Origin of the sequence: Candidatus Magnetominusculus xianensis, assembly GCA_001541255.1 — a bacterium.
Classification (GTDB): Bacteria; Nitrospirota; Thermodesulfovibrionia; order Thermodesulfovibrionales; family Magnetobacteriaceae; genus Magnetominusculus; species Magnetominusculus xianensis.
Map to the genome: position 1 here is coordinate 1 of LNQR01000067.1, position 45,767 is coordinate 45,767.

A 45,767-nucleotide genomic window follows, 5' to 3' on the forward strand; every position below is an offset into this window, starting at 1 on the left:
ACCACTAACTGGAGAGCCGTATGCGGGAAATCCGCCTGTACGGTTCGGAGGGAGGGGAGGCGAAAACCTTCCCTACCCCTATCAGGAAACTATTGGTCGGAGCTAAAAGTATAAGCATTTTCCGCCTGATTTCTCTAATGCGTTTGCCCTGAAATTATATCGCATATAAGCTTCCAATTGGAGGGAAAGATGTTATAATTCCTGCTCATAAAAATTCGCAGACAGTTGTCATCGGCCAGGTAAAAAGACATGCAGGGAATTTTATAACAGAAACTGAGATCAGGAAATTCATAGGCGGGGCAATGCTTAAAGCTTTTGAAACGAGAAAAAGCTTAGGCATACTTACTCCGATTGTGTGTGCGTATTGGACAACTTCCGACTTTAATCCATCGGCAAGGAAATTTGCATAAAAAATGGGGCTATGGTACTTAAATGGTTTGGGACTAGCCTATCTGTCACAAAGAGTTGGCATTTGTGATCCAGCCGCTGTGATAGCTTAACGAGATTTTGGTGAAATTCTCTTAAAACCGTCCTTCTGAGGTGAGCTTTATAATTACCTCTTTTGCGCCGTCATCTCCAAGACGTACTGCTGTGGTTAAGTCCGCGTTTCCTTTCCTGATGTCCATGAGCGGACATCTTTTGTCATAATAACTAATGCCGCGAAGCCGGTAGTTAAAGCCATCTTTAGGAGACAGCTCTATGGCCTTTGAAAAATCGGAGACGGCTGCTTCACACTTGTCAGTCATCTGATATATTAATCCGCGAATAGCGTATGCGTCGTTACTATTTGGCCTTATCTTTATAGCGCTGCTATAGTCGGCAATTGCCGATTGGAATTCCTTCTTATCAAAGTGTGCGTCTGCCTTATGCATATATATATAATAGCGCTGCTCCATATCCGATGGGTTTAAATCGAGCGCTTTACGAAAATCTGATATTGCCTCGGCATAGAAATTCCTGTTGTGATTTACTATAGCCCGGTTCATATAGTAGAGATATTGATTTGGATCTATTTTTATCGCCTCGCCAAAATCTGATACGGCGTTATTTAATTGCTTCAACTCTAAGTAGGCAAGTCCGCGGTAGTAATATCTCTCCGCAGAAGGTTCATTGTTTATCGCCCTGGTGTATGACCCTACGGCGCTTGCGTAATCTTTTTTCGATGCAAAGTCCTTCCCCTTGTTAAAGTCTACGACTGATTGTTTTTTGGCCTCTTCCAACTTTTTGGCCTCTTCCTCTTTTACGCGCTGCGCCTCTGCGGCTTGTTCTGCCTCTAATTTTTTTTGCTGTTCAATTTGAGCCTTCTTTTCAGCTTCTTTCAGATATAGTGAAAAACCGCTGACGCTGAGCGCTATAACTATTACAAGGACGGCGGCTATGAGTATGGCCTTTTGCAGTTTCTTGTTGTTAAGCAGCGCCGCCCAATCTTTTTTGACCGGCTTGGCGGCTGCGGCTTTCGGCTCTGCAACATTCAGGAGCATATCCTGAAAATCCTTTATCGTGGCAGGGCGTGAGTTCAGGTCCATTGACATTGCCTTTAAAAGCGCATCGTTGAGGTATTTAGGGATGTCAGGGACTATATCAATCGGTGCTTTTAGGGGAACCAGGGCTAATCGTTCTGCCGCATCTGTCGGGATTTGTCCGGTAATCAGGTTATATAGTGTAGCGGCACATGCGTAGATATCTGTCCACGGGCCTTGTTTGCCTCTGGCGTGGTACTGCTCCGGGGGTGCGTAGCCCGGGGTCATCACCACGGTCAGGGCTTGCGTTTTATCTACAAAGGAATCTCTTGCCGCTCCAAAATCAAGCAATATCGGCCTTCCGTTCACTGTTATATAGATATTATGTGGTTTAATATCCCTGTGAACGATATTGTTATCATGCACCTCTTTCAGCCCGTCCAGTATTGGCATCATAATATCGACGGCAGTCTTCCAGGGGATTCTTTCGTTTGCCTGCCTGCTTAAATATTCATTGAGGGGAATCCCATCGTAGTAGTCCATTACAATATATGCAGTGGCGTTTTCCTCGAAGAAACTCCTTACCCTTACGATGTGTGAGTTGTCAAACTTCGCAATCGTCCGTGCCTCACCAAGGAATTGCTCAAGGCCATATTTAAAGTCTGCCCCGGCTTCTTTTGAGTGCGGCTCAAGGGTTTTTTTATTGCTTCCCCTGCTTGCCAGTTGTCGCGGGACATATTCTTTTATAGCCACCCTGTTTTGTAATGTCATGTCCCAGCCCAGGTACGTTATGCCAAAGCCGCCGGGCTTACCCAGCATCTTACCGGTTATGTAGTGTTTGTCGTTGAGGATTGTCTTTAACGGCAGGGCCAGCGAACCCTGATCATCGCCCTCATCGAAGCCGCATTTCGGACAAACTGTGAGTTCGCCCTTTTCCTGAAAACACCCCGGACATATTGCCTTTAATGATGCCATAGCCTCTCCTCAGGATTATCCTACACCTACTGCTATTGCCGAGTAGTTGTCATATTCGCCGTCAACGCGTCTGATTATCCTGCTGCGCATATGGCACAGCCACTTCTCAGGTGTCTCAGACTTTGCATAGTCTATCTCCATTTCCGTCTCTGTTATGTTGTCCCAAAAACCGTCAGTGCATATCAAAAAGGCGTCACCTTTCTCTACAGATACCTTATTGTCCATTATAGTTGCCCTTACGCCACCTTCAGCGCCGAGGCACTTTAGGATTCTGTTTCTGTCCTCGTGGCAGCGTATCTCCTCTACAGTTATCTCTCCGGCATCGGCAAGGGCCTGCGGCACGCTGTGGTCTTTGGTTTGAAAGTATATGCGGCTGCCTTTAAACATGTACAGGCGCGTGTCCCCGGCATGTGCCCACATGCAGTTTTTATAATCGCTCACCAGGAGCGCTATTGTTGTACGCATGGAGCTGAGATCAGGGGCCTGCTGTTTTTTTATTATCTCACCCTGTGCCTTTTCAAGATAATTAGTCAGGTGTCTTGAAGTCAGGCCGGGGGAGGCCTCAAATGCCTCCAGCACTGCCTCAACCGCAGTTTTAGATGCTGTCTCACCACCATTATGTCCTCCTGCGCCATCGGCAGCTACCCAGCAGGCAAATGACTTTAAGGTCAGAAATCCACAGTAATCTTCGTTGTTTGGCCTTCCGCCTTTGTGCGTAAATTGTTCTGTCCTAAATTCTGTCATCTTTCATAACCCAGTTCAAACATGCTTAACTTGTCGCTCAGATAGAAGCCTTCACCGGAGTTGACATAGTATTTCTTGTGCGCGGTAAGACGCTCGCCACCGCGTAAAAACGTCCCGTTTTTTGAGCCGCAGTCCTCAATATAAAAAGACCTTGCTGGAGTGTCATAGCCAACCTTGCAATGTACTGAGCTTATCGTATCATTTGATTTCATAAACACTAAATTTGACCTGCGCGGGTCGCGCCCAATTATCACTTGATCGGTATGCAGGGGGATTCTAGCGCCCGAGTATTCACCATTTACCCCTATTAGAAGCGGGCGGCCCCGGTTATTTACCGGGTTATTTCCCGGCTCTGGCGGAACACCCTGAGGGGCTGCGGCATTTTCATTACGTCTTTTAAAAAGCAGCAGTGTAATTATCACCATAGCGGCGGCCACCGTGACAGCGGCGGCTGTGTTGGTAGTATTGTTGTCAGAGGAGGCAGAAGGCGCGGCAGAGGGCTGAGGTGATGGTGAGGCAGAGGGCTGTGTTGGTTGAGAAGTTTGCGCCGGGGTTGGCTTAGGTACAGGTGCTTGAGTTTGGCGCGGTTGTTGTGGAGGGGCAACTATCGGGGGATTGCCTTCTGAATACAGGATTCCAGCCATTCTGAGCTCTGATACAAGCTCGTCAACCTGAACCGCCCAGCCGATGCCCTGAACATCCTTTTTTACAATCTTTAATGTGTTTATCCCGACAACATAACCTTTGTCGTTAAACAGTGGACCGCCTGAGTTGCCGGGATTAATTGTCGTGTCTGTCTGGTACATCCGTACTCCTTCGGGGTTTGTTACCTTTGCGCTTATTATGCCTTTTGTTACCTTCGGCTCTAAAAAAGTTGCCTTGTCCATACCATAATCAGCGGCGCCGGGAAATCCTATCGCATAAACTGTTTGAGCATCCTCTACCTTATCGCTCAACACAAGCTCTGCCGGTGTCCTGTCAAGCCTGCTTGACAGATTTAAAATTGCTATATCCTTTGTCTCAGAGTGGCGGACAACTTTAGCCTCCCTCACATCGTCAAATGTGAGCGCAACCATGGGCTCGCATCCTTTCTCTATGCACGCCACCACATGCCAATTGGTAACAACATGAAACCCATCGCCTATGACGAAGCCAGACCCTGAACCTATTAGTTTACCATTATAAAAATTGACTATCCTTACCGTACTGTCCTTCATTCTCTTTATCGGCAGGTCATCGGCTGAGGCAATTGTGCCTGAAAACATGAAAATCGCGATAATCAAAGACGCCATTTTCTTAAATAATCTGCCGATAAATGATGACCTTCTCGCCAGAGTACATGTCAGCACTGCCGCCGACGTGTTGTCCTGATTTGACCGCTGCTTTGATATTGCATTATGTACCAGTGTCTCTGCCGATGTCTGCGGGTCTTCGGTCATGGATTCCTTTATCTCAGCAGGCGTCAGGGAATTATACAGGCCGTCGCTGCAAAGTATCACGCTGTCACCGTCTGACAGAGGATATGGTCTTACGTTTCTGTCTACTACCTTAAGCTCCGGAAGCCCCAGATAGCTTGTCAGGGCAAATCTATCGGGGTCGTTATAAATCTCCTCTTTCGTGCGCACTCCGGCCTCGAATTCCTCCAATAATTTGTTTTCATAGGTATGGTCTGTATTTATCTGAGTAAGCGTGCCGTTTCTGAGCAGATATATCCTGCTGTCACCAGCGCTGATCCAGTATAGATAAGAGTTGTGAATCACACACGCAGCCATCGTAGTGCCAGCTGCCGCAGCCGTGTCATTGTCGTCCGATACGGAGAGCGCGCGGTCGTTAGCACAGGTAATCGCCTTTGAGAGGGCATCGGCAATGGTCTCGTCCGGGCGCTTTGACATATAGCTTTCCAACATAGCTTCAATTGCGGCAAGGCTTGTCTGTCTTCCCATCGCCATACCTCCCATGCCGTCAGCAAGGGCAGCCATCACGCCGCCGTGTCTGGCAAATGCGGTGTCTGAAAAGTCAGAAAACCCCAGCGCATCCTGCTGGTCGGCGCGTGTGCCAGGGTGCTGGGCGTTTCCAGGGGCTATGTTCAGCTTTTTATTCATCTTGCCCTAACCGTCTTACTTCTCTTTATTTCTCTGGTGGCAGGGATACACGCAGCTCCGTCTGCCCTAGTGTTATAGTATCGCCGTCATCAATTTTTTGTACCGACGTCAGAGATACCCCATTTACCAGTGTGCCGTTTGTCGAGCCGAGGTCTTTGATATAAAACCTGCCGCCGCCTCTGCTTATCTCACAGTGTACGCCAGAAACCTCGATGTCATCGGCGATTGTCACCGCGCAGTAAGCCTTATTGCGCCCCATCACAATGGGCTTATCCAGCACTGCCTCGTATATCCGGCTGTTGAGAATGTCTGTGAATTTGATAGTTATGCCGCGCTGATGCACAGGGGGCGGTTCATGCTGCTTTCCATTAAAACGCTGTGCCCCGGCGTATTTTGCCTTAACCGCATTGTTTTGCTGGCGCAGTCTCTTCTTCCTTCGCATCGCAATAATCATGATTAATACCACAGCTATGGTTAAGCCAGATATGAGATATAACAGTGTGGCCGTAATCTGAGCGGTCTGGCTCTGGGCTGATGGAGCGGGTACGGGAGCGGCGGAAGGCGCTGCCTTAACGCGCGGCAGTATGCGTATATCCATGCCGTCGGTTATTTGCTTTTTCCCTGCGGTCAGTGTCAGTTGAAGCCTTGAGACCTGCCCATCGCCCGTGCAGTTGTCGCAGGTGAGGTTTATTATAAATGAGTTACGAATTCTGCTGTTTAGTGTTGTATATATCTCATTATATGGCATGGTGTTTGCCATTATCAGTTCCCCGCCAGACCTCCTTGCAAACTCGCCAAGCATCTTAAGGTGTTCGTCTTTTTTGGGCGTTGGCGGCGGGTTAAAAAATCCTATGGCATATATGGGGATTCTGTCAACTTTCAGTAAGTCAATGACCTCGTCTTTGGTCATGCCCCCGGCGAAGTCGTCCTCACCGTCTGACAGTGTGATGATTACTTTTCTTGCAGGCAGGCTGGCGTCCTTACGTCTGCCCATCTCTACCGCCATGGTCAGCCCCCTGTGGAGCTGTGTCATGTCGTCAACCGGCCTTAGTGCATTAATCTTTGACTTCAATTCGTTTTTGTCTGCCGTATAGTCACAGACTACCTTGACATCTTTGCCAAAGGTGATAAGGGCTGCCATATCCTTTTGCGCCATGTTACCTATCAGGGCGGAGACCGCCTCACGCATATGGTCAAATTGCTGAGGCTTCAGAGATTTGGATATATCCACTAAGAACACATATCCAACTCCCTCACCAGATTGAGCGAACGGGCGAATCTCTGCCGTTAGAGTTTGGGCAGAGCCTATGCTTCCTGTGATTTGATATTTAACAGTTTGGCCAGTATCATTGTCAGTGGTCTTGTTGTCAGTGGCTGCTATGTCGGCTGTGATGCCTGGCATCTCGGCATATACCTTTATGTTTGGCAGCTCTACAGCCGCCTGCTCAACACGAAAGCCCCCTGTTTCAGCAGATAACACCGGTGAAGGCAGGGGTGACGGCAGCAGAATGAATAATATCAGGTATATCAGGCAGCTAACCGCGCCCACCGGTCTTATGCCTCCCATCTGAAATGCTCCCCACAGCATGGAAAAAACTTCAGCCGTGTCTTTCCTAGTTCTATCTCGTCGTATGGTTTAAGCTCCTTAACGGTGTCAACCTCCTCACCGTTGAGATACACTATGCCTCGGCCATCTCCTGAGATGATCTTAAATGCGTTCGACTTGGGGTTGTAACTTATCACTGCATGATTGTTTCTTGAAATAGCCTCGTCTCCCTTTATACATATGTCCATCGTATCGGCACGCCCTATGAAGTTCTTTTCGCTGCGTAATCGGTAATCTTTCCCCTTTTGAGTACCCTCAATACATACAAGCCACCCCGTAACGGGTTCTGTGCCTGTCTTGTCCTTAAAGACACCTACGGTCTGCGCTTCGGCATGAGCGGCAGTACGAGCACCCTTTGCCCGCGTTGCAGGGAAATCATCTATATCCAGTTGTCTGCTGCCACCTTTCGGGCGCGTTGAACCTATGTCAGGGATGTTTACTCCGCATAATGGACAGTTGGAATATTTATCGGAGTCATAGTAGTGTCCACTTGGGCATCGCTTCATATTTTAAATTCCTCCTTTATGTTCTATGCCAGTATAACTGTCAGAAAATATTTATATTAATGTTATGTTTAATATTATGTGGCACCTCGTTTAAGGATAAGATATAATTTTTTCCTGCAATTTGTCAATTGTGCGAATGCCGGAATTTTATGAATTTACGTATATTTTGTGCCACCGCAACAGGCAAATGTTATAATACATTACACGCGCACGCGCTGTGTAAGATGGAACTCTCTCAGGAGGATAATAATAAAATGGGACGACAGTACAGCACACTAACAGACGAGGATATGGAGTTTATTAAACTGCAGAAGGTGTTTTATATCGCCTCGGCAAGCAGCAGGGAGGTTAATCTATCCCCGAAGGGGTATGACAGTATCAGGGTCATTGACGGTAAGTCGGTGTTGTTTCTCGATTATCCGGGAAGCGGTGACAGAACTGCAAGGGACATCCGCGAAGGCGGCGATGTAACGCTGATGTTTACAGCATATACGGGAAAGCCCTCCATCTTGCGATTGTTTTGCAAGGGACAGATTATCGAAAAGACTGACCATAGATTCACAGAACTATTAGGACACTTCACAGGCTGCGATGAGCGGCTGATTCGCAGGATACTGATATTTGACATATATACGGTGGAAAGGAGCTGCGGGAAATCTGTCCCTATAATGAAATTTGTGGAAGAACGAAGAGACCTCATTGATGCAACATCAAAACTAAGAGATGCCGGAACGCTTATGAAATTCATCGAAGAACATAAAAGGCCGCCTGTCTTAAAGTCACCGCCGCTGATACAACAGTGAAACTAAACCTTTTCATATGTCCATGTGTCTAATCCTTAACACATGGAAGTAAGACATTAAGCCCCGCCTGACGGGGTAAAAAAACTTAGACGGAGGGAGTTAAATGAAAAAGTCAGCAGCAGTCATTGTGGTTTTGTGTTTAATGATGTTTGCAGTTACCTGCAATGCCGAAACTGAAAAACAGAATACTGATAGGAAGATGCACAATCATGAGCAATTTAAGACCGCTAAAAGGCAACATCTGCTCAAAGCCCTCGACCTCGACAAAGAAACCTCAGCAAAACTCACGGCTGTCCTCGATAGTTATGACACCAAAAGACATGATGCAAAAAAGTCCATGAAGGATAATATAAAAGACCTTAGAGAGGCCGTAAAAAACAAGAAAGGGGATGCTATAAAAGACTTGCTGGGGAAATTAGAGTCCAATCACGCCGCATTCAAGGCCTTGATGGAATCAGAAAAGACCGAGATAAAGGGGATTCTCTCAGAGGAACAACAGGCCAGGTACATACTGTTTATGGTAGATTTCCACAAGAAGCTCAGAAAATCGATGCATAGAAATAACCCCTGACGCCCTACTACCCTGCACCCAAGGCACCCCCTCATAAACATGAGGCGGGTGCCTTAGTAATTTCTTATCGCTTCAAATTTAGGCAATCCTACAATTTGGACGGTTTTTAATGTAATCCTGCAACTATCACATAACGCTTTCATCTATGCAATCGATGAAATATTTAAGGCTTTTTACCTTATTCAGGACATCTTCCGAGCCTAAAAGATAATCATAGTTTATATTATAGGCAATACGATATGAGTCTGTCTCATGTTTCCCATAAGTTTGATCAACAAGATCATAAATCTTACTCACAATTTCAGCCGGATGGTCATACATTTCAGGATTATCATTTTTTAGGTTTATTTTTAATTCTTCTATAATTTTGTCATGGGTAAGGGATGGGTATATTTTTAAAAACAAATCAACGTCTGCAAGAAACCATGCCTCAATTTCCATAATAGCCAAGATTAGTTGTATCTTTTTTTTATCATATAACTGTAATTCTATAATACTTTCTACAATTTTATTGAAAGCTCTTATTACAGCATTTTTTTCTTCTCTTTTTTTCGGATATAGATCGCGCAAGGCTAACAAATAGCTATAGTTAGTCTTAACAATAAGTTTTTGTGCACGCTCTTTAACAGCAGAAAAGATGTTACCATCTCCAGTAACATTATAAATCAAAAAGAAGTATTCAGCATTTAGATTCTTTCTAATACCTTTGGCTATAATGCAGTCTCTTCCTTTTTCTTCGAAATACAATTCGATCTTAGTTGGGTTAATATATTCATAGAGAAATCTTTTAACAAAAATCACTTCAGTCTGGCCTTCAACGAATATAGCGATTTTTTTCAATTGTCAGTCCAGTCTTTATACATTATTCCACTGAGCATATCAAAATTATTCAGTCCCATAAATTTAAATTCATCAAATCTCTCTTTATTATTGTAGTAATTGAAGGATTCTACTACATGACCGTTCCTTTCCAATATATTTATACATTCCAAGTCTACAGAATTTATTAAAAATCTGTCATTCGACGTTGCAATCAACTGGATTTTACTATTTCTCAAAGTCTCAAACAACCATTTAGTGATTTTAGAAGATCTTTCGAAATCCAATCCCTCACCTAAATCGTCAATCACAATCGTACACTCTTTATCTAAACTTATTAGATACTGAATGATAACAACTAAGGATAATGCTCTATACATTCCTTGAGACATGTTAGCTTGTTCTGTCACACAACTTAAACCAATTTCTTTAATTAATGAAACAGGAAATTCCATTAATGAACCAGGAACCTTTCGTTTACCTATAGAGATATTATCTATAGGATAGCCAATTGTTGTAAAGGCTTCTATAATAGACGATTCGATTGCATTGTTTTCTAATATCTTCTCTAATAGGAAAGGAACACTTTCTAGACCTTCCAACAATGTCTCAGGACTATAAGGTATTTTAATACGGGATGGTTCTACACCACTAAAAGAGAAGCCATAAAAATTTCCTGACCATTTTAATAAATCTTCCAAGAAAGGATGCTCTTTTACATCGCGTCTTACATTAATGGTTAATCCATCTTTTGGTGGAGAAAATTTGACCATTTTACCTTGTGTGTCAGAATAAATTTCTCCACTTTCATTTTCTCTTTTCAAAATAGTTTTTCCATTTTTTGTAATCTCCTCTAAAGCTATTATGTTGTCATTTATTTCTAATTTATATTCATAGGAAACATCTGTGATAGGGTCTTTAATTTCTACAAACCAATTCCCACTATTAAGCTTCACCTTTTTTGATAAAATAATGTGTAAGCCATTGATTACTTTCATCAACCTTGACTTTCCTGTTGCATTCAGCCCAATTATCAGATTCAGTTGAGCAAGATTGACATCTTTGATTTCCCAAAAGTCATCTTTATCTTTATTTTCATGATAATTTATTTTAGTCAATATCATTTTATTACCCTCACATTTTATTAAAACATCTGCCCATACAACCACGTCCAACACATCTTTCCATCTCTAATCGAAAGCTGCTATATAGTTATATATACTTATCAGTTTTTATGTCAAGTGAATTCAAGTCATCAATATTGGACTCAAGATAGAATTCGTCAATTCCAAAACTTTGAGTTAGGTGTGCTTGCCGTATCAGTTAGAAACTGCAGCGGTCAGCTCCATGGATATTACCTTTGATACGCCTGGGATTTCGTTTGTGACGCCGTATATGTAGTCAGCCGATTCCATAGTCACGCGGTTGTGGGTGATAACGATGAACTGGGTCTTTTCTGCAAGTTCTTTCAGCATTGAGGCAAACCTTACGGTATTGGAGTCGTCAAGTGCGGCGTCTGCCTCGTCGAGTATACACATGGGGGTGGGTTTTATTAAAAAGCCCGCAAAGACCAGCGATATAGCCGAAAGGGTTTTTTCGCCGCCGGAGAGCAGGTTTATGTTTTGAAGTTTCTTCTGCGGCGGCTGAACCACGATGTCTATGCCGCACTCCAGTATGTTTGTAGTTTCGGTTAATATAAGCTCCGCGCGCCCGCCTCCAAAAAACTTCTTGAATGTCTCGTCGAATTTTAAATTCAGCATGTTAAAGCCGTCTGTGAGTTTTTGCCTTGTCGTTGAGTTAATCTTTGCTATGGCCTCTTCGAGTTCCGCTATTGACGTCAATAAGTCGTTTTGTTGTGCCAGGAGAAAATCGTATCTTGTGGTCAGCACCTCGTACTCTTCAATACTTGCAAGATTTACAGGGCCAATCTCTGAGATTTTGCGCTTGAGTACTGCTGTTTTTTCCTCTTCTCCGTGTGCAAGCGGGGGGGCCTGCAGTTCGTCTATTGTCTTGCCGTAGTTTGTGGTTACAATACCCTGTATGTTTTCAATTCTCATGCGGGATTCTGTCAGGCGAAGCTCCAGTTCGGTTACTGCCCCGCGTGTCTGTTCATGCTTGTGACGCAGCATACCAAGAGCTGCCTCAAATTCATGTACTATCTTTATATCAGCTTCGATTTGCGTCTTTTGTTCCAGAATTTTTGACTTAAGGGCGTCTGCATTTTCTGTGAGCAGGGCAAGTTTTTTCTCCTCAGTCTGGATTTCTGCGCTGAGGGCTTCCTGCTTTACGGTGAGGGTGCCTGTTTCTTTATCAGCGTCAGAGATCCTTTGCTCAAGGGTCTCGATTTTCTTTGTGTGTGAGGTCTTTTCAGCACGGGCAGCCCTTAGTCTTTCTCTCATGCCGGTTATAGAGGCCTTTTTCTCAGTGAACGAGGCACGAAGGGTCTCAAGGTGGACTTTTTTGTCCGTAACCGTATCCCGCAGCTCTTCTATATAGGAATTAATCTCTTCTTTGCGGGTCTGTACGAGCTTCTCCTCATCATGGCGCTGGCTGAGTTTCTCGTTGAGGGCGGTGATTTCCTTGTCTGTCTGTTCGGATTCGACTTTCATATAGTGCAGCTTTTGTGTGAGACGGTCTTTGTCTTCAGTGTGTTTTTTTAGGTTGAGTTTTAAAATGGAGAGTTCCTTGTCCATAGCAGAGATGATATTGTCTATTGTCTGTTGTTCTTTTTTCAGCGTTTCGCGCCGCTGCAGCGATGAGTTGAGACGCCCTTGCAGGGCATTTAGTGCGATAGACGAGGCGGCTGTCTTTTCCTTAAGCTCTCTGATATTACGCAGATGCTTTAATATTGTCCCGCTCTTTCCCGTTGTAACAACACCGGATGGCTCAACTATGTCTCCGTCTAGTGTGGCAAAATGAAAACTGCTGCCCTTTGACAACTGGTACAGGGCGCGCTGCATGTCATCTACTATTATATAATGCCCAAGAATTGCCCTTATCGTCTCCGTATATTCAGGTGGAGTTTTCACCACGCTGAAGGCGTTGACACCGCCCGATGCCTCGCTGCTAATTTCAGCGCTTTGACCCAACGTGTTTACCACAAGCGATGTACGCTCTGAGGCTCGTTCCTTTAGAAACCTTACGCCGTTTTTCAATGCCTCGAAATCTCTGACAATAAACCCCTTGATCTTTCTTCCCAGAGCGGCCTCAACTGCTGTTTCATACTTACGCGGGACGTCTATTATGTTTGACACAAGAGCCATGACCTCTATGTTTTGAGTGAATTCCTTCACGTTCAGCTCGGCGGCCGTTACCTCCTCAAGCGATTTAAGCCTTGAGGTATCACCGGCAAGGGATTCCCTCATCGAGGCAATTTCGGCGCGCGTGGAGTCAATCTCCTTCTGCAGCGACTCTGATTCACCGGCGAGAAGCTCTTTCTTTTTCTTGTTTGCGTCTATGGACTCCTGCCTTTGGAGTATTGTACGCTCTGATTTTTTTATCTCAATTTCGTGTGTCTCGTGTTCAGTTGCTGCGTGCTTAAAAAACGACGCCGCGGAGTCCTTTTTTTGCTTTAGAGAACCGGCGGTTGACTGAATCCTTGCAATCTCGTTCCTGATTGTGCTTATCTCGTCTGAGACTTTAAAGAGGCTGCGGTTTTTTTCCCTGAGTTCTTCCTCCACGCCATCAAGGGACTCTTCGGTCTGAATGAGTTTTGCCTTATCTGTCTCGATTGCCTTGTCAAGGTCATCACACTTAGCGCCTAGTTCGGTCTCAGACTGGGACAGCTCCGTAACTCTGGCTGCGGCCTCGTCCTTTTCGGTGCAATATGAGCTTATCTGAGCCTTCAGCCTTTCTGTGTGCCCGGAGATATTGTCAATCGCGGAGCGTTTTACGGCAATGTCTTTCTCCAGCATTGAGAGGTCCCTGTCCAGCTCTCTTTGGGATTGGCTTAGGGTGTCAAGGGCCTTTTGTTTTTCTTCTATGACCCTGCTGGCGGCCTCGCGGGCAGAGTCTTTTTCTGAAATCCCTGCGGCAGTCACCTGAAGTTCGGCAGAGAGGGTTTCGATTTCAGAGGTAAGCCTTGTGTACGTGTCCATGAGCAGGGCGTAATCCCGCTTTGCGATTTTTAGTTCTATGAGGCTGAGTTCGGTAGTCAGCGCCTTAAATTTCTCGGCCTTTTTTACTTGCCTGTCAAGTGAGGATATGCTGCGCTTTACCTCTGAAACAATGTCGTTAATCCTGTCAAGATTGGCCCTGGAGCGTTCAATTTTTGCAATTGCCTCGGATTTTCTCACCTTATACTTCATCACACCGGCAACTTCCTCGATAAGAAAACGCCTCTCAATAGGTTTTGTATTTAGGATTTCGCTGATTCTGCCCTGTTCTAAGATGGAATAGCTCCTGACCTCAAGACCGGTGTCAAGAAAAATCTCCCGCACGTCTTTGAGCCGACAGCGGGTCTTGTTAATATAGTATTCGCTTTCACCGGAGCGGTAAAGCCTCCGTGCTACCTCGACAATGTTGTCAGTGCCGGAGCTGCCGTTACCGTCAGCCGAGCCGGTAAAATACAGCACGGCCTCGGCCATACCCTTTGCCTTTACCTCAGAGGTACCGTTAAAGATAATCTCCTCCATTTTCTCTCCGCGAAGGGTCTTTGCATTCTGTTCGCCAAGCACCCATCTGAAGGCGTCTACTACATTGCTCTTGCCGCAGCCGTTTGGCCCGACAATACATGTAGTTCCCGGGTGCATGGAAAATACTGTCTTATCGGCGAAAGACTTAAAGCCGTTTATCTCTAGTTTGACTATTCTCATGATTCAATAATAACTACCAGTACACTGTGGGCAGTGCCAGAGTACTTAATCTGTCAGATTTTTTTTCTCTTTCTTTTAGCCGATGGCGGCAGCATCTGATCTATAATATCATCAACGGTAATCAGCCCCATCATTCGCTGTTCGTCATTTACAACGGGTATTGCTACCAGATTATACTTCGAGACCATGGCAGCAACCACATCCTCGTCGTCTTCCGGGCGAAGGGATTTAATATTTGTCTCCATGATGTCACTAAGTTTTAGTTCTGGGTCATTGAGAAACAAGTCCTTCAGTGTGATAACCCCGACAAGTCTGTCCTGTTCTCCGCTGACATAAATATGGTAAACAGTGTCTATATCTTTGGAGTCTTCCCTGAAATACCCTATCGTCTCGGCAATTGTTGCTGATTCCGGGTAGAGCAGGTATTCGATATTCATAAGCCCTCCGGCGGTGTCCTGTTCGTGGCAGAGGAGTTCGGCGATGTTGTCGGCGTCTTCAGGTTCGATAGTGCCTAGTATTTCCTGAGTCCTGTTTGCTGGCAGGTCACTGAGAATATCAGCGGCGTCATCGGGGGACATCTCCTCGATGATGTCTGCGGCCTTTTCGGTGTCCATGCTTGCAAGGATTTCAAGCTGTGTCTCAGGCTGGAGTTCAGTCAGGGTTTCAGCGGCGGATTCAACGTCAAGCCTGTGAAAAAATGATGCGCCCTCTTCTCTGGATACTGAGTTGATTATCTCAGCCAGGTCTGCCGGGTGCATCTTTGAGAGCATCTGCTGCGGCATAGTCAGGGAAATAGACGTAAGGCGCGGACTGAGGGGCTGCAGATAGTCCCATCTGATAAGATTGTAAGGCAGAGGAATTCTAAACAGCCGGAGGAATTTCTCCCCCTTTTTTTCTATTCCAAAGCGCCTTAAGATACCTCTCATGCCAATATCAATGGCGACAAAGACGGCATTACCGTTATATCCTTCGATTTTAATATCGTTGACGCGCACAACTTTAGCCCCGTTAATATCGACAACTTGTTTGTCCAGAATATCGCGGACTGCCAGCAGGTCCTGTTCATAGCGCTCATAGTGCGGCAGATTGTCTTTTGTTTGTGTTGTAGTAATGATTCTCTTGTTAAATACGGTAAGCGATTTATAGTCAAGACAGTAGTATGTCTTTTTCCTTTCAATAATGATTGATTCAAGGTCGGGCAGACTGATGCCCTTAACAACAACAACATCCCTTATTCTACCGAGGTCTTCACCCTTTTGGTCAAAGACCGGCTTTTTCAGAATCTCGCTTAAAAATATTTCACCAACAAGAGGCATCAACAACTCCGCCTTGAATATATTTTAACTCAGCATAATGATAACATAGCAGGCTATGATAATTTCAACAAAAAAGGAGGTAAGGCAGCGGGAATATCAAATCATGTGTATTGAGGAAACCGTAGAATTGTTTGTATAATGAGGAAGCATACTATAATTAGCATGTGGAGGGGAAATGAGTTTTTTAGAACTTAATACGATTTATCACGGTCAGTCGGAATTATTAATGGAAAAGATTCAACCTAATTCTGTGGCCCTTAGTTTTTGGTCACCACCTTATTTTGTGGGAAAAGACTATGAGAAAGGAGAAACCTTCGAGAGCTGGCAATCCATGCTTTCTCAGGTGATAGAGCATCACGCACCCGCTTTGAAAGCTGGCGGTTTTATGGTGATTAACATTGCTGACATTCTATGCTTTGCTGATAAGAATATCCCGCGATTTCAGGCTATGAATATAAGCAACCAAAAATGCCAGGTCACAAAGGAAATGGTTCTTGAGGCAAAGTCAAAGTACCCCACATATAATCGCTATCAATTGGCTGATTTGCTTGGTTGTAGTGAACAGACCATTGATAGGCGGCTTAATGGAAACAATATACGAGGTGGAAAATATCAGACCCAAAGCAGAGTGAAACTGATAGGAGGTCATCTTGAAGAGTATGCTTACCGCGCGGGGCTTTATCTTTATGACCACCGCATTTGGGCTAAAGACCCAACTTGGGCTAACAGCAAATGGACTACGAATTCGCTAAAGGCTGTTTCCGAATATGAAGACTTGTATGTCTTTTGGAAACCAGGGCAACAGGTTATTAACCGTAATCGGCTGCACCAAGATGAATGGAGAGAATGGGGATATCGGGCCATATGGTATATTAACAGTGTACGTGCCAATGATAAACATGAAGCACAATTCCCTGTCGAACTTGCCGAACGGGTTATAAGGCTCTATACCGATATAGGTGATGTTGTTCTTGACCCTTTTATGGGAAGTGGTACAACAGCTATTGCTGCTGAAAGATGGAATCGCAATTATATCGGGATAGAAAAAGAATGGAAATATGTTAAACTCGCACAAGAGAAAATCAGACAATCGATACAGCAATTACGCATCGCTTATTAAAAATTCCTGTACTCTCCATGCAGCAATTTCCCGTAATAGTGCGAAACTAATTCGGCATCGCATCTTGAGAGGATTCTTTGATTTATCATCTTTCCCAGGGTACAAAAGATTAGGATATTTTTTTAAGTATCTTGGGTTGACCTCCATTAAAAGCCCATTAGGGATTGAGACAAGCTCTAATCGACTGAGAGGCTGACCGCTCACAGTGTTATTATCTAAGCCCAGCATTTTATACACTGGTTTTATTGCTAATATTACCACTGGAGCGACAGTTCTATCTGATAATACATATAGTGGCGGGATACTGCAATAGAAAGAATGATGTTCCCTGCTGCCAATAGCAGTCATCACTGAATTCTTTATGCCTTTTTCTAAGTCAGTCCAAGTCCCATCCCCTGAAATCTGGTTATGGCTCATGACTGTATGGTCGGCATCATCTCTAGGCCCAACTGATTTAATATCAATAAACAACCACGCTGAATTTGTGAATCCAGTTATTTCTGCAATAAGAGGGCTTGTTACTATAAATCTTTTGTCTGGGCCTGTCGGCAAGCCGACATCTCGTAATGAAAAATCTTTTTGAAATAACCTCGGCAGTTTATCGCCAATTGCATGTTCCCCAACCTCAATCCAGGGGAATTGGTCGCCTCTTGGTTGTCTTCCTCTGTTATCCGGTGGGTATTGCTGCCAAAAAGGATACAGATAACTGGCCTCGTTATAATCTGATTTTATGGATTCAATGTTTTCTTGTAATAGTTTTCCAGTATAATCAGCAAAATAATTTTCAAGGTTAATAAGTATTTCTGGCCTATTGCTTAAATGATTACGAATGTTTATATAAATCTTCTGTTGCTCTTTTCGAAATTTATTAAACATTGAATCGAAGCAAATACTCGGGTTTTGTTTTGAGGGCGTCGGCTACTTTCTCTATATTTTCGAGTGTGATATTTTTCTCTGCCCTTTCAATCATACCTATATATGTACGATGGACTCCGGATAGTTCAGCAAGTTGTTCTTGAGAAAGTCCTTGTTTGATTCGTTCTTCCCGAACCCGTTGTCCAAATCTCTCAAGGATTTTACTTTTCATATCTACAATACTACAGATGTGCTAACTATAGTTCTACATACTATGATTAGCATACGTGTTACCATCCCGGTAACAACAGCGGTCTGTATTATTGGAGTTACGACCTACTGCTTTTAATAAGGCGCTATATCCAAATACAAACAAAAAAACTATCTATTTTCGCGTTTTCTCATTTTCACAGCACTGAAAAGACTTCGGGGACGGCAGCCCGTCCCCGTACTGGCCTACTGCAGGAGCTTTAAGACATTTTGCGGCAGTGAGTTTGCCTGTGCAAGAACTGAGATTCCGGCCTGCTGCAATATATTGTACTTTGTCATGTTTGCCGTTTCTGTAGCGAAGTCGGCATCCATTATCCTTGAGCGTGACGCCAGTGTAGCCTCGTTTACGGCGTCTATGTTGCTGATAACGGCGTAAAACTCATTACTCTTAGCGCCCATACTTGACTTCGAGGCGATAACAATGTTTAATGCCCCATCGACAATGGCTATTGTGTTTGATGCCTTTGATCTATATCCAGTTATAGAAGTCGGGTCGGCTACCTGAAGCGAGGCAAGCCCTGTGTAGGTAATAGGTGCCCTTGTGGTATCACTCCATGCGTAAGGCGCCGGGGTCTCATTTGGCACGAACAAGGCATTCGCCACACTGGCCGTATATACACTGCCAGCCGCTGTATGAATGTCTTTTAAATACATAATCGGTCCAAATTTCCCTTGTGCATTAAATGTGTTTCCGCCCATTGCGTCTGTGTTCATCGAAACAAGTGATACTGCAATAGAGGAATCTGACGCCGTATAACTTGTGAATATGCGCGAGGTGAAGAGACCCGAAAGGAGCTTGTTGTTATTGAACTTGGTCTGTTCTGCAGTTCCACCAATCTGCTCAATTAAGGCGTCTACTTCCATCTGCATGTTTGAGATATCAGTAACTCCGTACTGGCCACTCATCGCCTGAACTGCCAACTCCCTTATCCTCTGAAGATTATTGGTCATCTGGTCCATGCCGCTTTCGGCGGTCTGCGCTATTGACAAACCATCGGCTGCGTTTCTTGAGGCTACGGTAAGCCCTCTTGTCTGCGAGGCCATTCTTGTGGCTATCGCCAGTCCTGCTGCGTCATCTGCTGCCGAATTAATCCTGTAACCGGATGACAGACGCTGCATTGCCTGTGCCTGAGGTACCTGTGTGCTTCTCAAGTTCCTCTGAGCGTTAATTGACAATATGTTCGTGTTGATTGTAAATCCAGCCATTGTGTACCTCCATGCCTTGATTGAAAGTTTAATTAATCCTTATATTAGCGGTTTATCGTTATATTACATCTCCCATTTATATTCCATTTTATAACCCATCTGGGCGTTATGAAAGCAACTATCGTGCCAGCCGCTTATTTATAAGGGAATACACGCTGCAGGGCTGTTTATCAAGGCACTGCCGCTAATAATGCTGCCTCCGGTGTGATAACCGGTGTGATTAATAGTATGATATATTTTTCCTAGAGGGAAAAATTTTCTCGTTGCAGCTATAGCCGTCATGCCGTTTGACTATTGGATTTAATTATGTTATACTCGCTGTCGTTAATGTATCTGAGGCTGTTTCAGATAAGGGGTTAATTATAGAAGATGTCTAAATCAAGGATATTAATCGTAGAGGACGAATGGATAATAGCAGCTAATTTGAGCTCTGCGCTTGAGGACTTGGGATATGAGATTGCGTCGATAGCCAACACCGGTGAGGATGCCATAAAACAAGCCGAAGAGAAAATGCCCGCCATCGTTCTTATGGACATCACACTGCGCGGTAAGATGGACGGAATTGAGGCGGCTGATGCGATAAGGGCGCTTTATGACATCCCTGTTGTGTATCTCACTTCAAATACGGACGAGGACACATTCAGGCGCGCTATAGACACCGACTTATTTGGCTATATTATTAAACCCTTTGAAAAGTTGGAATTAAAATACGCGATAGAAATGGCCTTATATAAACATAAAATGGAAAATGTGATAAAGGAAAAGACGCGGCAACTTGAAGAGCTGAACAAGAATCTTGAGATAAGGGTAAAAGAGGAAATTGAAAAGGGTCTTCAAAAGGAACACCTGCTTATACATCAGTCAAAGCTCGTGTCAATGGGCGAGATGATGGTAGCCATTTCGCACCAGTGGAGACAGCCGCTTAATGTTATCGGGCTGCTTGTGCAGGACCTTGAGGAGGCATATGAGTTTGGTGAAATCTCAAGGGAATATGTTACAGAAATGACACGGGACTCCATGGCTCAGCTTAATCTTATGTCAAAGACGATAACAGACTTCAGAGATTTCTTTAAACCATCCGGTGAAAAGAGCCATTTCAGCGTAAAGTCCGCGATTGAAGAGTGTATTTCACTAATCAAACTCCAGTATGAAAACAACCAGGTATATATAGATTTCGTCGTACAAAATGTAAATGTCGGCGCACGTACCCCTATTGATTCCCCGCGTATATCAGAGATAACAATATTCGGCTATCCAGAGGAATACAAACAGGTAATCTTAAACTTAATAAGCAACGCCAGAGACGCCATAAGGGAAAAAAGGCGCAGAGACTTTTTCAGCACGGGCTACAGGGGAGAAATCTCCATCAGTCTGGCCGACCTCAAAGACAGTGTAATAGTTGAGATAAAAGACAACGGCCCGGGCATATCTCAAAGTGTTATAGACAGGATATTTGAGCCGTACTATACGACAAAGGAAGATGGCATAGGAATAGGCCTATATATGTCAAAGGTGATCGTAGAAAATCACATGGGCGGCAAACTCTATGCAACCAGCTCAGAAAACGGGGCAAGATTTACCGTTGAGATAATGAAATAATGCCAGGGAGGTGTTACAGATGAAGGCATTGGTAGTTGAGGATGAGTTCAAAAGCAGGACGCTGTTACAGCGCATCTTGTCAAGATATGGGGCGTGCGATGTGGCAGTAAACGGTGAAGAGGCAATCGGGGCATTTGTACAGTCATGGAAAGAGGGTGAACCCTATGACTTAATCTGCATGGACATAATGATGCCTGAGATGGACGGTCAGCAGGCCCTTAAGGATATCAGGGAGATGGAGAAAAAGGCTGGAGTAGAGGACAAGTATAAAGTGAAGGTTATTATGACCACCGCCTATGATTTACAGGAAGAGAAGGATGAGGCATTTGAATGGGGCTGCACAGAGTACCTTGTAAAACCCATAGACAAGAATAAGCTGCTTGAGCAGTTAAAAAAATACGGGTTCGTCGATTAAGTTGGCTGCCCAATCTGGTTGGAACTCTAAGTCTGCGGTCTGTGACCTGTGCGCTGAGATGAACTGTGTGTAATGGTTCAGCAGCGGCTGGTTGTTGACCGCCCCACACCTATCTCTCCCCATGTGGTCAATGTGGTAGCCCCTGATGAAGCTCAATCCATTTGACGGACTGCTATATATTTCAATGAAAATTATTAAGTACTTCGACAAAAGGGACAGCAGCAGTTTCTCCCCCTGCAATATAAAGAATATTTTAGTAATATCATCAACTGCCCTTGGTGATACATTAATGTCCACGCCTGCCATAAGGGCTGTAAGAATCCGGTACCCGAATGCACATATTACCGCGTGTCTCAATGTAAGGTATGCCGGGCTCTTTGCCGGTAATCCCCATATAGATACAATTTTGCCATATTACGGCGGATACAGAAAATTCCTCCGTACCGCCTATGCCTTAAGGCAGGCTAACCCTGAGCTTGCCCTTATTTTCCACGGCAACGAGCCACAGGCAACACCGCTTGCCTACCTTAGCGGGGCACGGTTTATTTTTAAAATACCTATATCAAGGCAGTACGGCTTTCTACTGAGCAATAAATCAAACGGGTTTGACAACCCTTGGCGTCATCACGCCATCGACGTAAGACTTAAGACGGCCTCCTTTGCAGACTGCACAGAAGACGATAGGTCAATGGTTCTGGATGTCGATGCCGCAGCGCTAACACACGTAAAGGCTGCCCTGTCAGCGCTCGGATTCAACGGCGCTCATCCCATTATCGGCTTTCAACCCGGCGCCGCCCAGCTCTACAAGGCATGGCCTAAGGGGTATTTTATAGAACTTGGAAAGCGTATCCTCAGCCTCTACCCGAAGGCCCGTATTGTCATCACAGGTTCAGCCGATGAGCGCCATCTCGCCGGTGAGACAGCCGCAGCTATAGGCACGGGCGCAGTTTCGCTTGCCGGTACACTGTCACTTAAGCAGCTTGCTGCGCTTATTAAAACCCTCTCTGTCCTTGTCACAAATGACACCGGCACTATGCACATCGCCATAGCCCTCGGCACAAGGACTGTATCCCTGTTTTGTCCTTCCAACCACTGGGGCACTGGGGCAGTTACTGAACGGCACCTGCACAGGATAATCAGCGCAGAGCGTCCATGCACCCCCTGCATCACAAAAAAATGCAGGACACCGCACTGCATGAACGCCATTAGTGTCGATGAGGTATTAACAGCAGTAACCAGTTCGATTAAAATGGAACTATCTCCATCGCCATGAAAATAGCTCTCTATAACCTTACGACAACTACCAAGGCTGGAGGCGTGGAGTCCTTTACGCTTGGCATTGCCTCGGCCCTTGCAAGGCGTGGACACACTGTGCATATATATGGCGGCAGGGGGACAATTGCAGACATACCGCAAGGTGTAGCGGTGTTCACCTATCCATATCTGAGCCGTACACGTGTCCCAAATTTTGGATCGAGATTCAGAAAACTAATCGAGCGCCTCTCTTTGAGCATCTTTGCCCTTGCCCCACTGATATGCGGCAGATATGATTACTTATACATTCACAAGCCGTATGATTTACCTGCGGCACTTTTGGCCTCGGCACTCTCCGGCGCTAAGGTGGTGTTTAACTCCCATGGGGCAGAGTTTTTCCCGGGCTACCGCACAATGGTAAAAAGAATTTACAAGTTTTTCTCGTGCAGTCTCTACAACGCCCTCGATGTCGAGCGCTACGCCTCCATCAGACCAATCGTCTTATACAACGGCATAGACACAGACAAATTCAAACCACTGCCAAAGAGCGCGGAGCTAGTGAAAAGACACTCACTGAAAGACGGCGAGCGTGTGCTTGTAAGCATATGCCGGCTTGTCGGGTGGAAGGGGCTGCAATATGCGATAGCCGCCCTTGCCCACATTGATAAGTCCTTGTCTATAAGATATTTTATTGGCGGTGAAGGGCCTTATGAAAAGCAACTCAGGCAGTTGGCCGCCGACTTGCATGTCTCAGAAAGGCTGGTGTTTCTTGGGCGGCTTCCCAATGACGAAATCCCGGCTTATTACTCCATAGCCCATGCCGCTCTGTATCCCAGCGTTGCAGATGAGACATTTGGCATATCCATAGCCGAGGCGATGGCCTGCGGTGTGCCGGTAGTAGCGGCCAATGTTGGCGGCATCCCTGAGGTAGTCGCCGAAGATACGGGATTGTTAATCCCGCCAAAAGACGAAACAGCAATTGCAAAGGCTCTCAACACCCTGCTCATGGACGAGCAATCAAGACAGCGGCTTGGCGCAAATGCCCGCACCTGGGTCACGCAGAATTTTAACTGGGGCGTGATAGCTGAAAAGTTTGAAAAAGAAATCGGGGTCATCGCCGATGCCTAAAAAGATATTAATGGCAGCCGCCCCCGTGCACCCCGTGCCGCCCTTAAAGGGGGCAGCCGTTGAGATGTGGATTTATGAAGTATCAAAGAGGCTTGTCGGGTATGAGCCGCATGTCGTATGCCTTGCCGATGAGTTTTACCCGGACACTGAATACAAAGACGGCATATTTTTCCACAGGATTCGTTTCGGAAGAATTTATAGACGATTATTTCAAAAACTCACAAGGCTTGACCCGTTTTCATACAACGACAGAATCATCGAATTAATCAAAGAAATCTCCCCGGAAATCATCCATATGCACAATTCAATAAAGCGTTTTACACCGCTGATAAAGGCTGTCAGAGCAGCCGGACTAATCAAAACAATGCTCCACGTGCAGAACGAATTCCCTGTTGATGAGCTGCTTGAGCTTGACGCCTTCACCGGCTGCAGCCAGTACATAATGAATCACTACGCTGCAAAGCCCATTGAGGCCGCCCATAAGTTTTGCATATACAACGGTGTTGACCTTGACAGGTTCAAAGATTTCCGCGAAGTTCCCGATGTAAGAGACGCCATTCGGGGGCGCTTTGGCATAAAGAAAGATGACTTCGTTGTACTTTTCGTCGGACGTGTGTCGCCTGAGAAGGGGGTTGAGCATTTTATCAATAGTGCGGGGATTATTAATAAGAAACGCCGAATAGAGGATGTTAAATTTTTCGTCATAGGTGAAATCCAAAAGGGAAGCGGTGACAGGGCAGACTACGGACGCAGGATAGTGGATATGGCGGCGGGGCTGCCTGTCACATTTACGGATGTCTTCACACCATCAAGGATGCACCTGATTTACTTGCTTGGAGACATATTCGTCCTGCCGTCAAACTTTGACGACCCGTTTCCATTTGTGGCGCTTGAGGCGATGGCCACGGGGCTGCCGCTTGTTACCAGAAAAAAGGGCGGACTAACGGACTATATAATAGACGGCGTAAACGGCCTGTTCGTGGACGAGGCTGACCCTGCCGCAGGCATCGCCCAAAAAATCGAACTGCTTGCAGACAATGAACCTCTGAGAGGTTCAGTTGGCAGGGCTGGAAGGCAGACAATCGAGGAGCGTTTCTCATGGGAGAAAATCGCACAAGAAGTTGAAAACGCGTATAATATAGTAATTTAGCTGTAATTATTTGACTTATTTTTTCAGTATTTTGGTATAATACATCTATGGCAGCAGCAATAGACACGCAAAAGATGTTTGAACGCCTGAAAGGGGTAGACCTCAGCGATAAGGCCGCCAAAGAAATATCTGAGATATTAAGAGAAGTAGTAGCAGATCGACTGGGAACACTCGACGAATCCTTGCTGTTGACTGAACATGGATTAACAACTGTAGTTAATAACATAAAAGTAGAAATCATGAAAATAGACCATAGATACAGAACAGAGGCTTTAAGGGATAAAGCTGAAAAGTATAAATCAGAGGCAAATAAATGGGTGGCCGCAATATTGATGACACAAATTGTTGCTATTGCGGTTATGGTTCGGCTCATATGGCTGTTTGAAAAGTAAATATATCTGGCATTTGACTGTCTGATTTAGTTTGTGCGCTAACGGTCATGTAAATCAAATGATTAACCCTGAAACTACAAAACCCACGCGTATTTCTTACAGCGCAATGCTGGCGGCTGCGCTTGGTCTGATAAGCCTGCTCAGGGTATTTTATATACTTTGGGGACCGCTTGATTTAAGCCCAGATGAGGCGCTCTACTGGGACTGCACACGAAGGCCGGAGTTGAGCTATTACACGAAAGGCCCGCTTATAGTATATCTCATGCTCATTTCGACGCATATGTTTGGGACAAGTGTCTTTGGCGTGCGTATTTTGGCGGTGGTCTTCTCTGCACTTTCAAGCCTATATCTTTATAAACTTTGTGTTTCTATGTTTGACGCTTCACCAGATTCTCCCGTTACTCCCGTTAATAGAGAGGGGCAGTTTGTGGGATTTACTGCCGCGATGTTATTTCAGATTATCCCGCTTTACGCCGCCTATGGGGTTATCTTTACGATTGATTCGCCGTTTGTATATCTCTGGATAGCATCGCTTTATACTTTTTGGAAAATCATCTCACTCGAAGAACGCGGTAAGAATGCCGGTTATGGTTTGTGGATACTGCTTGGTATACTGACCGGCGTTGGGTTTATGGCAAAATATATAATGGCGTTTTTTTATATATGCGCCTTTTTGTTTCTTATATTAACCAAAAACCGCCGCCTCTTAAAGACTCCGAAGCCGTATATTTCATTTATTGTGGGAATAATTGCGCTCAGTCCTGTGATAATCTGGAACGCGGCGCACGGCTGGGTTACACTTAAACACACAGCCGGTCATGCACATGTGGCTGACGGGTTTAAGCTGCTGCCGCTAAGTCTGCTTGAGTTCACAGGTTCGCAGTTAGGTGTAGTGACCCCTGTTGTATTATTTTTAATTATTGCAGCCCTGTTCAGGCTGAGGGGCAGTCAAAGGGGAGATTTCCTGTTTTATTTTTCCATCCCCGTTCTTTTATTTTTTACTCTAAAGAGCATTCAGGGAAAGGTTCAGGCAAATTGGGCTATGACGGGCTATATTACGGGAATTGCCGCCGCCGCATGGGTGTATTATAAGAAAGAGGCGTTTAGGGCACTATCTATTCATGCCAAAAGAACGATAGTCATCGGGACGGCAGCCGCTTTAGTTGTAACGATAGTAGGGCATTTCCCTGTGGTTTTGCACTTACACCCAGACAATGACCCGGCTTCAAGGCTTAGGGGCTGGAGGGAATTCGGGGATAGGATAACCACCCTCTACGGCGAATTAAAACAAGAGGGCAAGGCATACCCCCACGGCACGGAGGTATTACTGGTTTCAGACAAATATCAGGTTACAGCAGAGATGGCCTTTTACACGCAGGGAAATCCACTGGTTTACTGTATAAATCTTGGCCGCAGGGTAAACGAATACGACATGTGGCCGGGGATAAATGAATATGCCCAAAAGATAAGAATGTCTGCCCCACTGCGCCGCATAGATGCGGTATTCGCAACCGACGGCAGTCAGCCGCTTCATCCTTTTGTAGCGTTTGCGTTTGACAGGTGCGAAAAAACACCTCTTACAGTAAATGAAAATGGACAAATTCTAAGAGAATACTCTATATTTAAGTGTTATAATTTCAAAGGTATGATTGAAGTAAAACCAAATACCTACTGATACTGAGGGAGATAAAATGGAAATATGTATGATAGGAACCGGATATGTAGGGCTGGTAACAGGGGCATGTTTCGCAGAGTTCGGCGTTACGGTAACGTGTGTTGATAATGACGCAGGGAAAATAGAGGCATTAAAAAGAGGGGAAATACCATTTTATGAGCCCGGCCTTAAAGACCTCGTGGGAAAGGGTGTGCGCGAGGGCAGGTTGATATTCACAACAGAACTAGCTGAGGCGGTAAGAAAATCAATCGTAATATTCATAGCCGTAGGCACACCACCCAAAGAAGATGGAAGCGCAGATGTGGGGTATGTGGAATCTGCTGCCATAGAGATTGCCAAATATATCGAAAGCTACAAGGTGATAGTTACTAAAAGCACCGTTCCGGTGGGGACAGGCAAGCACCTGAAAGAACTCTTTTTAAGAGAAGTCAAAGGCGGGGTAAAAATTGATGTAGTCTCAAATCCTGAATTCTTAAGGGAGGGTGCGGCGGTTGATGACTTTATGCGGCCCAACAGGGTTGTTGTCGGGGTAGAAAGCAACATGGCGCTGTCTATAATGAAGGAGTTGTACAGGCCGTTATATCTATTAGAAACACCGATTATTATAACGAATATTGAGACGTCCGAGCTTATCAAATATGCATCTAACGCATTTTTAGCCACTAAGATTTCATTTATCAACGAAATAGCAAATCTCTGCGAACGAGTAGGCGCCGATGTCCACGACGTGGCGCGCGCAATGGGACTTGACGGCAGGATTGGAAAGAAATTTCTCCACGCCGGCCCAGGCTTCGGAGGCTCATGTTTCCCTAAAGACACGCGTGCGCTGCTTTCCCTGGCTGAACGTGAAGGCATTACGCTAAACGTAGTAAGCGGAACAATAAAGACAAATGATGCACAAAGACAACTTATGCTTGATAAAATACTGCGCGCCACAGGAGATATAAAAGGAAAAACCGCCGCCTTTCTTGGCCTGTCATTTAAGCCAAATACGGACGATATCAGGGAGGCGCCGTCTCTGTATTTAATAGGAGAGCTCCTTACCAGGGGGGCACAGATAAAGGCCTTTGACCCTGTTGCGTCAGACAATGCCGCAAAAGTTTTTCCAACTGTGAACTACTGCTCAACTATTGAAGAAACACTAAGCGGCGCAGATGTGACCGTAATGGTAACAGAGTGGAACCAATTCAGAAATCTCAACTTTGGACGACTCATTACGATTATGAAACGCCCCCTGTTTTTCGACCTGCGAAACGTCTATGATCCGGTGAAGATGAGAAGCCTCGGAATCGAGTACTACTCAGTAGGGAGACTGTAAGAACTCACCTGTTAACACTGATAACACCGTCAGAAGACAGGAGCTTGGTGCTGAGGTTCATGAGCTGGGGTTTGTCTCTTACATCAAGAATGAAGACAAAATGGGCGTGTTTATCAGCCGAGGAGCGAGCCTCAAGGTGTGATAAGTTTATGTTGAAGCCTGTGATAACATTTGTCAGCGCTGCCAGCATACCGGGTTTGTCCATTGTTTCGACATAGAGCTTGGCCGGGGCTGTGGTGTTGTCTTCGGATTCCCACGTAACACTCAACGTCCTGTTTTCGTCCAACAAGGCTGAACGCTTATAATTATGGCAGTCTGTGCGGTGAATAGTAACCCCCTTCCCTTTCGTAATAAATCCATATATGTTGTCACCAGGAATCGGGAAGCAGCACTTGGCCGTCGTGTACATCAGATTATCCACGCCTGTGATGTGTATCCCCTTGTTGGATTTTGGTAGTTTATGCGGTTTGGGCAGCTCTGTTGATTCTTTTGTCTCTGGTTTTTCCGGATTTAAAAGGTGAACCACATGTCTTGGTGAGAGCTTGCCGTAACCGATTGCCATCAATAAGTCATCGAGGGTTTTATAGTTGCAAGCGGCTATTACCTCATCCATTTTTTTGGATTTCAGGGTTGAGAGTTTTATCTTATGTCTTATGAGCATATCCTCTAAAATCGAAGAGCCTAGCTCGATTCCCTGCTTGCGCTGTTCTACCTTTATGAACTGTCTGATACGGTTTTTTGCCTTGTGCGTTACGACGAAATTTAACCAGTCCCTGCTGGGGCTGTGTGTGTTTGAGGTGATAATCTCAATAGTGTCTCCATTTTTCAACTGATACTTAAGAGGCACCATCCTGCCGTTACATCTTGCCCCAACACAGCGGTTTCCTACGTGTGTATGAATCGCATAGGCAAAGTCCACAGGGGTGGCCCCGGCAGGCAATTCCCTTATCTCACCGGCAGGGGTAAAGACAAATACGACCTCAGAGAATATCTCGCCCTTGAACATCTCAAGAAACTCGCGTGCATCCTTTGAGTCCTTCTGAAGATGTACAAGTTCTCTGAGCCATTCGATGTACATAGCATCTTTTTTCTCTACCTGACGACCGCGCTCCTTGTAAAGCCAATGCGCTGCGATACCTTTTTCTGCTATCAGGTTCATCTCCTCAGTCCTTATCTGGAACTCTGTACGCTCTCCACCCGGGCCTAAGACTGTTGTATGCAGTGATTGATACCTGTTAGACTTGGGCATTGCCACGTAATCTTTAAAGCGCCCAGGAACCGGCATCCAAAGCGAGTGAATCAGGCCTAGTATAATGTAGCATTGCTCCTTTGTCTGCGTTATAACTCTCAGGCCCAGCATATCGTTAACATCCTCAAACGTCACACGTTGTGCCTGCATCTTCTGATGGATACCATAGAAATTCTTCACCCGCCCGCTTACCCGCCCCGGAATATTATGCGCCCTCAGTTTCTCTTCGATAGTTGTGGCAAGTGTTTTTACGAACTCTTCGCGCATCTGCCTTTTAACGGCTACCTTTTTGTATAAATCCTCGTAAATCTCCGGGTGCAGGTACTTAAACCCAAGGTCCTCGAACTCTGACCTGAGCCAGCCCATACCAAGACGGTTGGCAAGCGGCGCGTATATATCAAGCGTTTCGGCGGCTATCAACTTTTGTTTGTGGGGCGGCATAAACTTCAGTGTCCTCATATTGTGAAGCCTGTCTGCAAATTTTATGAGTATCACCCTGACATCTTCGGCCATGGCTACGAACATCTTCCTGAAATTTTCGGCCTGGGTCTCCTCCCTTGTCTTGAACTCCATCTGTTTTAATTTGGTCAGGGCGTTGACCATAAAGCCGACATCATCGCCAAAAATCTCAACGATGTCCTTGACGGTCGTATCAGTATCCTCAACAGTATCGTGCAGCAGACCGGCGACAACTGTTTTACAGTCAAGGTGCATATCAGCCAATATGGACGCAACCGCAAGCGGATGTTCAAAGAACGGCTTACCCTCCTTTCTTCTCTGGTCGCAGTGTACCTCTTGAGAGAAATTATACGCCGTTCGAATCATCGTAATATCAGCGTCGGGGGCGTATGCCGTTATTTTACTGAGCAGGTCGTCTAATTTTAATAGTTCGTACACCATAGCATGTTATGATATATTATAATACAATTAATAATTAAGTATCTAATATTAATTTTGAGGGCACGCCGATTAAGCGTGAAGACTATGCTTAGAGAAATAATCACCGGACGAATCAGAGACAGCGGCCCGATGCCGTTTAAGGAGTTCATGGCAGAGGCCCTGTACCACCCCGAATACGGGTATTATATGTCAAAAGAGACAATGCCGTTTGGACGGGAGGGGGATTTTTTTACCGCCTCACACCTGCACGCGGCCTTTGGTGCAGCAATTGGCAGACAAATCGAACAGATGTGGACACTTATGGGAAAACCAGCACCATTTCACATAATAGAATTCGGGCCGGGCCGGGCGCTCATGGCCAGCGATATGCTGAAATATCTTGCTGGTACAGAGTTTTTCAACACCATCTCCTACGTAATCATCGAACGAAATCAGTGGCAGCGACAGCGCCAGAGGGCTATGCTCATGCCATTTTCAGAAAATAAAATAACGTGGGCTGCCTCAGTTAATGAACTGCCCCCTGCCTGTACCCAAGTCTCTGGATGTATACTTTCAAACGAACTTCTCGACGCCTTCCCAGTACACCTCGTACAAATGGAAAACGGCAAATTACGGGAAGTCTGGGTCAGTGCCGAAGGGGATAATCTCAAAGAAATACTCGTTGAACCGTCAAAAGAAATACTTGAATATGTGGAAGAGTTTAAAATCGATGTACTAAGGGACACTGCCACACCCTTTAACTCTGTCATTCCAGCGAAAGCTGGAATCCAGTCAAGTTACAGGACAGAGATAAACCTTGCCGTCAGGGATTGGCTCAAAGACTGTTCGGCGATTCTCAGAGAGGGTTTTATTCTCACTATTGACTATGGATTTCCGGCGTGGCAGTATTATCAACCGGGGCGCTGCCGCGGTACACTGCTGTGTTACCACCGCCATAAGACATCTGAAAATACCTATGAAAACATAGGGCAGCAGGACATAACCGCACATGTCAATTTCTCAGCGCTTGCGAACTGGGGGCTGGGTTTCACGCCAGTAGGGTACACTGCACAGGGGACATTCCTCTGTTCATTGGGAATCGACGAGCTGCTGTCTAAGATCCCGATGGACGCAGACTATCAGTTTGAGGCAGCAAAGATAAAAAGGCTGCTCGTCCCCGAAGGCATGGGACAAAGCCACAAGGTGATGATTCAGTATAAGGGAGCGGCGGCGAACATCCCCAACTTGAAGGGATTTACAATTCGAAACCAACTTAGGGAACTTGATTAGCATAAATCAGTAAGGCTGGTAATAATAAAAACTAAGGGCTAAGGCAAAATAAGAGGATACATTTCAGTGGTCGTTAGGCAATTCGTCAAATATTTTATTGAGTAACGGCTTGATTAAAGGCAGCCGGTTTTTTACGGCTACCCAAACCAGTTCATGTTTTACCCCGAAATAGACATGTACCAATTTATCCCGCATTCCTGCCATCTCCTTCCACGGTATTTCAGGATGGAGGGATTTTATCTCGTCAGGAATCTTTTTTGCCGCCTCGCCAATATTTTCGAACCTTTTTATCACAGCGTCTGATGTCTTGACGTCTTTTCTAAACTCCTCAAGCCCCATCCCGAATGTAAACTGCTCAATAAACTCTATTGATTCAAGAATGTCTTTCAGATAAAGGGCAACATTCCTCATATATAAATAGCTTCCTTAATGACAGCATTTCTGATTTCACTCTTAATCGTATCACTTGGCACTACATCAACGCGCCTATCGAGCTTTTCCTCAAGAAACAGCGCAAGGCCGACATAGTCGAATAGGTCTGCATTTTCCGTAAAGTCAACCAGGATGTCAATATCGCTGTTCTCACGCGCATCTCCTCTTGCGACAGAGCCGAAAATACCCCGTATATGCGCATTATATTTAACAAAAGACTCTTTCGTTACTGCTCTCAATGCTTGAATCACGCTTTCCTTTGTCACACGCTTTACCTCATATCAGAATGAGCAATACTTTAACATACTATATATATCTAAAATACGATTGCACGGGACCGTTAAGCTCCGGTATCGATAGTCCACTCTCTACCACCAACTTTGCCGCCTCTTCTCTGAACTCCTTCGTGTACTTCCCGTTAGGTAGCCTTTCCATTTGACACCTCCTCTTATTTTACTCTTTTTGGGTGTCCACTTTTTCCAGCTTATCTCAGGCTATTCTCTGCATAATTATAGTGTATATCAACTATTGCAATAAAGTAAAGTTGCTGTCCCTATTTTGTTTGAATCAACCTTACTTGCTTCAGTAATTGCAGCGCCACACGATCGCTTTGATTTATTGATATTGCCTTGATTAAGTAAGACTCTGCTAGTGTATACTGCTCCATAATCATATATATGGTAGCGATACGATTGTACGATTCTACGTGGTTTTTATTTAACTTAATATGCTTCAAATATTCATCAATCGCTTTTTCATGCATCGCTTTTTCTTCGAATAATTCACCTAAGATAAAATGTACCTGCCGATCGGTAGGATTATTCACACTTACAAATATGAATTCTCTAATTGCATTATCGATATCTTTCACTTTTATAAAATAATTGCCAAGATTAATATGAGTTTTAATATAATTATTATCATGTTTAAGGGCATTCATGAATTGCTCTAAAGCCATATCATATTTTTTCAATTCTATGTATAAGATGCCTAATTCGTTGTATGAATCGATTAATATCTTACCAGTACTTAACGCAATAGATCTCTTAAAACAGCTAATAGACTCGTAATATGCAGCTTTCATCCTGTATGAAATACCCAAGTAATAGTAAATCTGTTGTTTAGTCTGAAACAATAACCTATTAGTCATGGATAATTCGATTGTTTTGTTAAATTCATCAACAGCTTTATCGTAGTCTCCTCTGTTTAAACTACATAATGCAAGCTGATAATGTGCATTTGGATTATCAGGATTCTTATTAACATTATCAGTCCAAAGAGATATATCATCATGCCATACACTATTTCTTTTATAGCTTGCCACAGATGCTATTATTATCATTATAACTAATAATACTAATGCGTACTTTGCATATTTCTCACCTGCCTTTTCGACTATTGTAGTAATACCAGATATGGCAAATAAGACAAAACCAATTGAAGGAAAATACAACCTGTGTTCGACTAGTAAATCATTCGATGGGATAATAGATGAGTGTAACGTTAAGAAAAGGAAAAACCAAATAATACCGACTGAGGCCAGCCTGTAAAGATGCATACCTTTCTTATATGATAGGTAGTAAGCATATATTCCAAGTAACATAATTGATAATATAAGCATAAATGATGATAATACGTGTATATCATAAAAACTCTTATAGAAAGGATGATTATAGATAAACATCTGATTTATAGGTAGAATCAACAGTCTTATATAAGTAATGATAACTCTGAACTGAGTAAAAAGATAATATATCGGCGACGTAGTATTTATTGTTACGCTTCCTATGGACGTTTTGCTACTTACTATCCCTAATTCTCCAAGGGTACCGGGGAAAAACAAATAAATAGCTATTGGTACAAATAATGCGAGGACTATTAATATTAATATATTGACAGTTGATTTTATTAAGGTTCCTTTGTAAAACGATATATGTACAATAATTATCAGAAAAGGCAATAATACAGCAAGTTCCTTTGATTTTAAAGCGAGAAATGCCGATATAATGGAAATTATATAGTAGGTTGTCTTTTTTAACCTTGTCTCAGATGATAGCATTTTAATATATGTTATAAGAGAACACAACATAAAAAATGCAACTAATAAATTAAACCTCTGTATTATATATGTAACGGATTGTGTTTGAATAGGATGAGCTGCAAATAAGATTGCAATGAGGAATGCACTTAACTGTGATGTAATAGTACTCGTTTTGGGTTTATAGTCCTGAAAATATGGAGATTTATATATCAATAATATGAGAAAGTAAACAATAATTGAATTAGCAATATGAATACCTATATTAACAATGTGGTATCCTGTAACATTTAATCCATTAATGTGATAATTTATACATAAACTAATAAGCCCTATCCCTCTGCTTCCTAAAAGAAATTGCATGGATTTGATGTAATACCAGAAACAGAAGTCCTTCAACGAAGGATTGCTATAAATATTAATCACATCATCATAAACAAATGGCACAGAGAGAGTATTTGAGTAGATTAAAACAACCGTAATAGCTATAATAATTATATATATAATGTTATTGACGTTTTCATGACGAGTAAATTTCTGGTAATTATGCTTCATTTATAAAGTTCCTTGTACACCTTTAGAATCTCACTGATAATAATGTCGCTCGAAAACTCACTTACAGTCTTTTGCCTGCTGGCAGCCCCCATACTTTCCCTGAGAGATCGATTGTCAATCAGCAGTTCAAGGGCTGATACAAGCGACTTGGTATCTTTTGGAAGGATTTTTATGCCTGTTACCATATGGTCAACAGTGTGGCTGCAGCCAGGTGTCTCAGTGGTAATTATGGGTTTTCCCATTGACATAGCTTCAAGAATGGTCTGAGAAGTGCCTTCGCGATAACTTGGAAGGACAAAAATGTGGGATAGCGACAGTATTTCCCTGACGTCAAAACGCTCGCCGAGAAATATGATGGATTTATTTTTTGATGTCTCATTTATAAAATCCTCAGTTACGTATGACGGGTTTTCTCTGTCCACACCACCGACTACGAGAAATAAAAGGCCATCTCTTTGCCTTGACAGTTCATTTGCAGCCTCAACAAACTCTCTTATTCCCTTATGGTACAAAAGACGTGCAATTATCATGATAACAATCGATTCATCAGTAATAGAATATTGCAACTTAAGTTCATTACTTACTGTTATATTAACATTTTCGGCTGAGAAATAGTTCACATCGACCCCTGCACCTCTTACTACGACAACTTTCTCAAGAGGCATAATATTTTCAAATGCTTTTCGCTCCTCATAATTTGAAAGCACAATCCTGTCAATTATCTTAGATGATATTCTATAAAACACTGAAAGCATATATCGTAATCCTATTGTCTTTAGATTATTTTCGGTATATATGTAACCTAGTCCTTCGATATGGTTAACTACAATTCCAACTCTACATAATTTTGCCGCTATAGTGCCGTATATATTAGGTTTATGTGAAAAAGTATGAACTACATCAAACCGCTCTTTCATAAAAATTCGTAATAGCTCCATAAATGTTGCTATCTCCGTCAGAGGATTCAGAGATCCCCTCACTATATTATAAGAAATCATCTGAATTTTTTCATCTTTAAGCTTATCTGTGAAAGAATCCTCAGGCACTACGGCATATACATCATGCCCCTCGGCGGCAAGTGCCTTTATCCACTTTCGTTTGAATAGATAAATATTTGCGGCTGATGTAGCAACAAAAGCAATTTTCATTTCTTTAACAGATTTGCAGACAAGCTATCGCGCACCTCTGCCAATAATTACTACCTTTAATGTTTCTATAATAATATATAAGTCTAATGTAAAACTCATGTTTTTAATATAATATAAATCATACTGTAGCTTGGTCATAGACTCTTCCTTAGATGCGGCGTATTTGTATTTTATCTGTGACCAGCCTGTAATGCCAGGTTTTACACAATGCCTCAGTGAATAATATGAATTTGCTTTTTCAAAGACCTTGACAAATTCAGGCACTTCTGGCCTTGGCCCGATCAAGCTCATTTCACCTTTCAATACGTTCCACAACTGTGGAATTTCATCTATCCTGTATCTTCTGATAATCTTACCAATATAAGTTATCCTGTCATCGTCAATATCAGTCCAACTAGGTGGGGTTGCTCCTGCGTTTACTCTCATTGACCTGAACTTAAAAATAGAAAAAATCTTCTCATTTAACCCGATGCGTTTCTGAACAAAAAGAATTGGCCAAAATGAGTCAACAATAATAGCCACTGCTATTATCAAGACCAAAGGACTTAATGTCAATAAAAATAACCCAGATAATGATTTATCAATTAGTGGCTTAACCTTGTATTTATATATATCATTCCTCATCCTACCGAAGGTGTATTCACTCGAAACAAGCGTAAAATCTGTGGATATTATGGCTTTTCCAGTTAAGTGTTCATATACATCGTTGAAATCATAAACCTGCACTCCAATGCTCATTAATTTATAAACTATCTTAAGTATTTGGGGGACGTTATATGTTTTAGAAGAAACTATCATAATCTTAATGTTCTTTCCCTTAATTGCCTCGTTAAATATCAACATAAACCTGTCAGAGTCTTTGTCTAAAAGTTCTACATTAACATCACCTATAACATTGAAGTAGTATCTGTGAGTTAGTATCTCGATTAATTCATCCTTCAACGGTCCGCTTGCGACTATTAGTAGATTGGTTACATTAGGAATTATATTATATAAGCGTATAGACAATAATCTCCATAAAACTGAAAATAATAGTATAAGAACACAGTTTAATATGTATACCTTTCTATGCCAAAATGGTATGCTAAAAAAAGCAATAACTGTAATAATATCTGATACCACATTAGCTAATATGATATTATTGATAATATTAGTAAGAGTATTATGTTTCGTTACGTTGTTAATATCATAAATATAAGCACAGATTGAGTAGCTCAGTACTACAATAAGTATTACTAGTATTGATAGTGGCGTTACATTAAATCTATGGTTATAAACAAGAGAGGAAATTACTATGCTAGATATAACAAGCGCAATATCAATCGTTATGAACACAAATCTGATTAAATATCTTCTATATTTTAACTGATGCAGATGCATTCGTTGTATCCTCTGAATAATTATGAGATATGCACTTAGTATTATACTCTTTTTGGGTGTTCAGCTTACCTCAGTATGAATATACGTGCCTTAATGATAATTAAAACGCTTAACATTCCTGGTCTGAGTCTAAGAGCTCAGTTTTGTTTTGTGGACTCGCTCAGAATCTTTTCTATATTGGTTTGACCTTCAAAGAAACCATTTCTATAAATCTGATTGAACCCAGTTCCTAAAATATCCTGCGGCGAGCGATTAAGATTTTTCAGAATTAATGATGATAAACCCTGCTTATCATCATTTCCTATAGGGACGAGATTGTTGTCAATGAGATATTTGGAAACTACGTTCGCCGCTATAAAGTGCCCTAAAGGGTTCCAGTGCCCATCACACCTAGATGCAAAGTATGGAACTTTCAAATCATTTTGTTTCTTATAGGAAATAAAATCATTAGTCAATGAAAAGATCGTAATATTATCTTTAATTGCTATTTCCGTTAGTTTCTTTTCTGGATAACGTATTTCAGAGTATGGATATTCGGCATTTATGATGACAATAAGCCTTCCACCGTTATCAGATATTTCCTGATTTAGTTTTAGTAGCGCATCTTCAGTTATTTTCCAGGCATCAAGCCACTGTTGTTTGACCGGCGGATCATAAATATAGTTATCAATTGATATCCCGTCATCTTTCTTAGCAACGATGCTTTTTGAAATAGACGCTACTGCATCTAATAGGTCCATTACCATTGCTGAAAGAATTGGAAAGTTATATTTTATATAACCACGAAGAGTTTTGTATATGTGTTTAAGTCTATTGTATTTACCATTTATATTCGCGCCTAAATCAGACTTAGCCGAATTTGGAATCAGATGAAAATATTTTGTATTTATTATCTCTACATTAGTCTCATAGATTACAGCATCTTTTTCAACATATGCGCATGGCAATTGCATTTTATTCTTATTCACAGCTATGCTTAGTTCACAACTGTTATCTCTAAAATCATTGCCTATAAGAAAAAACAAAAGGACAATATTCGGTTTAATCGATTTTAAATATTTACGATATCTAAATAACTCAGCGACTGTACCATTGCCAGAGACACCTGTATTTAATATTTCGATTTTCGATTTTGAATGTTTGTTCAATAATGTTCTCATTATAGCGGCTGTATAATCGCCATCCAATACCTGAAATGCTTCCATAAAGGAATCTCCCAATATTGCAATTTTATACGGGGCATTAATATCCCACTCCGCATCTCTGAAGCCATGAGAGTTTATATGCATCGGCGTTATACGATAGCAGTCTTTACGCCACGTATAGGTCGAGTTTGGCCTAAAAATATTCAAGTGCAAGTCATCCGACTCATAGAATGCGTGTGACTTCCAATTGTTGTACTTATTAGATATTACATTTACCATGATAGTACCAGCTGAAATTGTAACGATTAATGGTATCAACACTAATAAAATACGAAAAATAAAATATTTAATTCTGCTCTCTTTTCTTAGTTTATTGTCTGACATCGCATTCGCAGCTCATTTTTTTTATTTCTTCCCTCTGACAGCCGTTTTAAAACTAAATGTTTGTATGTTTCCTAACCCGCATTCCTCAAACCAGGCAACCACTTCATCCGGACTATGAATTCCATGGTATTTGGGACTATAGCAGTCAAATGTGTCGAGAATATCATTGTCTACTCCTATACCTGAATTGCTAAACGGGAAAAAAGCTGTCAAAAACCTAAATATCCTGTAGTGTTCAGTCGCAAAAGGTACAAATATCTGACACCACCTGTAAAACCATTTTGTTGGTATCTTATTTGTGAATGGAATCCATGCAGCTCTTCTTCGGTAACTACCCTCTGAGGGATAAACCCAAATGCATATCTCACCGCCTTTTTTCAGCAGGGGAATAAGTTTTTGAAAGTATGCCCTTGTGTCAGGTGTATGATGAAGTACGCCAATAGAAATAATATAATCGAAAGTCTCATGCGCAAAAGGAGGTCTGTCGATATCCGCCTGAGCAATAATGATATTTTCCCTGCTGCCAAGATTGCGATAGGCAGCCTCGACAGAATAACTGAGATCAATGCCGACAACATTAGCTCCCCATTTTATTACTATATCCGAAAAACGCCCTGCCCCTACGCCTGCGTCAAGAACAAGTTTTCCCTGTATATCTTCTGGTGAAAGACCGGTTTTTTGTCTAAAAAACTGCTCCGAATAGTTTTCCCCTGTCAGCGAATCTATCTGTGTTGTATCATGTAAATTCCACTCAAAACTAAAACTGCCGACATACATATCGCTGCTGACAAAACGTGGTATGTTATTTTTAATAGGCCATCTCTTGCCGGAGACACTGACAAAGGCGTCAGCCTCCTCTCTCAACATTTCGCCAGTATCCGGACACCTGAAAATGTTCTTAAAAATATCTGTCAGCATTTTTTCCCTTCATCCTCATAAACTGTTTATAAATCTGTTCTTTAATGTGAAGTTTGCCTGTAACAAGTAGAAACAACCCGACAAGTATTAGGTACATGCTTATCAGAATAAATATGAAAATATCCATAAATGCCAGCTTAGACTGTATTGTAGTTCTCATAATAAATTTCCCTCTTTTGTGGATACGATTTATATATATTGAGAAAACCGTCGGTCATTTTTTCAATTGAAAATTTGTTCTTTATCAGTTGATGTCCTTGTTCTCCTAATCTATCTGCATATATTTTGTCACCCAGTATCTTTATGATGCTATTTGCCATGTTTTCAATATCACCGGTATCGTGAAGTTCACCTGTGCCTTTATTCTTCACAATCTCAGGAATACCCCCTGCCCTCGTTGCCACAACTGGTATGCCCAAATACTGTGCCTCCATAAGACAATTCGGCGACCCCTCATTTTCAGAGGTTAACAGTACTACATTACATGCCCTCATAACATTAAAAACATCTGACCGTCTACCCAATAGTAACACCGTATCCTGTAAGCCAAGCTTGGCAATACAGTTTTTTATCTGGTCTTCCATCGGGCCTGTCCCTACAATAACCGCCTTAATATTTGAATATTGCTGCTTACAAATCTTGACAACCCGGACAAAATCAATTGGACGTTTCTCGGAGCTTAACCTGAAAACACCTCCAATCAGAAGGTCTGTGTCAGAAATACTAATAGAATCTCTTAGTCTCATGCCGTCTTCATCCTCTGTTGAGCTGAAATGCTCAGGAACAACTGCATTGTACACAACCGCAATATCTGAGGATGGAATATTAAGCCACCGTGCATAATCTGCCGCGCCTATCACTGAATTATTGCTTTGAACTATCCTTTTACTTTTAATAAGGATGTCATACCATGCCTTGAACCACGGCATATTCATCCATGCAAAATGCGTTGGATTTACATTGCGACCACCGAGGACAATTTTTGGGACTGAGGCGATAAAACCAGCCAGTCCTCCATTAATGTTACTGTAATCCAGCCAGCAGTGAAGCACATCTGGCGGGTTGAGAGATAGCTCCTTTACCAAATCATAAACACATTTTGATTTAATATAACAGGGTATCCTTCGAATTGCAGCTGCAGTTAACAACGACTTATTATATCCGATAATGGCTTTATCCTTAATTTGTTGTAACTGTCTGATAAAAATGCCATTATCATTTAAATACGGAAGATAGTGTCCATTGTTGCCTGTAAGTATATTAACTATCACCCTTACCTTATGTCCCAGTTCGGCCAACCTTACAGCAAGATTGCAGAGCTGTCTCTCTGAGCCTCCAGGTCCTAATTGACCTATATAGAGAACTATGTTTAACACTTGTTTGTCTGTAAAATCAGGCGGCTTATATACACTGTTATCTCGGTCTATTGCCATTAAAACACATTTTCTGGTGTAATCGCTGCTGAGAGTGTAAACAGCGCGTCTGATTGCTGGTTTGGCCTTTTCCGGAACAAAGGATTTTAATATTCGGAGCATTGTATAGCTGACGGCGCTGTCAGTGTTTTATCAATAAACATTAAAAACCATAGTTCCAGCATAAGCAGATTCCAGATAAGATAATGGTGATCTTCCCCATTAATGTGGCGTTTAAGCATATGCTCTATGTATTGCCGTTTAAAGAGCCCTCTCTCTGCAGCCCTTTTGCTCAACAGCACATCACAAACCATATCTTTTAGTTCGTTTCTAAGCCAATGGTCAATTGGAACGCCAAAACCCATTTTTTTTCGATAAATAACCTCTTTAGGTAAATATGGTTGTGCAGCGAGCTTCAAAATATATTTACCATCAATACCGTCTTTTAGTTTTAGGTTAGAGGGTATTTTGGCTGCAAATTCGATAAATTTATAGTCGAGAAAAGGCGCCCTAACCTCAAGTGAATTGGCCATAGCCGCAATATCTACTTTAACCATCAAGGTATCAGGAAGATATAGGGCAAAGTCAAGGTCAAGTGTTGCATCAAGAAAATCACGAGCATCTGAGTGCCGATAATGGTCAAGCATTATATCTACAGAAAATATCCCTGCTGTCTTTTTCTTCATTTCGTCCGTAAAAAGACGCTGTTTGTACAGTTCATGAAAATGTGTTATGCGGTAGTAGTAAAGAAGTTTTTGCTGGTTTAGGTAAGACAATCTCTGGAAGTCCTTTACTGCCCCAGAGCCGATAAAAAATGGCCACACGAATTTTCGGGATATAAATCTCTTTAAAAAAGAAGAGAATCCCCTTTTCTGGGAATAGTGTGTATTGTTTGTATATCTCAAATAGCCGGCAAAGTTTTCATCTCCACCATCGCCGCTAAGAATAACCTTAACATGCTCCCTGGCCAATTTTGAGACATAATATGTTGGAATGGCCGATGGGTCAGCAAATGGCTCGTTATAATGCCACACAAGTGTCGGTAAGAGACTTATTATCTCTGGTTTTACTACAAACTCGTGATGTCGAGTTTCGTATCTCTTTGCAATCATTTGTGCGTACATAGTCTCGTCATACTCCTTGTCGGAAAATCCTATTGAAAATGTATTTATTTGTTGATTTGACAATCCTGCCATGAGCGCCGTTATTAGAGATGAGTCAATCCCCCCCGATAAAAAAGCACCGACAGGTACATCGCCCATCAGACGCATTCTCACAGACTCACTCAGACGCTGCAGCAACTCATCTCTGACGTTGTCAATGTCTCTGTCATTTTTTACAGAGATTTTATCTCCATATGAAAGTTTCCAATAGCGCTGCGGTTTTCCTATCCCGTCTTTGAGCAGCAGATAATGTGCCGGCGGCAACTTTAACATTCCATCAAAGACACAATAAGGAGATGGGACGGACTGGTAACTTAAATAATGGTGAATCGCCTCAATATTAGGTTGACAGATTACGTCAGGACACTGCAAAATGGACTTTATTTCGGAAGCAAAAACTATTTTATCCTTCGAAAGCATATAAAACAACGGCTTCTTACCTAAGCGATCCTTGGCTAAGAATAACTCTTTCGAATTATCGTCCCACAGCGCTAACGCAAACATGCCATTAAGGCGCTCCAGACATTTAACCCCTTCCTCCTCCCACAGATGAATAACGACCTCGGTATCAGAATTAGAGCGAAAGATATGGCCTCGTTGTATAAGATATTGCTTTAGCTCTATAAAATTATATATTTCCCCGTTAAAAGTCAGAACTACAGTGCCATCTTCGTTGAGCATTGGCTGGTCGGCATTATGGCTCAGGTCAACAATAGAAAGCCTGGTCTGTCCAAACCCGACATTCCCTTTAAACCACACTCCACTGTGGTCTGGCCCCCTGTGCCTAAGAACAGAACCCATACGGCGGAGGACTTCAGGTTCCACCATAGATGTTTTTGAGAAATTTACAATCCCAAATATGCCGCACATACTGTTTTATAACTGAGCCTTTAGATATGAAAATATAGTATCAGCTATATATTCATTACCTCTATATGAAAAGTGCGCGTTATCAAAAAAGTAACCTGTTTCAACGTACTTATTATAATCTAAAGAAGAATATTTTCTCTGGAAGTCCTGATGTATATCAAGGCAGCCTATTATGCCCTTAGTGTTTAACTCTCTACAGACTTTACTATAAACATTGGACTCATATAAATAAGTGTTATAATATGAATAATTTTTACTATCGGGATTTATCCTAATCATATAAGAGTTAATAGGCATCGTTATCGCATAAACATCACTGTGCTGGCCAAATATATTTGCTATACTTGTTACTAAATACCAAATAGCAGTATACGTACCTGAATAAAGATCATAATATTTATTTAAAGCTACACTATCTATATTGTGTGCTCGACTACTCTCATCTATTTTTATTCTTTCATCGTATTTATTAGAACATTCTAATGCAGATAAATATGTCTGTTTTAATGCGTAATAGTTAGACACAGTAGGATAGGTCTTATATTTTAATAATGCGTCAAGAGATGCGTTACAATTGTTATAACCGTTAAATATAGCGCAAGTATCAAGACAATTAATTGCCCATGAAGAATGAAAAGGGGTAATCGATAAAATAATATAATCCGGCTTTAGAGACTTTATTGAAGGCTCATAAATAAAATCTTGTTGTATTGAAGCAAACAATGGATTATATCTGAATAATCGCAACAGAGTATCGTTAAACATTTTATCGGTATCGTAAGAAATCAGGTCACCTTCCAATCTATAACCGCCCATTCCATAGTTAATCACTTCGTATTTACCTGGATATATTGTTTCTAACTTGCTTTGCAATATAATTGAAACCGTCCTGTTAAAAGCCCCGTACCCCTGGATACTTGACCCGCCAACTAACATTATCCTTTTTCTTTTACCTTCATTAGGGTATAAACGTTCAGAGAAGCCTCCACCTCTCGATACGGATACTCCCTGAAAACGATTATCACCTAACGCCAGCCCAGTTACATCTCTAAAAAGTGCCGTACCGTTTCTGTTTAGCAGAGAGACTTCAAAATACTCAGGATTATCGTCATAGGGATAGACAACAGTTATATATTCCCACTTTCTGCCTCCATTATGAAAAGCTGAAACGCCAATATTCTCTGTATTCGACTTTAACATTAACATAGTGCTGAGTTCAGTGTCAGACCACACCCATGCAGATAGGGAATAATAAATATTTTTTTCGTTATTTCTCCAGTCAGTGTCAATATGCCATGTATTTGTGAACAATGTATAGTCGCCATTTACTACGACAGACTCTAGTGAAGTTGGTGAATCAATATATTTTGGTAAGGCATTGATTAAAGAATTATTTTTATGGGGCTGTGATATTATCATTAGCATATTTGACTGATTGTCTATGATACGCCGATATTCCGTACCCTTTTGTATATCTTCAACCTTCCAGCAAGATTCTATATTGCCACAATCGTTTTGAACGCTCTTAATGTCTGAGTTATATCTGATACTCTTAATTATGTGCTTATTATTTATAGCATCATTACGCTCCGAATTAATATTATATTTCATTTTGCTTTCAATTTCAAGCCTTATTGCATCGATGTATTCAGCTTGTTCGGCAACCTGCTTCTTTATAGAGTTAACTTGCAAATCAAGAGGGCTTATTAATTTATTCACAATGAAAAATACTATGTGTACTGAGCATATAAATAAAACTACCACTATAAGATATTTTGTAGAATTATATAATTCTTTAATAAATATATGAATATTGCAGGGATAACTCATGAAATAAGAGTTAACAATGTAATATATAAAAATAAATAATATTGTGTTCGTAAGTAAGACAATAACAAAACGTTTTGAATAGATATTTATTCCAAAAAAGATGGTCACTAAGTATACAACTAATATAACACCAACTGATATCGCTGTCACTAAATAATTGTTTATATCAGTGCGTGCATAGTTCCTCTTAAAATAAAGAAGTATGATAAATATCATATTCATAACAAATATAAATATAAAGCATATTTTTAACAGACTGTATGAAGTTGCGTGTGAATCAATTTCTGTAAATCCATTGATATTTAAAGTTGATATAACCGAATATCCTGTTAATTTTAATATCATATGTGTTGCCGCATAACTTAATAATGCAGATACAGTGATGTTGATTATTGTAATAAAATAGTTTTTATTATGCATAAAACACCATCAGAAGTTAAAGTATAGAAACTCAGAGGCCATATTTTTTTCAATCATAATAATTACTGAAGTAAGCAGTAAACAGATAGATATCAGCACTAGTTTAAAAGACGGGGATTTAATATTTGATATCTCCATTGAGTTTTTACTAAAAAAACAGACATTCAGAAATAAAAACACTGCACCATATTGCAAAATTTCAGAGCGAAAGGATTCAAGTCCTATACCTGTAAGGCCTGACATACCTTTTAAGACTTTTATGGCGCTTTCATAAGATTTAGCCCTAAAAAAAACTAAACATATATTAACATAATTAATTGTCAAAATAGTTGCCATGATTATATTCATTTTATATTTCTTTTTTTTCCAAATATGATTAAGAACTAAACCGGTAGACATAAGAAGATAGAACGATATGTATAGCAGGCTTGCACCATGCCATAACCCGGCGATTAACATAGCTATATATTAATCAGTGCATAAGTAAGTGGACATAACTATGCTGCATATTGTAATTTGCGATGCATAAAAAAACTGCGAATTATGTGTGGCAATT

General features: G+C 42.3%; 37 protein-coding genes. 12 read left to right on the top strand and 25 right to left on the bottom strand.

Going from position 1 to position 45,767, the window contains the following annotated elements; translation table 11 throughout:
* Positions 1-521 precede the first annotated feature (521 nt).
* Genes ASN18_RS09280 through ASN18_RS09300 form a run of 5 tightly spaced genes read right to left on the bottom strand, consistent with a single transcriptional unit; the run spans position 522 to position 7,393 of the window.
* Positions 522-2,435: a serine/threonine-protein kinase gene (locus tag ASN18_RS09280; protein ID WP_085052470.1), complete on the bottom strand. Its 1,914-nt coding sequence runs from the start codon at positions 2,433-2,435 to the stop codon at positions 522-524.
* A 15-nt stretch (positions 2,436-2,450) separates the two neighbouring features.
* A complete protein-coding gene (locus tag ASN18_RS09285; RefSeq protein ID WP_085052471.1) occupies positions 2,451-3,179 on the bottom strand; it encodes a PP2C family protein-serine/threonine phosphatase in 729 nt (242 codons plus the stop codon).
* Positions 3,176-5,281, bottom strand: coding sequence for a trypsin-like peptidase domain-containing protein (locus tag ASN18_RS09290; RefSeq protein WP_085052472.1), 2,106 nt, complete (start codon positions 5,279-5,281; stop codon positions 3,176-3,178). The genes ASN18_RS09285 and ASN18_RS09290 overlap by 4 nt, the downstream gene beginning before the upstream one ends.
* 25 nt (positions 5,282-5,306) lie before the next feature.
* Positions 5,307-6,848: a VWA domain-containing protein gene (locus tag ASN18_RS09295; RefSeq protein WP_236861640.1), complete on the bottom strand. Its 1,542-nt coding sequence runs from the start codon at positions 6,846-6,848 to the stop codon at positions 5,307-5,309.
* Positions 6,836-7,393, bottom strand: coding sequence for an FHA domain-containing protein (locus tag ASN18_RS09300; RefSeq protein WP_085052474.1), 558 nt, complete (start codon positions 7,391-7,393; stop codon positions 6,836-6,838). Before ASN18_RS09300 ends, ASN18_RS09295 begins: the two co-directional genes overlap by 13 nt.
* Positions 7,394-7,647: 254 nt before the next feature.
* On the opposite strand from ASN18_RS09300, the gene ASN18_RS09305 reads away from it, so the two are divergent.
* Positions 7,648-8,196 (top strand): pyridoxamine 5'-phosphate oxidase family protein, encoded by a 549-nt coding sequence (locus ASN18_RS09305; protein ID WP_157072916.1) that lies wholly within the window; start codon positions 7,648-7,650, stop codon positions 8,194-8,196.
* 103 nt (positions 8,197-8,299) lie between these two features.
* A complete protein-coding gene (locus tag ASN18_RS09310) occupies positions 8,300-8,767 on the top strand; it encodes a hypothetical protein (RefSeq protein WP_085052476.1) in 468 nt (155 codons plus the stop codon).
* Between the two features lie 126 nt (positions 8,768-8,893).
* On the opposite strand, the gene ASN18_RS09315 is transcribed toward ASN18_RS09310, so the two are convergent.
* The 4 genes from ASN18_RS09315 to ASN18_RS09330 form a co-directional block, all read right to left on the bottom strand.
* Positions 8,894-9,607, bottom strand: coding sequence for a DUF4276 family protein (locus ASN18_RS09315; RefSeq protein WP_085052477.1), 714 nt, complete (start codon positions 9,605-9,607; stop codon positions 8,894-8,896).
* On the bottom strand, positions 9,604-10,755 hold the full coding sequence (locus ASN18_RS09320) for an AAA family ATPase (protein ID WP_157072917.1): 1,152 nt from the start codon (positions 10,753-10,755) through the stop codon (positions 9,604-9,606). The genes ASN18_RS09315 and ASN18_RS09320 overlap by 4 nt, the downstream gene beginning before the upstream one ends.
* A 150-nt stretch (positions 10,756-10,905) precedes the next feature.
* The gene (gene smc, locus ASN18_RS09325; protein ID WP_085052479.1) at positions 10,906-14,400 is read right to left on the bottom strand and encodes a chromosome segregation protein SMC; all 3,495 of its coding nucleotides are present in this window, start codon (positions 14,398-14,400) and stop codon (positions 10,906-10,908) included.
* Positions 14,401-14,453: 53 nt separating this feature from the next.
* Positions 14,454-15,716, bottom strand: a complete 1,263-nt coding sequence (locus tag ASN18_RS09330; protein ID WP_085052480.1) for a magnesium transporter — start codon at positions 15,714-15,716, stop codon at positions 14,454-14,456.
* Positions 15,717-15,891: 175 nt separating this feature from the next.
* On the opposite strand from ASN18_RS09330, the gene ASN18_RS09335 reads away from it, so the two are divergent.
* Positions 15,892-16,836 carry a DNA-methyltransferase gene (locus ASN18_RS09335; RefSeq protein ID WP_236861641.1) on the top strand — a complete coding sequence of 315 codons (945 nt, stop codon included), beginning with the start codon at positions 15,892-15,894 and terminating at the stop codon, positions 16,834-16,836.
* Here ASN18_RS09335 and ASN18_RS09340 read toward each other — a convergent pair.
* The 3 genes from ASN18_RS09340 to ASN18_RS09350 form a co-directional block, all read right to left on the bottom strand.
* Positions 16,819-17,712, bottom strand: coding sequence for a BglI family type II restriction endonuclease (locus ASN18_RS09340; RefSeq protein WP_085052481.1), 894 nt, complete (start codon positions 17,710-17,712; stop codon positions 16,819-16,821). The genes ASN18_RS09335 and ASN18_RS09340 overlap by 18 nt on opposite strands.
* A complete protein-coding gene (locus ASN18_RS09345; RefSeq protein WP_085052482.1) occupies positions 17,705-17,923 on the bottom strand; it encodes a helix-turn-helix domain-containing protein in 219 nt (72 codons plus the stop codon). Before ASN18_RS09345 ends, ASN18_RS09340 begins: the two co-directional genes overlap by 8 nt.
* A gap of 224 nt (positions 17,924-18,147) precedes the next feature.
* Positions 18,148-19,167, bottom strand: coding sequence for a flagellin N-terminal helical domain-containing protein (locus tag ASN18_RS09350; protein ID WP_085052483.1), 1,020 nt, complete (start codon positions 19,165-19,167; stop codon positions 18,148-18,150).
* 369 nt (positions 19,168-19,536) lie between these two features.
* On the opposite strand from ASN18_RS09350, the gene ASN18_RS09355 reads away from it, so the two are divergent.
* From ASN18_RS09355 to ASN18_RS09390, 8 genes are all read left to right on the top strand, one after another.
* Positions 19,537-20,766, top strand: a complete 1,230-nt coding sequence (locus ASN18_RS09355; protein WP_085052484.1) for a response regulator — start codon at positions 19,537-19,539, stop codon at positions 20,764-20,766.
* A gap of 19 nt (positions 20,767-20,785) precedes the next feature.
* Entirely contained in the window at positions 20,786-21,181 is a 396-nt protein-coding gene (locus ASN18_RS09360) for a response regulator (RefSeq protein ID WP_085052485.1), read from the top strand.
* A gap of 145 nt (positions 21,182-21,326) precedes the next feature.
* A complete protein-coding gene (locus tag ASN18_RS09365; protein WP_085052486.1) occupies positions 21,327-22,454 on the top strand; it encodes a glycosyltransferase family 9 protein in 1,128 nt (375 codons plus the stop codon).
* A complete protein-coding gene (locus tag ASN18_RS09370; protein WP_085052487.1) occupies positions 22,451-23,563 on the top strand; it encodes a glycosyltransferase family 4 protein in 1,113 nt (370 codons plus the stop codon). The genes ASN18_RS09365 and ASN18_RS09370 overlap by 4 nt, the downstream gene beginning before the upstream one ends.
* Positions 23,529-24,713, top strand: coding sequence for a glycosyltransferase (locus ASN18_RS09375; protein WP_157072918.1), 1,185 nt, complete (start codon positions 23,529-23,531; stop codon positions 24,711-24,713). Before ASN18_RS09370 ends, ASN18_RS09375 begins: the two co-directional genes overlap by 35 nt.
* 47 nt (positions 24,714-24,760) lie before the next feature.
* On the top strand, positions 24,761-25,105 hold the full coding sequence (locus tag ASN18_RS09380; RefSeq protein ID WP_085052489.1) for a hypothetical protein: 345 nt from the start codon (positions 24,761-24,763) through the stop codon (positions 25,103-25,105).
* 58 nt (positions 25,106-25,163) lie between these two features.
* Positions 25,164-26,780, top strand: a complete 1,617-nt coding sequence (locus ASN18_RS09385) for an ArnT family glycosyltransferase (RefSeq protein WP_085052490.1) — start codon at positions 25,164-25,166, stop codon at positions 26,778-26,780.
* 16 nt (positions 26,781-26,796) lie between these two features.
* Positions 26,797-28,098, top strand: a complete 1,302-nt coding sequence (locus ASN18_RS09390) for a UDP-glucose dehydrogenase family protein (RefSeq protein ID WP_085052491.1) — start codon at positions 26,797-26,799, stop codon at positions 28,096-28,098.
* A 4-nt stretch (positions 28,099-28,102) separates the two neighbouring features.
* Here the strand turns inward: ASN18_RS09390 and ASN18_RS09395 are convergent, their stop codons facing one another.
* Positions 28,103-30,247, bottom strand: coding sequence for a RelA/SpoT family protein (locus tag ASN18_RS09395; protein ID WP_085052492.1), 2,145 nt, complete (start codon positions 30,245-30,247; stop codon positions 28,103-28,105).
* 84 nt (positions 30,248-30,331) lie between these two features.
* On the opposite strand from ASN18_RS09395, the gene ASN18_RS09400 reads away from it, so the two are divergent.
* Entirely contained in the window at positions 30,332-31,516 is a 1,185-nt protein-coding gene (locus ASN18_RS09400) for a class I SAM-dependent methyltransferase (RefSeq protein ID WP_085052493.1), read from the top strand.
* 63 nt (positions 31,517-31,579) lie between these two features.
* On the opposite strand, the gene ASN18_RS09405 is transcribed toward ASN18_RS09400, so the two are convergent.
* From ASN18_RS09405 to ASN18_RS09455, 12 genes are all read right to left on the bottom strand, one after another.
* Entirely contained in the window at positions 31,580-31,927 is a 348-nt protein-coding gene (locus ASN18_RS09405) for a HepT-like ribonuclease domain-containing protein (RefSeq protein ID WP_085052494.1), read from the bottom strand.
* The gene (locus ASN18_RS09410) at positions 31,924-32,214 is read right to left on the bottom strand and encodes a nucleotidyltransferase family protein (RefSeq protein ID WP_085052495.1); all 291 of its coding nucleotides are present in this window, start codon (positions 32,212-32,214) and stop codon (positions 31,924-31,926) included. The genes ASN18_RS09405 and ASN18_RS09410 overlap by 4 nt, the downstream gene beginning before the upstream one ends.
* A 40-nt stretch (positions 32,215-32,254) precedes the next feature.
* Positions 32,255-32,383 (bottom strand): hypothetical protein, encoded by a 129-nt coding sequence (locus ASN18_RS17815; RefSeq protein ID WP_306688862.1) that lies wholly within the window; start codon positions 32,381-32,383, stop codon positions 32,255-32,257.
* A gap of 118 nt (positions 32,384-32,501) precedes the next feature.
* The gene (locus ASN18_RS09415) at positions 32,502-34,541 is read right to left on the bottom strand and encodes a tetratricopeptide repeat protein (protein WP_085052496.1); all 2,040 of its coding nucleotides are present in this window, start codon (positions 34,539-34,541) and stop codon (positions 32,502-32,504) included.
* Complete coding sequence (locus ASN18_RS09420; protein WP_085052497.1) at positions 34,538-35,689, bottom strand: glycosyltransferase family 4 protein; 1,152 nt, start codon at positions 35,687-35,689, stop codon at positions 34,538-34,540. The genes ASN18_RS09415 and ASN18_RS09420 overlap by 4 nt, the downstream gene beginning before the upstream one ends.
* 24 nt (positions 35,690-35,713) lie before the next feature.
* Positions 35,714-37,069, bottom strand: coding sequence for an exopolysaccharide biosynthesis polyprenyl glycosylphosphotransferase (locus ASN18_RS09425; protein ID WP_085052498.1), 1,356 nt, complete (start codon positions 37,067-37,069; stop codon positions 35,714-35,716).
* Between the two features lie 137 nt (positions 37,070-37,206).
* Positions 37,207-38,274: a hypothetical protein gene (locus ASN18_RS09430; RefSeq protein ID WP_157072919.1), complete on the bottom strand. Its 1,068-nt coding sequence runs from the start codon at positions 38,272-38,274 to the stop codon at positions 37,207-37,209.
* A gap of 345 nt (positions 38,275-38,619) precedes the next feature.
* Entirely contained in the window at positions 38,620-39,516 is an 897-nt protein-coding gene (locus ASN18_RS09435) for a class I SAM-dependent methyltransferase (RefSeq protein WP_085052500.1), read from the bottom strand.
* Entirely contained in the window at positions 39,497-39,676 is a 180-nt protein-coding gene (locus ASN18_RS09440; protein ID WP_085052501.1) for a hypothetical protein, read from the bottom strand. Before ASN18_RS09440 ends, ASN18_RS09435 begins: the two co-directional genes overlap by 20 nt.
* Positions 39,654-40,949 (bottom strand): glycosyltransferase, encoded by a 1,296-nt coding sequence (locus ASN18_RS09445; protein ID WP_236861642.1) that lies wholly within the window; start codon positions 40,947-40,949, stop codon positions 39,654-39,656. The genes ASN18_RS09440 and ASN18_RS09445 overlap by 23 nt, the downstream gene beginning before the upstream one ends.
* A gap of 86 nt (positions 40,950-41,035) precedes the next feature.
* On the bottom strand, positions 41,036-42,961 hold the full coding sequence (gene asnB, locus ASN18_RS09450; protein WP_085052503.1) for an asparagine synthase (glutamine-hydrolyzing): 1,926 nt from the start codon (positions 42,959-42,961) through the stop codon (positions 41,036-41,038).
* Positions 42,962-42,967: 6 nt separating this feature from the next.
* On the bottom strand, positions 42,968-45,211 hold the full coding sequence (locus ASN18_RS09455) for an SGNH/GDSL hydrolase family protein (RefSeq protein WP_085052504.1): 2,244 nt from the start codon (positions 45,209-45,211) through the stop codon (positions 42,968-42,970).
* Between the last annotated feature and the right edge of the window lie 556 nt (positions 45,212-45,767).

Coding starts and splice junctions, on each gene's coding strand:
- ASN18_RS09280 (WP_085052470.1), bottom strand. CDS start 2,435: ATGGCATCATTAAAGGCAATATGTCCGGGGTGTTTTCAGGAAAAGGGC.
- ASN18_RS09285 (WP_085052471.1), bottom strand. CDS start 3,179: ATGACAGAATTTAGGACAGAACAATTTACGCACAAAGGCGGAAGGCCA.
- ASN18_RS09290 (WP_085052472.1), bottom strand. CDS start 5,281: ATGAATAAAAAGCTGAACATAGCCCCTGGAAACGCCCAGCACCCTGGC.
- ASN18_RS09295 (WP_236861640.1), bottom strand. CDS start 6,848: ATGGGAGGCATAAGACCGGTGGGCGCGGTTAGCTGCCTGATATACCTG.
- ASN18_RS09300 (WP_085052474.1), bottom strand. CDS start 7,393: ATGAAGCGATGCCCAAGTGGACACTACTATGACTCCGATAAATATTCC.
- ASN18_RS09305 (WP_157072916.1), top strand. CDS start 7,648: ATGGGACGACAGTACAGCACACTAACAGACGAGGATATGGAGTTTATT.
- ASN18_RS09310 (WP_085052476.1), top strand. CDS start 8,300: ATGAAAAAGTCAGCAGCAGTCATTGTGGTTTTGTGTTTAATGATGTTT.
- smc (WP_085052479.1), bottom strand. CDS start 14,400: ATGAGAATAGTCAAACTAGAGATAAACGGCTTTAAGTCTTTCGCCGAT.
- ASN18_RS09330 (WP_085052480.1), bottom strand. CDS start 15,716: ATGCCTCTTGTTGGTGAAATATTTTTAAGCGAGATTCTGAAAAAGCCG.
- ASN18_RS09335 (WP_236861641.1), top strand. CDS start 15,892: ATGAGTTTTTTAGAACTTAATACGATTTATCACGGTCAGTCGGAATTA.
- ASN18_RS09340 (WP_085052481.1), bottom strand. CDS start 17,712: ATGTTTAATAAATTTCGAAAAGAGCAACAGAAGATTTATATAAACATT.
- ASN18_RS09345 (WP_085052482.1), bottom strand. CDS start 17,923: ATGAAAAGTAAAATCCTTGAGAGATTTGGACAACGGGTTCGGGAAGAA.
- ASN18_RS09350 (WP_085052483.1), bottom strand. CDS start 19,167: ATGGCTGGATTTACAATCAACACGAACATATTGTCAATTAACGCTCAG.
- ASN18_RS09355 (WP_085052484.1), top strand. CDS start 19,537: ATGTCTAAATCAAGGATATTAATCGTAGAGGACGAATGGATAATAGCA.
- ASN18_RS09360 (WP_085052485.1), top strand. CDS start 20,786: ATGAAGGCATTGGTAGTTGAGGATGAGTTCAAAAGCAGGACGCTGTTA.
- ASN18_RS09365 (WP_085052486.1), top strand. CDS start 21,327: ATGAAGCTCAATCCATTTGACGGACTGCTATATATTTCAATGAAAATT.
- ASN18_RS09370 (WP_085052487.1), top strand. CDS start 22,451: ATGAAAATAGCTCTCTATAACCTTACGACAACTACCAAGGCTGGAGGC.
- ASN18_RS09380 (WP_085052489.1), top strand. CDS start 24,761: ATGGCAGCAGCAATAGACACGCAAAAGATGTTTGAACGCCTGAAAGGG.
- ASN18_RS09385 (WP_085052490.1), top strand. CDS start 25,164: ATGATTAACCCTGAAACTACAAAACCCACGCGTATTTCTTACAGCGCA.
- ASN18_RS09390 (WP_085052491.1), top strand. CDS start 26,797: ATGGAAATATGTATGATAGGAACCGGATATGTAGGGCTGGTAACAGGG.
- ASN18_RS09395 (WP_085052492.1), bottom strand. CDS start 30,247: ATGGTGTACGAACTATTAAAATTAGACGACCTGCTCAGTAAAATAACG.
- ASN18_RS09400 (WP_085052493.1), top strand. CDS start 30,332: ATGCTTAGAGAAATAATCACCGGACGAATCAGAGACAGCGGCCCGATG.
- ASN18_RS09405 (WP_085052494.1), bottom strand. CDS start 31,927: ATGAGGAATGTTGCCCTTTATCTGAAAGACATTCTTGAATCAATAGAG.
- ASN18_RS17815 (WP_306688862.1), bottom strand. CDS start 32,383: ATGGAAAGGCTACCTAACGGGAAGTACACGAAGGAGTTCAGAGAAGAG.
- ASN18_RS09415 (WP_085052496.1), bottom strand. CDS start 34,541: ATGAAGCATAATTACCAGAAATTTACTCGTCATGAAAACGTCAATAAC.
- ASN18_RS09420 (WP_085052497.1), bottom strand. CDS start 35,689: ATGAAAATTGCTTTTGTTGCTACATCAGCCGCAAATATTTATCTATTC.
- ASN18_RS09425 (WP_085052498.1), bottom strand. CDS start 37,069: ATGCATCTGCATCAGTTAAAATATAGAAGATATTTAATCAGATTTGTG.
- ASN18_RS09430 (WP_157072919.1), bottom strand. CDS start 38,274: ATGGAAGCATTTCAGGTATTGGATGGCGATTATACAGCCGCTATAATG.
- ASN18_RS09435 (WP_085052500.1), bottom strand. CDS start 39,516: ATGCTGACAGATATTTTTAAGAACATTTTCAGGTGTCCGGATACTGGC.
- ASN18_RS09440 (WP_085052501.1), bottom strand. CDS start 39,676: ATGAGAACTACAATACAGTCTAAGCTGGCATTTATGGATATTTTCATA.
- ASN18_RS09445 (WP_236861642.1), bottom strand. CDS start 40,949: ATGGCAATAGACCGAGATAACAGTGTATATAAGCCGCCTGATTTTACA.
- asnB (WP_085052503.1), bottom strand. CDS start 42,961: ATGTGCGGCATATTTGGGATTGTAAATTTCTCAAAAACATCTATGGTG.
- ASN18_RS09455 (WP_085052504.1), bottom strand. CDS start 45,211: ATGCATAATAAAAACTATTTTATTACAATAATCAACATCACTGTATCT.